At 71.5% G+C, this 57,671-nt stretch carries 43 protein-coding genes and 1 pseudogene (2 of these 44 cut by a window edge); 21 read left to right on the plus strand and 23 right to left on the minus strand.

All coding sequences use genetic code 11. From position 1 onward, the window contains the following. Positions 1–293 carry the start of an ABC transporter substrate-binding protein gene (locus tag AB0F68_RS19405; RefSeq protein ID WP_357339981.1) on the minus strand. It extends 985 nt beyond the left edge of the window, so only the first 293 of its 1,278 coding nucleotides appear in the window; its start codon is at positions 291–293; its stop codon lies off the left edge, out of view. Positions 294–555: 262 nt separating this feature from the next. Between AB0F68_RS19405 and AB0F68_RS19410 the strand changes: the two genes are divergently transcribed. The 3 genes from AB0F68_RS19410 to AB0F68_RS19420 all read left to right on the plus strand — a co-directional run bounded on the left by AB0F68_RS19410 (position 556) and on the right by AB0F68_RS19420 (position 3,574). Beyond that, positions 556–1,611, plus strand: a complete 1,056-nt coding sequence (locus AB0F68_RS19410) for a LacI family DNA-binding transcriptional regulator (protein ID WP_357339983.1) — start codon at positions 556–558, stop codon at positions 1,609–1,611. A 10-nt stretch (positions 1,612–1,621) separates the two neighbouring features. Beyond that, positions 1,622–2,341, plus strand: a complete 720-nt coding sequence (locus AB0F68_RS19415) for a helix-turn-helix domain-containing protein (protein ID WP_357339986.1) — start codon at positions 1,622–1,624, stop codon at positions 2,339–2,341. 84 nt (positions 2,342–2,425) lie between these two features. Beyond that, the gene (locus AB0F68_RS19420; RefSeq protein ID WP_357339988.1) at positions 2,426–3,574 is read left to right on the plus strand and encodes a polysaccharide lyase family 7 protein; all 1,149 of its coding nucleotides are present in this window, start codon (positions 2,426–2,428) and stop codon (positions 3,572–3,574) included. 53 nt (positions 3,575–3,627) lie between these two features. On the opposite strand, the gene AB0F68_RS19425 is transcribed toward AB0F68_RS19420, so the two are convergent. Then, positions 3,628–4,485, minus strand: a complete 858-nt coding sequence (locus AB0F68_RS19425; RefSeq protein WP_357339990.1) for a fumarylacetoacetate hydrolase family protein — start codon at positions 4,483–4,485, stop codon at positions 3,628–3,630. Between the two features lie 368 nt (positions 4,486–4,853). Between AB0F68_RS19425 and AB0F68_RS19430 the strand changes: the two genes are divergently transcribed. Then, positions 4,854–5,546 carry a DUF3159 domain-containing protein gene (locus AB0F68_RS19430; protein WP_357339992.1) on the plus strand — a complete coding sequence of 231 codons (693 nt, stop codon included), beginning with the start codon at positions 4,854–4,856 and terminating at the stop codon, positions 5,544–5,546. Between the two features lie 287 nt (positions 5,547–5,833). Here AB0F68_RS19430 and AB0F68_RS19435 read toward each other — a convergent pair whose 3' ends face one another. Further along, positions 5,834–8,731: a glycoside hydrolase family 48 protein gene (locus AB0F68_RS19435; protein WP_357340251.1), complete on the minus strand. Its 2,898-nt coding sequence runs from the start codon at positions 8,729–8,731 to the stop codon at positions 5,834–5,836. 850 nt (positions 8,732–9,581) lie between these two features. Here AB0F68_RS19435 and AB0F68_RS19440 point away from each other — a divergent pair. Continuing rightward, entirely contained in the window at positions 9,582–11,069 is a 1,488-nt protein-coding gene (locus AB0F68_RS19440; RefSeq protein ID WP_357339994.1) for a GH1 family beta-glucosidase, read from the plus strand. A 51-nt stretch (positions 11,070–11,120) separates the two neighbouring features. Here AB0F68_RS19440 and AB0F68_RS19445 read toward each other — a convergent pair whose 3' ends face one another. From AB0F68_RS19445 to AB0F68_RS19455, 3 genes are all read right to left on the minus strand, one after another. Then, positions 11,121–11,534, minus strand: a complete 414-nt coding sequence (locus tag AB0F68_RS19445; RefSeq protein ID WP_196806755.1) for a roadblock/LC7 domain-containing protein — start codon at positions 11,532–11,534, stop codon at positions 11,121–11,123. A gap of 5 nt (positions 11,535–11,539) precedes the next feature. Further along, positions 11,540–14,164: a nitrate- and nitrite sensing domain-containing protein gene (locus tag AB0F68_RS19450; RefSeq protein ID WP_357339996.1), complete on the minus strand. Its 2,625-nt coding sequence runs from the start codon at positions 14,162–14,164 to the stop codon at positions 11,540–11,542. Positions 14,165–14,273: 109 nt separating this feature from the next. After that, on the minus strand, positions 14,274–15,677 hold the full coding sequence (locus AB0F68_RS19455) for an FGGY family carbohydrate kinase (RefSeq protein WP_357339998.1): 1,404 nt from the start codon (positions 15,675–15,677) through the stop codon (positions 14,274–14,276). Positions 15,678–15,936: 259 nt separating this feature from the next. On the opposite strand from AB0F68_RS19455, the gene AB0F68_RS19460 reads away from it, so the two are divergent. Then, positions 15,937–17,856 (plus strand): chorismate-binding protein, encoded by a 1,920-nt coding sequence (locus AB0F68_RS19460; RefSeq protein ID WP_357340005.1) that lies wholly within the window; start codon positions 15,937–15,939, stop codon positions 17,854–17,856. Between the two features lie 71 nt (positions 17,857–17,927). On the opposite strand, the gene wrbA is transcribed toward AB0F68_RS19460, so the two are convergent. Beyond that, complete coding sequence (gene wrbA / locus AB0F68_RS19465) at positions 17,928–18,545, minus strand: NAD(P)H:quinone oxidoreductase (protein WP_357340007.1); 618 nt, start codon at positions 18,543–18,545, stop codon at positions 17,928–17,930. A gap of 98 nt (positions 18,546–18,643) precedes the next feature. On the opposite strand from wrbA, the gene AB0F68_RS19470 reads away from it, so the two are divergent. Continuing rightward, positions 18,644–19,135 (plus strand): GNAT family N-acetyltransferase, encoded by a 492-nt coding sequence (locus tag AB0F68_RS19470; RefSeq protein ID WP_357340009.1) that lies wholly within the window; start codon positions 18,644–18,646, stop codon positions 19,133–19,135. Positions 19,136–19,327: 192 nt separating this feature from the next. Here the strand turns inward: AB0F68_RS19470 and AB0F68_RS19475 are convergent, their stop codons facing one another. Next, positions 19,328–19,723 carry a hypothetical protein gene (locus tag AB0F68_RS19475; protein ID WP_357340011.1) on the minus strand — a complete coding sequence of 132 codons (396 nt, stop codon included), beginning with the start codon at positions 19,721–19,723 and terminating at the stop codon, positions 19,328–19,330. A 185-nt stretch (positions 19,724–19,908) separates the two neighbouring features. On the opposite strand from AB0F68_RS19475, the gene AB0F68_RS19480 reads away from it, so the two are divergent. Then, complete coding sequence (locus AB0F68_RS19480; protein ID WP_357340016.1) at positions 19,909–20,634, plus strand: YsnF/AvaK domain-containing protein; 726 nt, start codon at positions 19,909–19,911, stop codon at positions 20,632–20,634. A gap of 113 nt (positions 20,635–20,747) precedes the next feature. Continuing rightward, positions 20,748–21,851, plus strand: coding sequence for a winged helix DNA-binding domain-containing protein (locus AB0F68_RS19485; RefSeq protein WP_357340018.1), 1,104 nt, complete (start codon positions 20,748–20,750; stop codon positions 21,849–21,851). A 50-nt stretch (positions 21,852–21,901) separates the two neighbouring features. Here the strand turns inward: AB0F68_RS19485 and ugpC are convergent, their stop codons facing one another. The 4 genes from ugpC to AB0F68_RS19505 are packed head-to-tail and all read right to left on the minus strand — an operon-like array spanning position 21,902 to position 26,238. Next, positions 21,902–23,110: a sn-glycerol-3-phosphate ABC transporter ATP-binding protein UgpC gene (gene ugpC, locus AB0F68_RS19490; RefSeq protein ID WP_357340020.1), complete on the minus strand. Its 1,209-nt coding sequence runs from the start codon at positions 23,108–23,110 to the stop codon at positions 21,902–21,904. An 11-nt stretch (positions 23,111–23,121) separates the two neighbouring features. Beyond that, the gene (locus AB0F68_RS19495) at positions 23,122–23,958 is read right to left on the minus strand and encodes a carbohydrate ABC transporter permease (RefSeq protein ID WP_357340031.1); all 837 of its coding nucleotides are present in this window, start codon (positions 23,956–23,958) and stop codon (positions 23,122–23,124) included. Between the two features lies 1 nt (position 23,959). Further along, positions 23,960–24,955 (minus strand): sugar ABC transporter permease, encoded by a 996-nt coding sequence (locus tag AB0F68_RS19500; RefSeq protein WP_357340033.1) that lies wholly within the window; start codon positions 24,953–24,955, stop codon positions 23,960–23,962. Beyond that, entirely contained in the window at positions 24,952–26,238 is a 1,287-nt protein-coding gene (locus tag AB0F68_RS19505; protein ID WP_357340035.1) for an ABC transporter substrate-binding protein, read from the minus strand. The genes AB0F68_RS19500 and AB0F68_RS19505 overlap by 4 nt, the downstream gene beginning before the upstream one ends. Positions 26,239–26,469: 231 nt before the next feature. Between AB0F68_RS19505 and AB0F68_RS19510 the strand changes: the two genes are divergently transcribed. After that, the gene (locus AB0F68_RS19510) at positions 26,470–27,048 is read left to right on the plus strand and encodes a DsbA family protein (RefSeq protein WP_357340038.1); all 579 of its coding nucleotides are present in this window, start codon (positions 26,470–26,472) and stop codon (positions 27,046–27,048) included. A gap of 95 nt (positions 27,049–27,143) precedes the next feature. On the opposite strand, the gene AB0F68_RS19515 is transcribed toward AB0F68_RS19510, so the two are convergent. Then, positions 27,144–27,527: a VOC family protein gene (locus tag AB0F68_RS19515; protein WP_357340040.1), complete on the minus strand. Its 384-nt coding sequence runs from the start codon at positions 27,525–27,527 to the stop codon at positions 27,144–27,146. A gap of 252 nt (positions 27,528–27,779) precedes the next feature. Here AB0F68_RS19515 and AB0F68_RS19520 point away from each other — a divergent pair, with 252 nt between their 5' ends. Further along, positions 27,780–28,211, plus strand: coding sequence for a hypothetical protein (locus AB0F68_RS19520; RefSeq protein WP_357340042.1), 432 nt, complete (start codon positions 27,780–27,782; stop codon positions 28,209–28,211). A 47-nt stretch (positions 28,212–28,258) separates the two neighbouring features. Next, entirely contained in the window at positions 28,259–28,534 is a 276-nt protein-coding gene (locus tag AB0F68_RS19525) for a hypothetical protein (RefSeq protein WP_357340044.1), read from the plus strand. A gap of 60 nt (positions 28,535–28,594) precedes the next feature. On the opposite strand, the gene AB0F68_RS19530 is transcribed toward AB0F68_RS19525, so the two are convergent. The 3 genes from AB0F68_RS19530 to AB0F68_RS19540 all read right to left on the minus strand — a co-directional run bounded on the left by AB0F68_RS19530 (position 28,595) and on the right by AB0F68_RS19540 (position 32,834). Continuing rightward, positions 28,595–29,284 carry a hypothetical protein gene (locus AB0F68_RS19530; RefSeq protein ID WP_357340046.1) on the minus strand — a complete coding sequence of 230 codons (690 nt, stop codon included), beginning with the start codon at positions 29,282–29,284 and terminating at the stop codon, positions 28,595–28,597. Positions 29,285–29,490: 206 nt separating this feature from the next. Then, complete coding sequence (locus AB0F68_RS19535) at positions 29,491–31,362, minus strand: BTAD domain-containing putative transcriptional regulator (RefSeq protein WP_357340048.1); 1,872 nt, start codon at positions 31,360–31,362, stop codon at positions 29,491–29,493. A 728-nt stretch (positions 31,363–32,090) separates the two neighbouring features. Further along, complete coding sequence (locus AB0F68_RS19540; RefSeq protein ID WP_357340050.1) at positions 32,091–32,834, minus strand: hypothetical protein; 744 nt, start codon at positions 32,832–32,834, stop codon at positions 32,091–32,093. Positions 32,835–32,960: 126 nt separating this feature from the next. Between AB0F68_RS19540 and AB0F68_RS19545 the strand changes: the two genes are divergently transcribed. Beyond that, on the plus strand, positions 32,961–33,143 hold the full coding sequence (locus AB0F68_RS19545; RefSeq protein WP_357340052.1) for a hypothetical protein: 183 nt from the start codon (positions 32,961–32,963) through the stop codon (positions 33,141–33,143). A 62-nt stretch (positions 33,144–33,205) separates the two neighbouring features. Here AB0F68_RS19545 and AB0F68_RS19550 read toward each other — a convergent pair whose 3' ends face one another. The 6 genes from AB0F68_RS19550 to AB0F68_RS19575 all read right to left on the minus strand — a co-directional run bounded on the left by AB0F68_RS19550 (position 33,206) and on the right by AB0F68_RS19575 (position 46,303). Next, positions 33,206–41,773: a DNRLRE domain-containing protein gene (locus AB0F68_RS19550; RefSeq protein ID WP_357340055.1), complete on the minus strand. Its 8,568-nt coding sequence runs from the start codon at positions 41,771–41,773 to the stop codon at positions 33,206–33,208. 169 nt (positions 41,774–41,942) lie between these two features. Next, the gene (locus tag AB0F68_RS19555) at positions 41,943–42,725 is read right to left on the minus strand and encodes a trypsin-like serine protease (protein WP_357340057.1); all 783 of its coding nucleotides are present in this window, start codon (positions 42,723–42,725) and stop codon (positions 41,943–41,945) included. A gap of 75 nt (positions 42,726–42,800) precedes the next feature. After that, on the minus strand, positions 42,801–43,733 hold the full coding sequence (locus tag AB0F68_RS19560; RefSeq protein WP_357340064.1) for a rhomboid family intramembrane serine protease: 933 nt from the start codon (positions 43,731–43,733) through the stop codon (positions 42,801–42,803). A gap of 37 nt (positions 43,734–43,770) precedes the next feature. Next, positions 43,771–44,409 (minus strand): L,D-transpeptidase family protein, encoded by a 639-nt coding sequence (locus AB0F68_RS19565; protein WP_357340066.1) that lies wholly within the window; start codon positions 44,407–44,409, stop codon positions 43,771–43,773. 381 nt (positions 44,410–44,790) lie between these two features. Beyond that, positions 44,791–45,582, minus strand: coding sequence for a DUF4184 family protein (locus tag AB0F68_RS19570; RefSeq protein ID WP_357340069.1), 792 nt, complete (start codon positions 45,580–45,582; stop codon positions 44,791–44,793). A gap of 22 nt (positions 45,583–45,604) precedes the next feature. Beyond that, a complete protein-coding gene (locus tag AB0F68_RS19575) occupies positions 45,605–46,303 on the minus strand; it encodes an HAD family hydrolase (protein WP_357340071.1) in 699 nt (232 codons plus the stop codon). 209 nt (positions 46,304–46,512) lie between these two features. On the opposite strand from AB0F68_RS19575, the gene AB0F68_RS19580 reads away from it, so the two are divergent. Then, positions 46,513–47,850, plus strand: a complete 1,338-nt coding sequence (locus tag AB0F68_RS19580) for a hypothetical protein (protein WP_357340073.1) — start codon at positions 46,513–46,515, stop codon at positions 47,848–47,850. 93 nt (positions 47,851–47,943) lie between these two features. Here AB0F68_RS19580 and AB0F68_RS19585 read toward each other — a convergent pair whose 3' ends face one another. After that, on the minus strand, positions 47,944–50,646 hold the full coding sequence (locus tag AB0F68_RS19585; RefSeq protein ID WP_357340075.1) for a glucosidase: 2,703 nt from the start codon (positions 50,644–50,646) through the stop codon (positions 47,944–47,946). A gap of 42 nt (positions 50,647–50,688) precedes the next feature. On the opposite strand from AB0F68_RS19585, the gene AB0F68_RS19590 reads away from it, so the two are divergent. The 7 genes and pseudogenes from AB0F68_RS19590 to AB0F68_RS19620 all read left to right on the plus strand — a co-directional run. Then, positions 50,689–52,632, plus strand: a complete 1,944-nt coding sequence (locus tag AB0F68_RS19590; protein ID WP_357340077.1) for an amylo-alpha-1,6-glucosidase — start codon at positions 50,689–50,691, stop codon at positions 52,630–52,632. A gap of 128 nt (positions 52,633–52,760) precedes the next feature. Beyond that, on the plus strand, positions 52,761–54,086 hold the full coding sequence (locus AB0F68_RS19595; protein ID WP_357340085.1) for a glycosyltransferase family 4 protein: 1,326 nt from the start codon (positions 52,761–52,763) through the stop codon (positions 54,084–54,086). 321 nt (positions 54,087–54,407) lie between these two features. After that, positions 54,408–54,638: pseudogene (locus AB0F68_RS19600) on the plus strand (IS607 family transposase); the annotation flags it as partial. Next, positions 54,635–55,396 (plus strand): helix-turn-helix domain-containing protein, encoded by a 762-nt coding sequence (locus tag AB0F68_RS19605; RefSeq protein WP_357340087.1) that lies wholly within the window; start codon positions 54,635–54,637, stop codon positions 55,394–55,396. The pseudogene AB0F68_RS19600 and the gene AB0F68_RS19605, both read left to right, overlap by 4 nt. Then, positions 55,386–56,015, plus strand: a complete 630-nt coding sequence (locus tag AB0F68_RS19610; RefSeq protein ID WP_357340089.1) for an RNA-guided endonuclease TnpB family protein — start codon at positions 55,386–55,388, stop codon at positions 56,013–56,015. Before AB0F68_RS19605 ends, AB0F68_RS19610 begins: the two co-directional genes overlap by 11 nt. Before the next feature lie 10 nt (positions 56,016–56,025). Beyond that, on the plus strand, positions 56,026–56,148 hold the full coding sequence (locus AB0F68_RS19615) for a hypothetical protein (RefSeq protein ID WP_357340269.1): 123 nt from the start codon (positions 56,026–56,028) through the stop codon (positions 56,146–56,148). A gap of 861 nt (positions 56,149–57,009) precedes the next feature. Continuing rightward, a protein-coding gene (locus AB0F68_RS19620) for a metal-dependent hydrolase (RefSeq protein ID WP_357340091.1) crosses the window boundary here: on the plus strand, positions 57,010–57,671 show its 5' portion. Its footprint extends 148 nt past the window's final position; 662 of the gene's 810 nt are visible here — the first part of the coding sequence; its start codon is at positions 57,010–57,012; the stop codon falls past the right edge of the window.

Here is a 57,671-nt window from a genome sequence, read left to right on the forward strand (position 1 = left end):
AGCATCACGTCGTACGGCCGGCCACTGGCGATCGAGGTGGTCAGCTTTTCGTTGAGCTTGCTGTAGGAGGTGTAGTCGACCTCCACGGTCACCTTCGGGTGGCTGTCCTTGAAGGCCTTGAGCTGCTCCTCCAGGACCTTCTTGCCGTCGGTGCCCTCGAAGATCGGGGTGAGCAGCCGGATGGTCCCGGCCTCCTTGTCGTCACCCTTGCCGCCGGGCGCCGGGCCACCACAGCCGGCCGTGGCCAGCAGCGCTGTGACCAGCGCCGCGGCCAGTACGCGTGTCTTCCCCATCGCGGTCTTCCCTCCCGTGGGACGTACCCGGTCGCTCCAGGTCACGCCGCATTGTCGTCAAACGCGGAGATCAACAGCTCTTGCATCGATTTACTGGTGGAACGTTGCAGCAAGGCTAGGAGCGGCCTACAGGGCTGTCAATGGTCTGGACACACGACCGCAACACACGCTTAACTGAGCGGACCGGGACGTGTTCACGGGTCGGTGAACCCATACACTCGCTGCGTCCCCTATCGACCGAGCAGCACAGGAGAACCAGAGCGTGGCTGGTGTGACGATCTACCAGGTTGCTCGCGAGGCCCGGGTCTCGCCCAGCACCGTCTCGAACTTCCTCAACGGCCGCCCCGAACGCATGCTCCCGGAGACCCGCAGCCGGGTGGCGGCCGCGATCGACAGGCTGGGTTACCGGCCCAACCGGGCCGCTCGCCAGCTGCGGACCGGGCAGAACCAGGTGATCGGCCTCGTCGTGCCGAGCGTCGCCAACCCGTTCTGGGGCAGCTTCGCGCGGATGCTGGAGCGGGCTGCGCTCATCGAGGGCTACCGCGTGCTGCTCTGCAACAGCGAACGGGATCCCGAGCGGGAACGGGGCTACCTCGACGAGCTCTGGGCCGACGGGATCCGCGGCGTGGTGCTCTGCTCCTCGCTGCCCTCACTGGAGCACGTGCTGCCGCTGGTCGACGCCGGGCTCGGGCTGGTCGCCTTCGACCGCACCGCGCAGGCCGGTGACCCCGCCGCCCTGGTGAACATCAGCGTGAACAACGCGGTCGGCGCCCACCTCGCCACCGCGCACCTGCTCCAGCTCGGCCACCGGCGGATCGCCTTCGTCTCCGGTTCGCTACGCAGCGTCAACCGGCGGGACCGGTTCCGCGGCTTCACCCAGGCGTTCGAGGAGGCCGGGCTCGACCCGGCCGGGGCCGTCGTCTGGTCCGGCGGCGCGGAGCAGGAACCGTACGGCGATCTCGACGCCGCCGAGCTGGGCCGCAAGGCCGCCCGGGAGTTGCTGGCCGCCCCCGACCGCCCGACCGGCATCGTCGCCATCAACGACATGTGCGCGCTCGGGGTGAGCGCCGGGATCCGCGACGCCGGCCTGGCGGTGGGACGGGACGTCTCCGTGGTCGGCTTCGACGACATCGTGCTGGCCGACCTCGCCGCGCCGCCGCTGACCACGGTGCGGCAGCCCATCGCGGAGATGGCCGCCGCCGCCTTCCAGCACCTCCGGTCCCGGATCGACGCCCCCGAGGGCGGCCCCAGCCAGTCCTTGTTGATGCGCCCGGAGCTGGTCGTACGGGCGTCCACCGGCCCCGCACCCAGGGAGTAGGAGCGGACCCATGACGACCGGCGGCACGACGGCTCGGGTGAAGTCCGCGGACCGGACCCTGGAACTGCTGGAACTGCTCGCCGGGTCGCCGGACCGGCGCACCCCGGCCGAACTGGCCCGGGATCTGGCGATCCCGAAGAGCAGCTTGCACGGGCTGCTGCAGACGCTGGTCCAGCGCGGCTGGCTGGAGGTGGACAGCAGCGGTTCCCGTTACGGCCTGGGCCTGCAGGCGTTGCGCGCCGGCGGGGCGTACCTGCGGGCGGACCGCGCGGTACGCCGACTGACGCCGGTGGTCGAGCGGCTGCATGAGGAGCTGGGTGCGACGGTGCGGCTCGGCCGCCTCGTCGGCGACCAGGTGGTCTGCCTGGTGTCCCGGGAGCGGCACGGCCCGGCGGCGGGACCGGGCCGGCACACGCCCGCGCGGGACACCGCCATGGGCGCCGTCCTGCTGGCCCGGTGGGCGGAACGAGAGCTGACGCCCACGGGCGGCGAGTGGGCGCGGATCCGCGCCCAGGGGTACGCCCTGGCCCGGGAGGAGACCGACGGCGTCGCGGCGTGGTGCGTGGCCGTCGCCGCGCCGCCCCGGCTCGGCCCGTACGACGCGATCGGCGTCTCGTTGGGCGGCGACGTGCCGGCACCGGAGCGGGCCCGGGCGGTGGCCGGCGCGATCGGGGCGGCGGTCACCGCGGAGCTGACCGGTCGCTCCGGATTTTTCAGCGGCAGGCATTGACGGCCATAAACCATGACCTTATGGTCACCCGGCACTAGTGCGGTGTAGTTCACATATGGGAACTTCTACGCGAAGGACACCTTCATGCGACGAACTCTCGCAGCCGCCGTACCGCTGGCCCTCCTCGCCGCCGGCCTGACCGCCACCCCCGCCAGCGCCGCCACCACCCTGCCCGTCAGCGGCGTGATCGCCAGCTCGGACGACGGCAACGTCCCGGCGAACACCCTCGACGGTGACCTCGCCACCCGCTGGTCGGCCGAGGGCGACGGCTCGTGGATCCGCTACGACCTGGGCGCCAGCACCACGGTCGGCTCGATCGCCATCGCCTGGCACCAGGGCAACCAACGGACCACCAGCTTCGCCGTGCAGACCTCCGCCGACGCCGCCTCCTGGACGACGGTGGTCGGACAGCGCAGCAGCAGCGGCACCACCCTCCAGCTGGAGACCTACGACTTCCCCGACCGCTCCGCGCGGTACGTGCGCGTCGTCGGCTACGGCAACACCGTCAACGACTGGAACAGCATCACCGAGACCCGGGTGTACGGGGCCGACGGCACCGGCGGCGGATGCGCCGTGCCGGCCGACGTGCTGAACCTGACCAACTGGAAGATGACCCTGCCGACCGGTGCCGCCGAGAGCCCCACCGAGGTCAAGCAGCCGGCGCTCGCCACCTTCCAGGTCTCCCCGTGGTTCGTCACCGCCGCCAACTGCACAGCCGTGCAGTTCCGCGCGGCGGTCAACGGGGTGACCACCAGCGGTTCCGGCTACCCCCGCTCGGAGCTGCGGGAGATGACCGGCAACGGCACCAGCAACGCGAGCTGGTCCTCCACCTCCGGCACCCACACGATGACTTTCGAGGAGGCGTTCACCGCCCTGCCCGCCACCAAGCCGCACCTGGTCGGCGCGCAGATCCACGACTCCAGCGACGACGTCACCGTGTTCCGGCTGGAGGGCACGAACCTCTACATCACCAACGGCGACAACACCCACCACAAGCTGGTCACCAGCAGCTACCAGCTCGGTACCCGTTACCGGGGCAAGTTCGTGGCCGGCGGCGGCCAGGTGAAGGTCTACTACAACGACGTCCTGCAGACCACCATCACCAGCAGCTTCTCCGGCGCCTACTTCAAGGCTGGCGCGTACACCCAGGCGAACTGCACCAACTCCTCGCCGTGCAGCGACACCAACTACGGCCAGACGCTGATCTACGCGCTCTCCGTCACCCACTCCTGACCGACCGACCCCGGGGCCGCCTCGTCACGAGGCGGCCCCGGCCCGTCCTCGCCCTACCGAGCCGCGTCCCGGCAGGTCTGCCGCTGCTCACCCAGGCCCTCGATCCGGACGCGCACCTCGTCCCCGGCCGCGAGGTACGGGAAGCGGCCGGAGAGGGCGACGCCCTCCGGCGTGCCGGTGTTGACGACGTCACCCGGCTCCAGCACCAGGTACTGGCTGAGGTACCAGATCAGGTACGGGACGTCGAAGATCATGTCGGACGTCCGCGACGCCTGCCGCGGCTCGCCGTTGACCTCGCTGCCGATGGCCAGATCCCCCGGGTGGGGCAGCTCGTCCGGGGTGACCAGCCAGGGCCCCAGCGGATTGAACGACTCGCAGCTCTTGCCCCGGATCCACTGGCCGCCCGGATCGCCGGCCTGGAAGTCCCGTTCGGACACGTCGTTGGAGATCGCGTAACCCGCGATCACCTCGGCCGCCGCCGCCGGATCCGGCAGGTAGTGCGCGCGCCGGCCGATCACCACCGCCAGCTCCGCCTCCCAGTCGGTCCTCGTCGACCCGCGCGGGATGACCAGGTCGTCGTACGGGCCGACGACGGTGTTGGACGCCTTGAGGAAGACCACCGGCACCGCCGGTGGGGCCGATCCGGACTCGACCGCGTGTCGGGCGTAGTTCAGCCCGATGCAGGCGACCGTGCCGGGCCGAGCGATCGGTGGGCCTACCCGTTGGCCGGTGATGTCGAGGCGGAGCAGCCGACCGGCCGTCTCCGCCGCGCGGGCCCGCTCGACGCCGCCGCCGGCGAGGAACGCGCCGTCGATCTCGCGGGTGACGCCGCTCAGGTCGAGGTGCCGCCCGTCGGCGGTGAGCAGCACCGGTCGCTCGGCGCCGGACGCGCCGACGCGCATGAACCTCATGCCGGGCCGCCCTTCCGCCAGGCGGCCGGCCCGGGGCGGGACACGGCCGCGGCGCCCGGGCGTCGGCGCGGTGAGCGGGTTGGTCGCATGGGGACTCCTGACGGGATGGACGGTGACGTCGGCGGACCGGTAGGCGAGCCACGTGGGGCTGGGGCCGATCGACCCACGGGTCCGGCAGCGGCGGTCGGACGCGGTAAATCGATACACTGAAGATCGAATTCGACCGTACAAGCGGCGTCCGGACGATGTCAACCGGCTGGTCCCGCGGGCCGGCCCGGTACCGTGCAGCCGGGAGGACCAGGGGATGCGACCGGGCGCCGGACCGGCCGCAGCCGTCGGCACCGACCTCGGACAGGCAGGGAGGCGACGTGAGCGACACCGCACCCGAACGGCGGGCGGCAACCAGCGAGCAGGACCGTCCGGAGTCGCTGGCCGACCTGCTCGGTGGCCGGCGGGGCGCGGTGGACGGAACGCTGCCGCCGGTGGCCTTCGCCATCGGCTGGCTGGCCGCCGGGCTGTGGGGCGGGGTGATCGCCGCGGTGCTGACCGGCACGGCGGTTGCGGGCTGGCGGTGGCGGCGAGGTGACCGGCCGCGTTCGGTGCTGATCGGGCTGCTCGCCGTCTGCGTGGCCGCGCTGATCGCGCTGCGGACCGGGCGGGCCACCGATTTCTTCCTGGTGCAGCTGGTCTCCAACGCGGCGAGCGCGCTGGCCTGGATGGTCAGCATCGTGGTGCGCTGGCCTCTGCTGGGTGTGCTGGTCGGCGCGGCTCTGGGCCAGCGCGGGCGGTGGCGGCGCGACCTGGCGTTGCTGCGGGCGTACGGGCGGGGCAGTTGGGTGTGGGCGGCGACCTACCTGCTGCGGCTGGCGGTGTTCGTGCCGCTGTGGCTCGGCGGGCAGGTGGTCGCGCTGGTGGTGGCCCGGGTGGCGCTGACCTGGCCGCTGGTCGCGGCGGCGCTGGCGGTGAGCTGGTTGGTGATCCGGCGGTCGCTGCCGGCGGGTCACCCGGGGTTGCGGCACCCGGTCGTGCTGTCCGAACGGGACGATGCGCCGGCAAAGTAAAAGAGAGGCCGCCACGGGGGGAGCGGCCTCTCCGGTGAATTACGTTACTCCGTCCACGGCTTTCGTGTGATCCCGTGGAGCGCCGATTTTCGCGGGCTTTTTCGCGGCACGTTCGTCTCCGGGCGGTTCGGTGGGCCGGTCCGTCCGCTGCGTCGGCCGGACGGCCGGCCCACCCGGCCTGACCGTGAGAGTCAGGCCGCCCGCCGACCGGGCCGCTCCGTTCCCCCTTCGGCCCGGGTCGGCCTCCACCGCGGGCGGGTGGGCCCGCCCGCGGTGGAGTGGTCACCTCATCCCGCCGGGAAGTAGGTGCCGTAGTCGGCGTACGCCATGGCGACGTCCGCCTGGGCCCAGAACCGGTGGTAGTTGAAGACCGGCTCCGCGCCGCCGTTGAGGTACGCCTGCACCTTCGGCCAGTCCGGGTCGTTCTTGAAGAACGAGCGGATGTCCAGGAAGCTCTTGCCGGCGGCGATGGCGTCGCCGTTGGGCATCTTCCCGGTCCAGCCGGCGGGGATGTAGAGGCCCTGGCCGTCGGCGGCGTTGTAGACGTCGTCGAAGCGCTTGTAGTCGCCGCGCTTCTCCGGCATCGAGACGCCCTTGGTGTCGGCGGCGGCCGACAGCGCGTCCAGCAGGCCCTTGGCGGTGGTCTTCGCCGCGGCGTCGCCGGACTTGGCGGCGTAGGCGATCAGGGTCCGGGCGTAGGCGGCGGCGACGCCGACGTCCTGGCCCTTCACCGTCACCTCCACGTGCAGGTTCGTGTTCGCCTGCGGGTTGGCCGGATCCCAGTTGTTCGGCTGGCCGGTCCACTTCATGTCCGACGGGATCGACCAGTTGGTGCCCAGCGTGGTGTTGGCGATGGCCCACGGCACCCACTTGTCCAGCAGCGCCTTGGCCTTCGCGTTGCCGGTCTGCAGGTACAGCTCGGCGATCCGCTGCATCGACCAGGCCTGCATGCCGAACCACTGGTTCGACGGCGGGTCGTTGTAGACCGGGTCGACGTCGTAGAACATGCCGTAGAAGGTGGCGGTACCGGCCGGCGGCTGGGCGTAGCTGCCGTCCCAGCTGTTGGTGGCGCCGCCGGCGATGCCGCCCTCGGCGGACTGGAGCCAGGTGTAGAACTCCAGCTGCCGGTCGAAGCTCTTCTGCCAGTCCGCGGTCGCGGTCGCCGACTTGGGCTTGAGTTCCGGCACGTTGGTCAGCGCCCAGGCCGCGAGCGGGTTCTGGTAGCCGAAGTGGTTGTGGCTGGAGCCGATCCGCCACGACCAGTTCTGCGACGTGTCGTACGCGCCGCCCCAGGCGTAGTACCAGGAGAGCAGGTAGTGCGCCGAGTCGCGGCCGCTGCCGGCCGGGCAGGTGGACGGGCCGACGCAGTTGCCGATCTTCTTGAAGTATTTGTCGAACAGCGCGTAGCGCAGGTAGTCGCCCATCTTGGCGGCCTTCGCCACGGTGGCCGCGACGTCGGCCTCCTTGCCCTGCGCCTTGGCCCAGGTCAGAGCCCAGTACGCGGCCTGCACGGCGCGCGCGTCGGCGTCGGGGGCGTTCGTGTACTTCCACTGCTTGGCCGGGGCGGCCGACTCCTTGACGAACAGGTCGAGGTAGCCGTACTGGCCGCCGTGCTTGAAGGTGTCGCAGGACGGCTGCGGGACGGTCTCCCAGACGGACTCCTGGGTGCCCCGCTGGAAGGTGTTGATGTAGGCGGGGCGGGTGGTGCCGTCGCCGCAGTGGCCGTAGCCGTAGGTGTTGTCGACATCGAGCAGCCAGTGCATGCCGTAGATGTCGCCGGTGCCGTAGGTGGACTGGAGTTCGGAGCGGAGCGGGTCCTGGCCGACCGGGACGTTGGGCTCCAGCGCCGACGGGTACTGGCTGGGCAGGTTGTGCTCGGCGGCGTACTGGGGGGTGCCTGGGGCGCCGGCGGTGGGCTGGTCGGCGTGCGACGGGATGATGTACTTCTCCATCACCGTCCACGCGTTGTTGAACGGCGCCCAGTTCTGGGTGACCCGGCCGTACTGCGCTTCCAGCCAGAGCCAGAAGCTGAACGCCTCCGAGGTGGTCTCGTGGCCGTGGTCGGGCGCCTCGACGATGAGCGTCTCGACCGAGTGGTACGGCACTCCCTCGGGGCTGAAGTACCCCGAGTTCTTGATCTTGCCGTACTGGTCGAGGAACTTCTTGATGTAGGCGTTGTCCCCGCCCGGGGTGTCGTTGTCGATCTCGGTGGCGGTGACCGCGACGGGGGCGAAGCCGGTGGCCGAGGCGGTGATCGTGGCGGTGCCGCCGGTGGTGTCGGCGTCCTCCGCGGCCGCGACGGTGGCGGTGACCCCGGTGTTCCAGTTGCTCGGGGTCAGGGTCAGCGTCGCGGGCGACACGGTCACGTCGCTGTCCCCGGTGACGGCGAGGGTCACCGGGACGTTGGCGGTCGGGGCGGCGCTGAGGGTGAACTTGACCGACGAGGTGCCGCCCTCGTTGACGCTGACGGCGGACGGGGTGGCCACCAGCACGGGGCCGGAGGCCGGGTTGACGGTGAACGACTTCTCGGCCACCCCGATGCCGTTGGCGTTGTCGTACGCCTTGGCCTGCACGGTGTAGCCGCCGGCCGGCAGGTCCTCCAGCGTGTAGCCGTAGCGGGCGCTGGTGTCGGTGTTGACGAGCAGGCCGTTGCGGTAGAACTCGACCTTGCTGATCGTGCCGTCCGGATCGCTGGCGGTGGCCGTCAGCGGCACGTCGGCGGGCGCCTCGAATGGCCCGGCCGGCACGCCCAGCGAGACCGTCGGCGGCTGGTTGGCCGGGGTGCCGTTGCAGGTGACGCCGTTGAGGGTGAATGCGGTCGGCTTCGGGTTGCTGCCCGAGTAGGCGCCGTTGAAGCCGATGGTGGTGGAGGCGCCGGCGCCGAGGCTGCCGTTCCACGACTCGTTGGTGGCGGTCACCTCGCTGCCGGACTGGCTCCACTTGGCCGACCAGCCCTGGGTCAGCTTCTGGGTGCTGTTCGGGAAGGCGAACTTGAGCGTCCAGTTGGTGAGCGCGTCACCCAGGTTCTTGATGGTCACGTTGGCGGTGAAGCCCGTGCCCCAGTCGTTCGTCGCGTAGGTCACGTCGCAGGCCGGGGCGGCCTGCGCGGCGCCCGCCGGCAGGGCCACCCCGCCGATGGCGAGGGTGGTGGCGGCGAGCATCGCCGTCCGGCGACGTCTGGCCATGAGTCTCATGTGCGCGGTGTCTCCTCGGACCGGGCCGGGACGCGGGGCCCCGGCGGGGCACCTCCACGCGTCGACGGGGCCGGCGCGGGGGGACGGAGGCGCCCGGAAAGGTGGTCGACCCGGCCGTGCCGGGGATCGGGGCGCCGCACCGGTGCTACCGGGTGCCCTCGGCTGCCCTCACTCGCGCGAGCTGGCTCCGCGTCGCGGTTGAGAGTGTGCCATGGAAGCGCTCCCACCACAATGGGCAGGGCAGACACCCAGGTCGATGTTTCGATCTCGTTTAGGGGCTTTCACAAACCCGTGACGGGGGTTACAGTCGCAGCATCGCCGATGGGAGCGCTTCCATCGACGGAGATGCAAGTACAAGATCGCCGGGGACCCCGTGTGCCCGGCGCGCCAGCCCCAGCGGCTGACGGCGGGCCAGCCCGGACGCCGCCGTCAGCCCTCACCCACCGACATGGAGGGAGGTGGAACCAGAGCCACTCGCGTGGCCCGGCTCCCGCGCGACACGCACGACCGGACGCCATTTCCACTCGTGCGTGTGTGCATCACAGGTGGGGACGGGGGTTGCCCTCCCCCGTCCCCACACTAAACCCCCGTTGTCGACGGGAAAAGAGGCCGACGGGACAGGCGCGACGCGCCGCCCGGACGGCCTCCTTCGCTATCTGCCCCACCCTTCGCCGCTCGCCCCCGCCCCCGAGCGGCACCCCGCCCACCCACACCTCCGGCCGCCCGGCGGCCGGACCGCGCCCAGCCGCGGTCCGCCCTCGGGACGCGGCCGGCCGCCCCTGGCCTATGCTGGGAGCGCTCCCGGCCCCTAAGGCGGCCAGTCATTCCGAGGAGAACGCCCATGTCGCTACTCACCAGACGGCGCCTGCTCCACCGTGCCGCCCTCTCCGCGACCGCCGCCGGCGCGGCCCGGACCGGGCTGGTCGGCGCCCCCGTGGCCGGGACCGTCGCGTCCGCCGCCGCCGTCGCCGGCTGCGACGACGAGCCCGACCCCGACGCGGACCCCGACGGGGCGCTGCGTTTCCCGCCCGGCTTCGGCTGGGGCGCGGCCACCTCGGCCTACCAGATCGAAGGGGCGGCCAAGGAGGACGGGCGGGGCGACTCCGTCTGGGACACCTTCAGCCACACCCCGGGCCGCACCCGCAACGGCGACACCGGCGACGTGGCAGCCGACCACTACCACCGCTACGCCCAGGACCTCGACCTCATGCGCGACCTCGGGCTGCGCAGCTACCGGTTCTCCATCTCGTGGCCGCGCATCCAGGCCGACGGCTCCGGCCGGCCCAACCAGCGCGGCCTGGACTTCTACCGGCGGCTGGTGGACGGGCTGCACGAGCGCGGCATCGCGCCGATGGCCACGCTCTTCCACTGGGACCTGCCCCAGGCCCTGCAGGACGCCGGCGGCTGGGAGAACCGGGACACCGCCGAGCGCTTCGCCGACTACGCCGACGCCGTGTTCGGCGCCCTCGGCGACCGGGTGCCGGTCTGGCTGACCGTCAACGAGCCGAAGACCGTGGTGCAGAACGGCTACCTCTGGGGGCACCACGCGCCCGGCCGGCAGGACCCGGCGGCGGCGTACCTGGTCGCCCACCATCTCCAGCTCGCCCACGGCCTGGCCGTCCGCGCGCTGCGCGCCACCGGCGCCGAGGGGCGGATCGGCCCGGCGCTCAACCTGCACCCCTGCTACCCCGCCGACGAGACCGCCGAGGCGGCCGCCGCGACCCGGCTGTACGACGGCTACGAGAACCGGCTCTACCTGGACTCGATCTTCAAGGGCGCGTACCCGCAGGACGTGCTGGCCGACCTGGGCGCGGAGAGCCGGCTGGTCCGCGGCGTGCGGGACGGCGACCTGAAGATCATCTCCAGCCCGGTCGACCTGCTGGCCGTGCAGTACTACACGCCGATCTACGTCACCGCCCAGGGCGACACGGTCCGCCGGTGGCCGACCTCCGAGGCGGAGTGGCAGCAGATCTACCCCGAGGGGATGTACGACATCCTGACCCGGGTCACCCGGGACTACGGGCCGCTGCCGATCACCATCACCGAGAACGGCCTGCCCTGCCCGGACACCCTCGCCGCGGACGGCACCGTCGACGACGCCGCCCGGGTCGACTTCCTCCGCGACCACTTCGCCGCCGCCCACCGCGCGATCCGCGACGGGGTGCCGCTGGAGAGCTACCACGTCTGGTCGCTGCTGGACAACTTCGAGTGGGCCGAGGGGTACGAACAGCGCTGGGGCCTGGTCTACGTGGACTACCCGACCCAGCGCCGGGTGCTCAAGCGCAGCGCCCACTGGTACCGCGACGTGATCCGCCGCAACGGTCTCTAAGCGGACCGGCCCGGCCGGCGCGACGCCGGCCGGGCAGGGTCCCGCCCCGGCTCAGCGGGGCAGCGCCTGCTGGAGTTCCGCGCGCAGCGCGGGAGTGAGCATCTCGCCGGCCTGCTTGGCCAGCCGGGCCATCTCGTAGCCGACCACGCCGATGTCGGCGTCGGCCCCGGCCAGCGTGGCCAGGATCGAGCCGTCCCTGATCTGCATGACCAGGAAGTAGCCCCGGCCCATCTCGACGACGGTCTGCTTCACGACGTCGCCGTCGAACATCTGCGCCGCGCCGGCGGTGATGCTCATCAGCCCCGAGGTCACCGCGGCGAGCTTGTCCGCGTGGTCGCGGGGCAGGTGCGCGGAGATCGCCACGAGCAGGCCGTCGGAGGAGACCACCACGGCGTGCGCCACCCCCGGCACTCGCTCGGCGAACGCGTTCACCAGCCAGCTCAGGTCCCGTGCCTCCTGGCTCAACGTCGTCACTGTCGTCGTCCTCCTTCATCACGCGGCAGGTACATCTCGGTGGTCTCCTCGGCCTCGGCCCGCCGCACCCCGCCGTAGTAGCGGGAGAGCATGCCGCCGACCGCCTCCGGGTCCGGCTCGTGCCGGGCGGGCCGGTTCGGGCCGGCGGGCTGGGTGACCGCGGTGAGCTGAGCCATCGGTACGCGTACCGGCAGACCCCGCTCGTTGGTGCCTCCGGTGACCGGCGTCGCGGCGGGCGGTGGCGTCACACCGAGCACCGCCGACGACGGGCCCTGGCGGCTGAACCAGCCGCCGCCGGCCGGCGACCCGGCCGCCGGGGCGAGCACGTCCTCGGCCCGGCCCGGCACCGGCCGCGGCCTCGGCACGCCCGCCCCGCCGGGCGCCAGGTCGGGGCGGCCTGCCAGCGGTGACTCCGCCCCGGGCGGCGCCGCGCCGAGCGGAAGCCCCGTCAACGGCGACACCGGCAGCGCCGCCGGCGGCGCCAGCGGGCGGCGTCCGGCCACCGGCAGCTCGGTGGTCGCCGTGCCGAGCGCGCCGACGCCGGGCGTCAGCCGGGACGCGGCGGCCGCCTGGCTGGTCAGCATCCGCCGCGCGACGGGCTGGTCCAGCCCCGGCGCGGGCGCCGGGGCCAGCAGCTCGGCCAGGATGCTCACCCGGGCCACCAGGCCCTCGTGGCCGCTCCGCAGCCGCACCTGCACGCCGTGCCGCGCGCCCAGGTGGCTCACCACGAACAGGCCCATCCGCTCGGAGGCGGCCACGTCGGCCGCCGGCGGCTCGGCCAGCACCGCGTTCGCCTCGGCCAGCGCGGCCGGGCTCATCCCGAGCCCCTGGTCGACGATCTCCACGAACGCGCCCGCGCCGTCGCCCCCGGCGACGACCCGCACCAACGTGTCCGGCCGGGAGAAGGCGGTGGCGTTCTCCAGCAGTTCGGCGAAGAGGTGCACCAGGTCACCCACCGCGTGGCCGACGACGTGCAGGTCGGACCGCGAGTCGTGGCGCACCCGCTGGTACTGCTCGATCTCGGCGCTGGCGGCCAACAGCACCGCGCCGAGGCCGACCGGCCGGTTCCACCGCCGGCTGGACTCGGTGCCGGCGAGCACCAGCAGGCTCTCGTCGTTGCGGCGCATACGGGCGGCGAGGTGGTCGAGCTTGAACAGGTTCTCCAACTGGTCCGGGTCGCTCTCCTCGCGTTCCAGCTCGTCGAGGAGTTCGAGCTGCCGCTCGACCAGCACCTGGCTGCGCCGGGCCAGGTTGACGAACATGGCGTTGACGTTGCGCCGCATCATCGCCTGCTCGACCGCGACGTCGACGGCGCTGCGGTGCACCGCCACGAACGCCTCGGCCAGCTCACCGATCTCGTCCTGCGAGTCGACCACCGCCGGCGGCACGTCGATCGTGCCCGCTGGGCGGTCCACCGCGCGCAGCCGGTCCAGGGTGTGCGGCAGTTCCACCTGCGCGATCCGCAGCGCCTGGCTGCGCAGCAGCCGCATCGAGCGGGCCACCGACCGGCCGACCAGCAGCGAGACCAGCACGGCCACCAGGAGCACGCCGACGATGCCGCCGACCACCAGCAGGGTGTCCCGCAGCTGCCGGGCGCTGGCGTCGTCGGCCTGGCGTACGGCGTCGTCGAGGACCGTGTTCTCGAGCTGGCGGAGCAGCTCCTGCCGCTGCTCGCTGGCCGCCCACCACTGCGTCGCGGGCAGCAGCGCCGGCTCGACGGCCCCGTTGGGCAGGGTCTGCTCCTCCAGGCGGGCGGCCGAGACGAACGCCGGGTCCACCGAGGTCTCGTCGTAGCGGCGGACCTGGTCGGCGGTCGCGGCGACCCGGAACGCGCCCAGCGCGGTGAGCTGCTGGGCGCGCAGGTCGGTCAGGGAGACCTGATCGTCCACCTCGTACCGGCCGGCCCGGGCGGCGGCGTAGAGCTCCGCCCGGATCCGCGAGGACAACTCCTTGACCCGGGAGAGCTGCACGTACCGCAGCACCGCGTTGGTCAGCGCCCGCTGGTCGTCGCCGGGCGACGGCTCGGCCAGCAGGTTGAGCAGGGCGGCGATGGCCCGGTGGTAGTTGCTCAGCACGGTGTCGCTGGAGAGCACCGCCGGCGCCACGGCGGCCCGGATGTAGACCACCTGGTCGTACGCCTCCAGCACCTCCGAGTAGGCCACCCGCCAGGCCGCGTCGGCGTCGGCCAGGGGCTCGGCCGCGGCGCGCAGCTCGCTCATCGCCCGGTCGGAGGCGTCCTGGAGCGGCTTGAGCGCGGCGACCGCCGCGTCCCGGTCCGCGCCGCCGCGCGCCTTGCGCAGCGCGGCCAACTCCCCGGCCGAGCGGTCCCGCTCCTGCTGGAGCCGGTCCACCGCGGTGCTGATCTGCCGGCCGACGCCGACCTGCTGGGCGAAGTCGCTCAGCGCGGTGGTCTGCCCCACCAGCCCCCGCGTCTGCACCCCGGCGAGCACCAGGAACGCCACCGAGGGCAGCACCAGCACGGTGGCGAGCTTGGTGCGCATCCGCCAGTCCCGCAACCGGAAGCGCGAGCGCCGCCGCCGGTGCGGCGCCACCCGGTCGCCGGACGGGCTCCGGCGCGGCTGCGGCGACGCTCCGCGAGCCGGGTCGGGACCTGCGCCCACACGTTCCTCCTCGGTCCCGATCGGCTCCACCGGTACGGGGAGCGGAAGTCCATCCAACCAGGCCGCCGGGCGGTGTCAAACGGAACGGCCAGTCGCAGGACCAGGAAGGTCAGCGCGGTGGGCGGGCGCCTACGGTGTTCGGCGTGCCCCCGTCGTCCGTCCGGACGATGCCGCCCACGCGCGCCGCCTCGGCGACCCGGCCGAGCGCCACCAGCGCGGCCCCGGTCGCCCCGATCTCCGGGTTGCGTTGGTAGCACACCGTACGGGGGGCCAGCGCGTCGGCGAACGCCCGCCGCCACCAGGTCGAGGCGGCCATGGCGCCGCCGCCGAGGACCACCTCGGTCCGCTCGCCCACGTCGGCCTCCACCAGGGCCAGGTCGTCGGCGACCAGCCGGCACAGCTCCGTCATCAGCCCGGCGAGGATGTCGACCGCGGTGGTGCCGAAGCTCAGGCCCCACAGCTTCCCGGAGCCGGACGGGGCGACGCCCGGCGGACGGTCTCCGCCGAGCCGCGGGTTGGCCCGCACGGTCAGCTTCGTGCCGGCCCGGGCCAGCGCGGCCTCCAGCTCGGCGCCGGGCGGCAGCCGCAGCTCCCGGGACGCCCAGGCGAACAGGTTCCCGCCGCTGGAGTACGCCGCCCCGGTCACCACGTACTCGTGGTCGACGCGGTAGCGCCAGAGCTGCTCGGACAGGTGCGGCAGATCCGCCCCGGCCGGCACGGCCTGGACCAGGCGTACCGCCGCGGAGGTGCCGACGGTGACCGAGGCCCGGGACGAATCGACGCAGCCGGAGCCGACGTTGGACGCCGCGCCGTCACCGACCGGGGCGGCCCAGCGGGCGTCGGCGAGCTGCGGCCAGCGCTGGGCGTACTCGACGCGGAGCCGGCCGCGCCACCGCTGCGGGGCCAGCGCCGGCAGCTCCTCGGGCCGTACGCCGGCCAGCTCACAGGCCTCGGCGTCCCACTCCAGCCGCCGTAGGTCGAGCAGGCCGGTGCCGGAGGCCATCGACACGGACATCGGCGCCTCGTCGAGCAGCACGCCGAGGACGTACTCGACCAGCCCACTGAAGCGGGCGACCGGGCTGCCGCAGTGCTCCCGCAGCCAGGGCAGGCGCATGGTCCAGTAGCAGCGGTGCCACCACGCGCCGGTGCGCTCGTGGAAGGCGTCCGGATCGGCCGGGCCGGTGAGGTCGGCGACGGCCTCGGGCCGGGTGTCCAGCCAGGTGAGCACCGGGCCGAGCGGCGCACCGTCGGCGCCCAGCGGCAGCACAGAGTGCCACTGCGCGGAGGTGGCCACCAGCTCGACGTCCCGCAGGTGCCCCCCGGCGGCCAGCTCGTCCAGGCACTCCACAAGACAGGCCAGGTAGCGAGGGCCGTCCAGGGTGCCGCTGCCATCGTCGCCGGCCGCCAGGTGCAGCTTCCGGCGGGCCAGCGCGCCGGGGCGCGGGACGGCGTCCCCGTCCAGCACGAGCCCGCGCACCGAGGAGGTGCCCAGGTCCAGAGCGAGAATGTCCATCGCGGGTCAACCTACCCGCCGGGAGCCGCGGTGAAGCCAAGATCCGCCGGGCCGGCACGGCGATCGGGTTCCCCGGCACGGCGCGCTCGCGTACAGTGATCGCCATGCCCGCGCACCCGTCCTACTGGTGGCCCGCCGACCCGGCGGCCCACTCCCGCGCGTAGCTTCCCCACGCGGCCGCCCGACGAGGCGGCCGCCGGTCTCTCCCCCGGCACCCGGGCCGCCCCGCCGGCGGCCTCCGGCCCGCCGAGGAGACCCGATGACCCGCCCGCACGACCCGCTCGCCGCCGTCGCGGCCGGCCGCGACCCCGGCCCGTTCGCGCTCGTCCGCCGCGAGGGCGCCGACCACGTCGACCTGTTCACCGGTCCGGTACGCACCGCCGACCGGCTCGCCGACCTGCCGCTGCCCGACGACGCTCCCGGGCCGCGCACGCTGGCCCTGGTCCCCTACCGGCAGATCGCCGAGCGCGGCTTCGCCTGCGTGGACGACGGCCTGCCGCTGGAGTTCATGCTGGTCGCGGAGCACCGGCGGCTCCCGCTCGGCGAGGTGCTGGCCGCGCTGCCCGACGCGCCGGTGGTGACCCGCGACGCCGCCTTCGACATCTCCGACGCCGAGTACGCGGACACCGTCGGCCGGGTGCTGACCGACGAGATCGGCCGGGGCGAGGGCGCCAACTTCGTCATCCACCGCACCCTGCGGGCCACCGTCCAGGGCGCGCCGCTGGTGGCCGCCCTGGCCGCGCTGCGCCGGCTGCTGCTGCGCGAGCGGGGCGCGTACTGGACGTTCGTGGTGCACACCGGCACCCGGATCCTGGTCGGGGCGAGCCCGGAACGGCACGTCAGCGTGGACGACGGCCTGGTCATGATGAACCCGATCAGCGGCACCTTCCGGCACACCGGCGCGGCGGCCGACCGGGACGCGCTGCTGCGCTTCCTCGACGACCCGAAGGAGGTCGAGGAGCTGTACATGGTGCTTGACGAGGAGTTGAAGATGATGGCCACCGTCGCCGAGCAGGGCGGCCAGGTGGTCGGGCCGTACCTGAAGGAGATGGCGCACCTCGCGCACACCGAGTACCTGCTGGCCGGGCGGGGTTCGCTCGACGTCCGGGAGGTGCTGCGGGAGACCATGTTCGCGCCCACGGTCACCGGCAGCCCGATGGAGAACGCCTGCCGGGTGATCGCCCGCCACGAGCGGACCGGCCGGCGCTACTACGCCGGGGTGCTCGCCCTGCTCGGTCGGGATGAGCAGGGCCGGCAGACCCTCGACGCGCCGATCCTGATCCGCACCGCGGAGCTCTCCCCCGGCGGCGAGCTGCGGGTGCCGGTCGGGGCCACCCTGGTCCGGCACTCCACGGCCGCGGGCGAGGTGGCCGAGACGCACGCCAAGGCGGCCGGGGTGCTGGCCGCGCTCGGCCTCGGCCCGGACGCCCCGTCCGGCGGCGGGGAACCCGCGCTCCGGTACGCCGACGACCCCGAGGTGCGCGCCGCGCTGGCCGCCCGGAACACCCCGCTGGCCCGGTTCTGGCTCGACCAGCGCGTCCCGGGGGCGACGGCGCTGCCCGGGCTGGCCGGCCGCCGCGCGTTGATCGTGGACGGTGAGGACACCTTCACCGGGATGCTCGCCCACCAGCTCGCCGCGCTTGGCCTGGCGGTGACCCGGCGGAACTGGCACGACGCCGGCCCGCTCGACGGGTACGACCTGGTGGTGGTCGGTCCGGGCCCGGGCGACCCGAACGACCTGGCCGAACCGAAGATGGCCAGCATGCGGGCGCTGCTGGCGGAGCTGCTCGCGGCGGGCCGGCCGACCCTGGCTGTCTGTCTGGGCCACCAGCTCCTCGCCGGACTGCTCGGGCTGCCGCTGCACCGCCGGGACGCGCCCTACCAGGGGCTGCCCCGGGAGGTGCCGGTGTTCGGGGCGACCCGGCGGGTCGGCTTCTACTCCAGCTTCACGGCCCGCGCCGGCGCGGACCGGATCGCCACCGGGTACGGCCCGGTCGAGCTATCCCGGGACCCGGCGGACGGGGCGGTGCACGCGCTGCGCGGCCCCGGCTTCGCCGGGGTGCAGTTCCACCCGGAGTCGGTGCTCAGCCGGGACGGCATGGCGGTCCTGGTCGACCTGCTCGGGCATCTGCTGGCCCATCCGGCCCTGACCGCGCATGGAGCGGCCGATCAGGGGTAGGGCCAAGGGCGACCGGTGGTCCGGACGGGTCGAGAGCCCCCGTCCGGCCACCGGTCACCTTGTGCCCAGGGTCAGCCGGCCATGCCCTTCTTGAGCGCGGCAGCCATCTGCACGGTCCGCTTGGCGGTCAGCGCGGTGGCGGTGAGGGCCACGTGGTCCGGGGGGACCTCCCCGTTGTTGCTGGTGTGTGAGGCGCCGTAGGGGTTGCCGGCGACGAACTGGCTGGGGTCGGTGTAGCCGGGGGTCACCACGACGCCGCCCCAGTGGTAGAAGATCGTGTACAGCGAGAGCAACGTGGACTCCTGGCCGCCGTGCGAGGTGGCGGTCGAGGTGAAGCCGCTGTAGACCTTGTCGGCCAGCGCGCCCTGGGACCAGAGCGGGCCGGTGGTGTCGATGAACTGCTTGAGCTGAGCGGCGATCATGCCGTAGCGGGTGGGCGAGCCCATGATCACGGCATCGGCCCAGGAGAGGTCGTCCGGCTGCGCCTCCATCACGTCCTGGGTCTCCAGGCGGTGCGCCTGCCAGCCCGAGTTCGAGCGGATCGCCTCGTCCGGCGCCAGCTCACGTACCTTGCGCAGGCGCACCTCGGCCCCGGCCTCCCCAGCGGCCTCGTACGCCGCCTGCGCCATCTGGTAGGTGATGCCGGTCGCGCTGTAGTAGATCACCGCGACCTTGACCTGGCCATCCATCAGACGTTTCCTCCTCGGTGTCGGGTCAGCTCCGGCGACTACCCGGCGCTTGCGACGTCAAACGCCGGGTACGGACGGCCCGTGGCATGCTCGGCGGAATGGAGATCCGCGAGGCGACCGCCGCCGACTGGCCGTTGATCTGGCCGTTCCTGCACGAGATCGTGGCAGCCGGTGAGACGTACACCTGGCCCCGCGACGTCACCGAAGCCCGGGCCCGCGAGCTGTGGCTGGTGGGTCCGCCGGGGCGGACGGTGGTCGCGGTGGACGGCGACGGCGCGGTGCTCGGCTCGGCCAAGCTGGTGCCCAACCAGGCCGGGCCCGGCGACCACGTGGCGAACGCCAGCTTCATGGTCGCCCCGGCCGCCGCCGGCCGGGGCGTGGGCCGGGCGCTCGCCGGGCACGTGCTGGCGCTGGCCCGCGCCGAGGGCTACCGGGGTATGCAGTTCAACGCGGTGGTGGCCAGCAACACCCGGGCGGTGGAGCTGTGGCGCTCGCTGGGCTTCGAGGTCGTCGGCCGGGTGCCGGAGGGCTTCCGGCACCCGAGCCAGGGGTACGTGGACCTGCTGGTGATGTACCGGCGACTGAGCTGAGTCGATTCCTTGCCGCGGCTCAAGATTTGCGCAAGTTCCGATGGAAACCGCTTCCCCGGGCCGGGACGCCCGAGGATCCTGGTGCCACCGGTGCCGGTGTACCGCCGCCGCCCCGCACCGGGAGCCTGAACGGGGGATCGCGCTCCGCCGGCGACGTGGCTGGCGTAGCGCGATCAGGGGCGTTCTCCCCGCTCAGTCGTTGAGCTTGTCCCGCAGGTCGGTCACCCGCTTCTCCAGCCGGTCCACCGCCTGCTCATTGTTGATGAACGTGCTGATGCCGGCGGCGAGCGCCAGCCCGATCAGCACCGCCAGGGCGCTGAGCACCAGACCACCGATCGCCACCCCGCGCCCGGTGACGCCGGGGCGCCGGCTCATCCGCAGTCCGAAGATACCCAGGATGAGCCCGATGATCCCCAGCAGCAGCCCGACCGAGGCCAGGATCGCGGTGAGCACGCTGAGCAGGGCCGCCACGCCGAAGACCAGCGAGAAGGTCGCTGCGGCGCTGGTCTTCGCCCCGCCCGCCGGTCCCGCCGGCCGGGCCGGGGCGGCTCCGCCGCCGCCTCGCATCGGTTCACTGGACGCTGTCATCACCCACACCTCACATTCCTCGCACTGGTTGCCGGCGGCGCATCCCCGCTCCGGCCACGCTTATGCGTCGGGGCCGGTCGTTTCCGGCGCCGCCGCTGCTCCTGCTCCTATTCGTCCCACTTCCGGGGCATGCCCGGGGCCCCGCCGGGGATCCAGGCGGTGACCCACGAGAGGAAGGACGAACCATGCGACTCACGGAGCAGCAGGTCCGCTCGATGTACGGGCAGGACGTCCAGGACCGCTCGGGCGCGAAGATCGGCAGCGTGGGCCAGGTCTGGGCCGATCCCAGCGGCGAGGCGACCTGGGTCAGCGTGAAGACCGGGGTGATGGGCCACCACGAGTCGATGGCACCGCTGCAGGCGGCCCGGATGCAGCAGGACGGGCGGCTTCAGGTGCAGTACGACAAGGCGACCGTGCGCAGCGCTCCCAGCGTGGAGACCGGCACCAACCAGCCGCTCAGCACCGAGCAGCTCGCCGAGCTCTACCGGCACTACCAGATCAGGGAGCAGGCCGCGCCGCCGCAGAAGAAGCCGGGCGCGCCGGAGGTGACCCGCTCCGAGGAGCGGCTGCGGGTCGGCACCGAGAGCGAGCCGGCCGGCGCCGCGCGACTGAGCAAGCGCGTGGTCACGGAGAACGTCCAGACCACCGTGCCGGTCGAGCACGACGAGGTCACTGTGGTCCACGAGCCGATCCTCGACGCCGACCGGGGCAATGTCCGGGCCGGCATCGGCGAGGAGCAGCGCGAGATGGAGCTGCGCGCCGAGCACCCGGTGGTCGGCAAGGACCAGGTCCCGGTCGAGCGGGTCCGGCTGAACAAGGACGAGGTCGTCGAGGAGCAGCCGGTCAACGCGCAGGTCCGCCGGGAGCTGGTGGACGCGGACGTGCCGGACCGGGCACGCCGCAAGCGCTGAGCCAGCGGCATCCCGGGCGGGTGGGCCACGGCCCACCCGTCCGGTCGTCCGTCTCCCGGGAACGTCGCACCGGCCACCTATGCTGACCGTCCATCGACGACGGGAGCACCCACGTGACCGTACGCCTCACCGGCGCCGAGGCGCTGGCGCTGCGGATGACCGGCCTGCTGCTGCGCCCGCACCCCACCGCGCGCCCGGAGAGCGTGGCCGGGGTGGTCGAGTGGTTCGGCGCCATGCAGGCCCAGGATCCGGCGAGCGGGCTCTGGTCACTCGGCGTACGCCTGCCCGGCCGGAACCAGGACGACGTGCGCGCGGCGCTGGAGCGGCGCGAGGCGCTGCGCACCTGGCCGATGCGGGGCACGGTGCACCTCGTGCCGCCCCGGGACGCGCGGTGGATGCTGACGGTGACCGGCGTCCGGGCGCTGGCCGGCGTGGCCGGCCGCTGGGCCCAGCTCGGCCTGACCGAGCCCGACGCCGACCGCGCCGCCGACGTGCTGGGCCAGGCCCTCGCGGGCGCGGGCCGCCTCACCCGCGCCGAGTGCCTGGCCGCGCTGCGCGACGCCGGCCTGGACACCACCGGCCAGCGCGGCTACCACCTACTCTGGTACGCCAGCCAGCGCGGCGTCACCTGCATCGCCCCGCACGTCGGCACCGAGCAGACGTTCGCGCTGCTGGACGAGTGGGCACCCGATCCGCACCGCCCCGAGCGGGACGAGGCGCTCGGCCTGCTGGCCCACCGCTACGTCCGCGGCCACGGCCCGGTGACCCGCCACGAGCTGGCCCGGTGGACCGGCCTGACGGTCACCGACGCCACCCGGGGCATCGCGGTGGCCGGCGAAGCGCTCGCCCCGGTCGAGGTGGACGGGGTGCCGGGCGTGGTCGACGCCGCCCTGCTCGACGCGCCCCGCACGCCGGTCGACGACGTGCACGCCCTGCCCGGCTTCGACGAATACCTGCTGGGCTACAAGGACCGCAGGCTGATGCTCGATCCGGCGCACGCGAACGCCGTCCTCCCCGGCAACAACGGGATCTTCCAGGCCACGGTGGTGTGCGGCGGCCGGACGGTCGGCACCTGGAAGCGCACCGTCGGCAAGCGGGCGGTCACCGTGACCGTGCAGCAGTTGACGCCGTTCGACGCCGCGCTGCGGGCCCGCGTCGAGTCGGCCCTCACCGGCTACGCCGACTTCCTCGGGCTGCCGCTGCGGCTCGCCTGGTAGCACGGACCCGGGCTGGTGAGCGGTGCCCACCGGCCCGGATCCGGGTGCCGTCAGTCGGCCAGTGCGCCGGCCGCCCGCCCCTCGTGCAGGGTGAGGTTGCGTCCGGTGGACGGGTCGAAGAGGTGGATCTTCTCCAGGTTGAACCAGACCCGCCGCGGCTCGCCCTCGCTGACCGGCGACTCCGCCGACAGCCGGGTGACCAGGCTCGACCCGGTCCCGGTGAAGTCGGCGGCCCCCGCGTCGGCGGCCAGTTCCTCCAGCTCGGCCGCGCTGGCCCGCTCCCCCTCGACGGTGAAGTAGACGTACTTGTCCGAGCCCATCGACTCGACGATGTCGACCGGCGCGTCGAACTCCAGGCCCCGGCGGCGGGTCTCGTCGTCGATCAGCGCGGCGTCCTCGAAGTGCTCCGGGCGGATGCCGAGGATCAGCTCGCGCGGGGCGTCCGCGCCGTCGAGCTGCCGGCGTACCCGGTCCCCGATCGGCACGTCCCCCAACGCCGTGCGCAGGTGAGCGTCCTCGACGGCGGCGTGCAGGAAGTTCATCGACGGCGAGCCGATGAACCCGGCGACGAAGAGGTTGCGCGGGTGGTCGTAGAGCTCCTGCGGCGGGCCGACCTGCTGCACGGCGCCACCCCGCATGATCACCACGCGGTCGCCGAGGGTCATCGCCTCGGTCTGGTCGTGGGTCACGTAGACCGTGGTGGCGCCGAGCTGCTTCTGCAGCCGCGACACGACCGTGCGCATCTGCACCCGCAGCTTGGCGTCCAGGTTGGACAGCGGCTCGTCCATGAGGAACGCCTTGGGCTGGCGGACGATCGCCCGCCCCATCGCCACCCGCTGCCGCTGCCCGCCGGAGAGGTTGGCCGGTTTGCGGTCCAGCAGCGGGGTCAGCTCCAGGACCTTCGCCGCCTGCTCCACCTTCTGCTGGATGGTCTCCCGGTCCAGCTTCGCCAGCCGGAGCGGGAAGGCCATGTTCTCCCGCACGGTCATGTTCGGATAGAGCGCGTAGGACTGGAACACCATGGCGATGTCGCGGTCGCGGGGCGCCTTGTCGTTGACCCGCTCCCCGGCGATGCGCAGCTCACCGGAGCTGATGTCCTCCAACCCGGCGATCATGTTCAGGGTGGTGGACTTCCCGCAGCCGGAGGGGCCGACCAGGATGACGAACTCGCCGTCGGCGATCTCCAGGTCGACGTCCTGCACCGCGGTGGTCCCGTCGGGGAACCGCTTGCTCACCTTGTCCAGCACGATGTCGGCCATGACAACACCACCTATCCCTTGACTGCGCCGGAGGTCAGGCCCGAGACGATGCGGCGCTGGAAGAAGAGCACGAACAGGACGATCGGAATGGTGATCACCACGGCGGCGGCACAGATCGCCCCGGTGGGGTCCTCGAACTGCGACTCGCCGGTGAAGAACGACAGCGCCACCGGGACCGTGCGGGCCCGCTCGGTCGAGGTGAGCGTGATGGCGAAGAGGAAGTCGTTCCAGCAGAAGATGAAGACCAGGATGGCCGTGGTGAACAACCCGGGCGCGGCCAGCGGGGCGATCACCCGCCGGAACGCCTGACCCTGGGTGGCCCCGTCCATCTTCGCCGCCTTCTCCAGGTCCCACGGGATCTGCTTGAAGAACGCCGAGAGCGTGTAGATCGCCAGCGGCAGGGCGAAGGTGATGTACGGCAGGATCAGCCCCGGCCAGGTGTCGAAGAGGCCGAGCTGCCGCTCGATCTCGAACAGCGGCGACACCAGCGACACCTGCGGGAACATCGCGATCAGCAGGGACACCCCGACCAGCAGCTTCTTGCCGGGAAAGTCCAGCCGGGAGATCGCGTACGCGGCCATCGCGCCCAGCACCACGGCGACCAGGGTCGCGATCAACGCGATGCCGATCGAGTTGACCAGGGCCCGGACGAACTGGTCGGTGTCGAAGATCGTCCGGTAGTTGTCCAGCGTCCACTGCCGGGGCCAGAACTTCCCGTCGGTGATCGTGGCCGAGGTCTTGAACGACAACGAGGCGATCCAGAGCACCGGGACCAGCGCGAAGACGACGACGATGACGTCCAGCAGGCCCCAGCGCAGCTTCGCCCGCGGGGTGGTTTCGGTGGCCATCTCAGCGCCTCTCCCCGTCGTCGCTGCCGGGGGCAGCGGTGCCGAACAGCTTCACGAACACGAACGCGATGACCGCCACGGTGAGGAGGATCAGCACCGACATCGTGGAGCCGATACCGAGGTTCAACCCCCGGATCAGGTTGTTGTAGGCGAGCATCGACACCGACGAGGTCTCGTTGCCGCCGGCGGTGAGCACGAAGATGTTGTCGAACACCCGGAACGCGTCGAGGGTGCGGAACAGCAGGGCGACCAGGATGGCGGGCTTCATCACCGGCAGCATCACCTTGGTGAACCGCTGCCAGGCGGTCGCGCCGTCGGTCGAGGCGGCCTTGAGCAGGTCCTCCGGCACCAGCGCCAACCCGGCCATCAGCAGCAACGCCATGAACGGGGTGGTCTTCCAGATCTCGGCCAGCATGATGATCGCCAGCGAGCTGGCCCGCTCGGTCAACGGGGCGCTGCCGTCGAAGAGGTTGGCCAGGTAGCCGGTGCCGGGCGTCCAGGCGTACCGCCAGGAGAAGGCGGCCACCACCGTCACGATGCCGTACGGGATCAGCGCCGAGGTGCGGACGATGCCCCGGCCGACCAGCGTCCGGTGCATGATCAGCGCCAAGCCCATGCCGAGCACCAGCTCGACCGCGACGGTGACCACCGTGATCAGCGCGGTCACCCCGAACGCCGTCCACCAGAACTGGTTGGTCAGCACGGTCGCGTAGTTCTCCAGCCCGATGAACTCGCGCTGGTCGGGGAAACGCAGGTCGAACCGCTGCAGCGACAACCAGACCGAGTAGAGGATCGGGTACGCGGTGACCAGCACCATGACCAGCGCGGCCGGGGCGCAGAGCAGCCAGCCGAGGCGCCGCTCGGCGCGCTTGTTCTCACTCAGCGGCGGCCTCGCCCGGCGGCGGGCCCGCTGCGTGGGCACGGCGGCGTGCCGGCCGGCGGGGCGCTCGGCCTCGGCGGCGACGTCCGCGCCGGCGGGAGTGGCGTTGATGCTCACGGCAGGACCCCCTTCGACTCGAGGGCGTCGGCGATGGCGTCGCGCAGCTCGTTCGCGGTCTGCTCGGGCCGGATGGCCGACGGCGGCGAGAGGATCGCCGACATGACCGTGGAGATGCTCTGGTACGCCGGTGTCAGCGGCCGGACCGCCGGCTCCTTGAGCTCCTCCAGGATGGTCTCCTTCATGGGGTACGCCTTGTCCATCTCCGGGTCGGCGTAGACGGCCTCGATGGTGGGCGGCACGCCGTCGTTGACCGCGGAGAACTTCTGGTGCTCGGCGTTGCGGATGCACTTCGCCGCCTCGAAGGACTCTGCCGGGTGCTTCGAGTAGGTGCTGACCGCCATGTTCACCCCGCCGATGGTGACCTTGCTCGGGGTGTTCGCGTCGATGCCGGGCATCCGCGCCCACTTGACCTTCTTCGCCAGGTCCGGGGCCGCCTCCTGCATCGCCGGGTAGACGAAGGGCCAGTTGACCTCGAAGGCGCCGGCGCCGGACTGGAACTCCAGCCGGACCGGGTCCTCGATGGCGTTGCTGAACGACGGCGAGGTCACGCCCGAGGTGGCGAACTTCTTGAGCTGGTCCAGCGCCCGCACGGTGCCGGCGTCCATCACGGCCCGCTTGCCGTCGTCGCTGAGGATCTTCCCGCCCGCGCTCTCGGCCAGGGTGTTGTAGAGAACGACCAGACCCTCGTACTGCGCCCCCATGGTGAGCACCTGGTACGGCTTCCCCTGCTGCTTCAGCTGCTGGGCCGCGGAGATCATCTCGTCCCAGCTCTTCGGTGGCTCCTGCACCAGGTCGCTGCGGTACCACAGGAGCTGCACGTTGGTGTTCTTCGGCGCGGCGTAGAGCTTGTCCTCGTAGCGGGCGGTGTCCAGCGGCCCGGCGAGGGTGCCCTGCTCCACCTCGGCCTTGTCCTGGCCGGTCCACTCCCGGATCCAGTCGGCGCTGGCGAACTCCTGGGTCCACGTGACGTCGAGGCCGAGCACGTCCATCCCGCGGTCCCCCGCCGCGAGCCGCCGCACCATCTGCACCCGCTGTTCGTCGGCCTGCCGCGGCAGCACCCGGTAAGCGATCCGGTAGCGCCCCTGGGCCTGCGCGTTGCAGTCGTCGACCACCTTCTGCAGGTTCTGCTCCGGCGGGTAGTACAGGTTGATGGTGGGCGGGCCCCCCTCGCCGCCGGATCCGCAGGCGGCCAACGGGGCCGTCAACGCGAGTGCCGCGGCTGCCGCCGCCGCACGCCGGGCCGGCCGCCGCCGCGGGGCCGTGTCGGGGTCTGTCGTCATCGCCCTCCCCCTCTCTTCGGCGAAGAGCCGGGGAGATCACCCGCGCCCCGGCGCACGGCGAGACGGTCGGGACGCCGGCCGTCGCCCCGCGCCCCGGGACGTTTCGTGCGGCAGACAGTGCCCTGGCTGCGACGCTGCGAAACCTGACGGTCACGGGACGGATACGACGGTCGACACCGTGGTGCCGGTCACCGCGCTGCGGGCCGGGCGGCCCCGGCCTACGCTCGGCCCATGGACGCCACCTTCTTCTTCGACCCGGCCTGCCCGTGGACCTGGCGCGCCTCCCGCTGGCTGGTCGCCGTGGCCGAGGCGCGCGGGCTGCGCGTCGAGTGGCGGGCGTTCAGCCTGGGCATCCTCAACGAGGGCCGGACCACCCCGGAGTACGCCGAGCTGATGGCCGCCTCCGGCCGGGCGCTGCGGCTGGTCGAGGCGCTGCGCGCCGAGGGGCGGCACCACGACGTGGCCCGCTTCTACACCGAGCTGGGCGTCCGCAGCCACGACGCCGGCAACCCGCTCTCCGACAAGATCGTGGCGGCGGCCGTGACGGCGGCCGGCCTGGAGCCCGCCGCGCCGGCGCTGGACGACGAGCACTGGGACCGGGCGGTGCACGAGTCGCATGCCCTGGCGTACGCCTCGGCGGGCCCGGACATCGGCTCGCCGGTGCTGATGGTCCCCGGCACCCGGCGGGGCATCCACGGCCCGATCCTCACCGAGGTCCCCGGCGTCGACGACGCCCTGACCATCTGGGACTCGCTGCTGCCGCTGCTGCGCCTGGAGACCTTCCACGAGGTCAAGCGCGGCCGGCACTGATCACCCCGGCGCGGGTCCGGACCCGCCCGGCATGATGGCCGGTTGATCGCGCGCTTCAAGGACCTTTGCCGGCGACGCGCCGACCCTCATTTCGATTACCCGGGTAAGTGACGGACCAGGCAGAAGGGATGCCCTGCGGGGTCGGCATAGATACGCCAACTGCGCCCGGCTTCATCGTCCAACACCGTTGCGCCCAGGGTCAGCACCTGCTCTTGCGCGCGGTCGAGGTCGGCAACACCGAAGTCCAGGTGAAACTGCTGGGGCCGGGCCGGGTCGGGCCAGAGCGGTGGCCGGTAGTCCGCCACCCGCTGGAAGGCCAGGACGAGGCCGGACGGCGTATGCAGCGTCGCCCAGTCGCCGCTGAGTGCCCATCGCTGATCCCGCTGGTTGACGGCACCGCCAAGGAGTGCCTGGTAGAACTCCGCAAGTTGGGCCGGGTGAGAGCAGTCCAGCACCACACACTGCAGGTCAGCGATCATGGGCCGACCCTACAAGCCGAAAGACGAACATGAAGACGCCCCGCCTTCCCGGCCCGTCCCACGCAGTGAACGGCGAGGCTACCCAGCGTGCGCCCGGTCGACTAGCGTTTCCCTAGCCCCGCAGCCAGCGCGTCGCCGTCGAAGTCGATACGCCTCCGGCCGACCCCCAGCCCGTCCGATCGGTTGGTTCTCGCGCGAACTCCCTCTTGCGGTCCCACCGGTTGGGCAGGATCCCCACGAGGAGGTGCCGTCGTGCAGGACACCCGCGCTCTCGCCCTGACGTTCGAGGTGAGCGGCCTGCCCCCGGTCAAGACCGAGGCCCTGTCCATCTTCGCCGCCGGGCACCGGCAGGCGACGAGGGTCCGCGCCCTGCTCCAGGCCGCCTGCACGGCGGCCCAGCGCACGGGGTGGACCCCGCTCACCGGTCCGATCGAGGTGGACATGATCATGCGCTGCCCGCCCGGGCACCGCACCTCCGACGCCAGCACCCTGCTGGGCGGGGTCTGCTCCGTGCTCCAGGACAAGAAGCGGGTGGCGAACATCGGCCTGGCCCACCTCGGGGTGCTGGTCGACGTCGCCCTCTGGTCCGACGACCGGCAGATCCGCCGGCTGTCCTACGTCGAGGAGCCGGCGGAGAACTTCTCGTACCAGGTCCGGGTGGCGGCCGTACCGAGGATGGTTTGACCGACGAGCGCGGTGGGGTACCGCGATCGCCGACGAAGGGAGCGCCGATGTCGGAGCCACATGTCACGCTCGATCCGAGCGGGCTCGATCCTGTGCAGCAGAAGCTGCGCGGCCCGCTGGAGGATCAGCTGACCTCGGCCCTGCAGGCGGCCGCCGACCGGGTCCGCGGCGGCTACGCGGGTGAGCCCGTGGAGGAGGTCTGCCGTCGGCTGCTCGACGAGACCCGCGCCGGGCTGCACCCGGACATCGCCGCCGGCTTCAACCCGGACATGGACGAGTTCTGCCGGGTCGCGGTGGCCATCGTCCGGGGCGAGGTCTCCTGACCCACGCGCGCCCGACCGCGTCGGCCAACAGGGCCGGCGCGGTCGTTCCGCGCGGCCCGGTCAGCCGCGTCGCACGTCGACGGCGACGACGTGGGTGCCGTCGGGGCGGGTGAACTCGCCCAGCCGCACCGGCAGCGTCCCGCCGGCCGGCGGCCGCAGGCCGAGCCCGAAGCTGAGGTGCCCCTCGAAATCGCCGGCCGCGGCCCAGCCGCGCAGCGTCGGGTAACCGATCCGGGACGGCGGCAGGTCGGCCATGGCGACGCCGCGCGCGTCGTGCGCCTGCGCCGGGTCGAACCGCACCGACAGGTAGGCGGTGCCAGGCAGTTCGACAGGCGCGCCACGACCCTCGGTCGACACCTGCGGGACGAAGCCGACCTGGTATGACGGCGTCGGACCGCGGAAGGCGAAGGTGATCCGGCTGAACCCCTCGGCCGGATGGTCCCCGAACCGCACCTCAACCAGGACGGGCAGCGGCTCCCCCGGCGCCGGGGTGACCGGCACCCGGACCTGGTGGGTCACCCGGGCGGACGTGGCGGGCACCGCCCAGCCGTAGGTCACCCGCCAGGAACCCTCGACGGGCGCCCCGCTGGTGGGCGCCGCCGCGGTGGCGGCGGGCGTGGTCGCGGCGGTCGCGCCGGAAGCCGGCGCCGTCGCGGTCGGGGCGGCCGCGCCGTCGTGGTCGGTCGTCGTGCAGGCCGCCGCGAGCAGCACGACCAGCCCGACGAGCAGTGGTACGCGCTGAGGTGCCATGAGTCACTGTCGCTCCGGCCGGCACTCGCCTGCCAGAGCCGATCGTCCCCGGTCAGCGAGCCGACCGGATCGGTCCAACCCCGCGACGGCAAGTGACCGTCGGTCCGCCGGCCCCGGGCCGGTGCGGTCGGTTCCGATCGACGCCCTACCAGAACCGGTCGTCCCGTGTCGGGGACCCGGCCCATCGGGCTGGTCCGGCCGTCGGCTCAACGCGGCACCCCGCGCCGGCCCGCCACCGCCATCGGGTCCGCCGCCGACTCCGCCCGCCACGTCGGCAGCGGGTGCAGCGCGGGCATCTCGGACAGCTCGGCCAGCTCGGCCGCGTAGTCCCGGACAAGCGGCGGCAGCCGGTACCCGCCGGAGGCATCCAGGCGGACCAGGTGGGCGTCGAGCAACATCTCCAGTGCCCGCCACACCCGCTCGGCCGGCACGCCCAGCCGCTCCGCGGTGTCCTCGGGCGGCACCGCCGCCTCCGGGTCGCCGCCGAGCAGCGCGAACAACCGCCCGGCCAGGTCGTCGTCGGCGCGGACGGCTGCGTAGCCGAGGTCGATGCGCTGCCGCACCGACAGGTCGTCGTCGGCCAGCCAGTCCAACCGGCGGCGGGGGTCGCGCAGCTCCACCAGCAGCTCGGCGACCGTGGCGGTCGGCCGCGCGGCCAGCCGGGACGCGACGATGCGCAGGGCCAGGGGAGACCCACCGCAGAGCCGGACCAGCTCGTCGGCGGCGACGGGGGCGCTGGCCAGCCGCTCTTCGCACCCGAGTGTGTGAAGCAGCGCCCGCCCATCCTCGGCCGGCAACGGGTCAAGGTCCACCCGAAGTACGCCGTCCAGGCTTCGCAGGTGCCGCTGAGTCACCACGATCAGCGCCGAGCCGGGGCCGGCCGGGACGAGCGCGCGCACCTGGGCGGCGTGGGTGACCCCGTCGACCACGATCATGATTCGGCGCTCGGCCAGCAGCGACCGCATCCGGCCGGCCCGCTCGGAGGTCCGCTGCGGGATCGCCGCGCCGTCGACGCCGAGCGCCCGGAGCACGCGGGCCAGCACCTCGTCCCCGGTGAAGGACGGCTGATAGCTCAGGTCGACGTAGACCTGACCGTCGGGGAAGTCGGCCGCTACCGCGTGCGCCACCCGTACCGTGAGCGCGGTCTTGCCGCTGCCGGCCGCACCACTGACCACCGCGGCAACCGAGGTGCGACCGGACAAGGCCGCCATCACCTCCGCCTGCTCTCGCGTACGTCCGACGAACGCCCCCAGCGCCGCCGGCAACTCCCGCGGTACCTCCCGGCCGTCGCGCTGCCTCACGTCCTCCCGGACCGTCACCGTGGGAGCCGGTGCTTCGTACGACAGCTCGGGAGAACGTTCGAGCACCGCGCGATGCAGGCGCTGCAGCTCCTCCCCCGGCTCGATGCCCAGCTGGTCCCGCAGCGCCGCTCGCGCATCCCGATAGGCGACGAGCGCCGCTGGCACATCGCCTCTGCGGTAGAGCGCCACGATCAGCTGCCCCCAGCTCCGTTCCCGCAACGGGTGGGCTGAGAGCAGGCGGCGGAGCTGAGGCAGTACGTCACCGTGCGCGCCGACCGCGAGCTGGGCGTCCACGAGGTCCTCGAAGACCTGGAGCCGCTGCTCCTCCAGGCTCATCCAGTGGTTGTCCAGAAGGGTGCCGCGAGAGAGCCCGTCACCGGCCGTCCCGCGCCACTGGTCTATCGCCCCGGTCAACGCATCGATAGCGCCAGCCGGGTTGCGTTCACTCAACCTAGACCGACCCTCCTCGGCGAGCCGCTGAAAGTCGGTCACGTCGAGCTCGCCTGGCGCGAGTCGCAGCTCGTACGCCTGCGGCCGGGCGAACAGCCGATCCCCCACCGCTTGACGGAGGGCGGCGGCGTGCGAGCGGAGGTTGGCCACCGCAGACGAGGGCGGGTCGGACCACACCTCGCCCGCGAGGCGCTGCAGGGACACCGGCCGGTTGGCCTCCAAGGCCAGGCCAGCAAGGACGGTACGGCGCTTCGCGGCCCCGGGTGTGAGCTGCTGACCATCGACCCAAAGCTCCATCGTGCCCAGTAGCCCGATACGAACCTGCATGTCTATCCCCCGTCGACGTTGAGCGCCGCTTACGCTAGGCGACCAGCCGCGTACGCAGCAAGAAGAGCAGCCGCATCGACAAGGTGAGGTATATCAATTTATTGTGCGGCGCGTCCCTGTAACGAAAAAGGGATTGTGAACGCAGCGTCGCTTTGCAAGCTGGGCCGGGCGACCTCGACGACCACATAAGCCCATCGTGGCGCGCGCACCTTTGAACGGCGATTAGCGCCATCCGATCATACAACGGTCCGGCGGAGGGACCGGCAAGCGGCGAGCGGCCAAGCGCGGCAGCAGAAAGCTGACCACGGCCGTCCTCCAGTCAACAGCCGCACCTCGCGACACCGTCTGAACACACTCGCGATGCCATCGTGCAACCTGATCGGTGACCGATCATGGACACGTCGCTCGGGCGACAGGCGAGCCGGGTAGGCGTCCCCAGAATCGCTCGGGGCGTGGCGCCCGCCGAGACAGTCCGCCGAATCGGATCCCAGCAGGTCCGGAGAACCCTCACCCGACGTGGGGCAGTAACCGCGGAGGTTGCCGGTTGGAGCGTCAGCATGCCGTTTCAGAGCAAGCGCGAGGTCGTCCCAGTCATTCCGGACGGCACCTCCCCAGCCACCCCCAAAGCTTCTGTGGCCGCCGCGCTTACATCAGCGCGGCGGCCACAGTGAACTGGAAGTCGCGAACCAGTGAAGCTTACCGGAGCGTGATCAGAATTAGATCACGGCCTAGGCACCAGACCGGCATTTTCGAATGATTCCAACCACATCCTTTTCATCAAGGACCCTCTCTACCATCCGCGCATATCCGTCCGCCTCGTTGGCGAGGGCACCGATTACATCGAACAGCCGCCTCACCTCCGTCGACATCTCGGGAGGGTCAGGCGATACTCGCCCATCCTTTAGTCCGAGCGGCCCCTCCTGCAGTTCGCTTACCAACCTCTCCGATATGCATCGACTTAATGCCAGGTAGGAGACGCCCGAGTCGTGGAGCATAGATCCTACCCCACGCATCTGCGGCGGCTCCTCCATCCGAACCAGCGAGAGTTGATGCGAGAGGGATGCGACGCCCAGCAGAACGTGTGATACGCGTACCCTCTCGTGCCCCATTCGGAGACATTGACGCTCCGACTCGGACCGCACGGCTGCCAACAGTCCGGCACTCCTGCCCTCGACCCTCTTGAAAGCGGTGCGAATGGGAAGCATCACCAACCGGGCTATACTGCCACTGGGGGCTACCCCCACCATCTCCAGGAAGTCAACAGCCGGCACCCACGGATGTTTCCCATAGCAGGAAGTGCCGCTCTCAATTTGTGCCACTAATTGGCCTTTGTCGACCTCTTCTGCTGTCAGTAGAGCGTGGGCGTAAGTGCCCTCCTTGCTTAGGAGGGCCAGCAGAACCTCTCGATCACCGGTCCACGGCAACCCCGCCTCTGCCGAGCGAATGCCGGCCTCACTCAGCACCTCACTCACGGCCCGCGTCCAACCCGGGCTGGAGCGGAAGTTCCCTCCCACGGATGACTTCGCAGCGTGGACTGCGACTTCGCGCAGAATCGCACGACTCTCGTAGAACCCCCCCTCGAGATCCAGAGAAGGCTCATGCGAGCCAGCACCGCGCGCCTGGCCGGACTGGGATGTGCGCAACGGCTTCAGACCCGGAAATCTTCTGGCGACACGCCGAGCGAATTCCACCAGAAGATCGTCGGTACCGATGATGCCCGTACCGAAATGCGCCGCTCTTTTGAACGCTGGCGTCAGCGCGGCCTGCACGGTCCAGGATGAATGGTCGACGACCAGTCGAGCCTGGTCAGACACTGTGCGTCCACCTACTCTCGTTGAGCATCCTAAAACCCCTTAATGAATCCCCAGGTAAAGCCAGCAACGAAGCCTATACTTCCGCCTGCCGCCATGCCAGTCTCCCGACCCACCTTGGGTATGAAGTCACCGACCTTCTTCCCCACGTTGGCGCCATGCTTGGACCAAGCCACTCCCTTCGCCAGGCCAGCACCAACCCGCGGATACTTGAAGCCAAATTCGTCGATTTTCCTCGAGATCCTGCCGGGCACCTTGGCGATCGCCTTGACCCCACGCCCAACGGCGATAGCCATTCCTGCCAGGTGTTGCGCAGCTCGGTCCCAGCTCCGGCTCAGAAGCCCGGGCGTCTTAACAACCGCGCGTTCCAGTTGGGCTACCTCGTCCGCCGCCCGGACCGCACGGAGGCCCCTTGCCGCTCGACCAGCTCCGAACGGCAGAGCCGCTGCGGCAGCCCAGGCGCAGCTCTCCACGTTCGGATTTTGGCTGCAATCATCCGCGTCCTTGATGCCGACGATCGACTCGGCCTTCACCTCAAAGGACTTCCAGCCCTCGTACACGTCGTGGAGCGCCCAGTCCGGGTTGTCCACGGTCTTGGCGTCAAGGTCGTCCAGACCGTCCTTCAGCTTGCTCCACCAGCTGCTGTCCGACTCCCCGTCGTCCGATGGCGGTACGTATGACCCGCCGCCATCGTTGATCCAGATGTGGCCGTCAACTTCTACATTGCTGATCGGGTTCCCGCCGGCGAAGGAATAGCGGCTGTTGTTCCACGGGTCGAGGCCGAGGTTCATGTCGGCCAAGGCGCCGTTGTAGCTGTCTCGGGACAGGAACCGGTTCAGGCCGGGGCTGTAGTCACGGAAGCCCATGTCGTACGACTCGGAGCTCTGGTCCCACCGCTTGGCGTTGAACCGGTACGCGTTGTACGGCTCCTTTGTCGGATCGGCCGCGTCGGGCTTGTCGATACCCGTGAACTGGGCGTCGTCGTTCTTGCCGTACGCGGTGTATCCGTAGGTGGCCTTCGTGTCGCCGGTGTCGTCGGTCAGCTGCTCGACATCGGTGTGCGGGTCGTAGCCGTAGTAGGCGTTCTCCTGGGTCCCGTCGTCCTTGTGCGTGATCTGGGACAGGCGCTGACCCCACGGCGAGTACTGGTACGACTTGGTCAGCTTGCCGGCGACCTCCTCGTCCAGCACCTCGCTCGACAGGCCGAGGTAGTTGAACGTGGTGGTCTTTTCCTTCGCGCCACCGGCGTCGGTCGTCTTGGTGGCGGTCCGGTCCAGCGGGTCGTACGTGTACTTCGTCGTCGACGTGCTCGTGCCGTTGTTCTTGCGGTTCTCGATGACGTGGTCGAACCCGTCATAGACATTGCGCTCGAGAACCGTGCCCGCGGCGGTCACCGTGTCGAGGCGCCCGAACGGGTCGTAGTTGTACGACGAGGTCGCGCCACCCGCACTGGCGGTGAGGAGCCGGTTCCGGTCGTAGTTGAACGTCGTCGTGGTGCCCTTGAGGGTCTGCTCGATGACGTTGCTGTTGGCGTCGTGGATGTAGGTTTCCAGGCCGGCGCCGTCCCCGATCTTCGTCAGGGTGGCCAGGCGGTCCCGCGGGTCGTAGGTGTAGGTGCTGGTGGTGCTGAGGTACGCCGAGTGGTTGTCGGCGTTCATCTTCCTGGCGGCATCGCGGGTGCGGTTGCCGTTCAGGTCGTAGGTGTAGGTGTGCTCCGACACCACCGTCGCGTTGGGCTTCTTCTCGACCTGGGTGTTCAGCAGCCCGTCGAGGTAGTACGTGTAGTCGACGGTGTTGCCGTTGCCCTTGGTTTCCTTCAGCTTCTCGCCACGGTCGGTGTAGGTGAAGGTGGTGGTCTTGCTGCCCGAGTCCGTGGCGGACTTGCCGTTCACCACCTCCGACACCAGGTCGCGCGGGTCGTAGGTGTAGCCGGCGTACTGCTTGTCGTGGGTGGTGGTCAGCGGTGCGCTGTTCTCGTTGTAGCTGAACGAGGTGGCGTTGGTGACCGTCCCGGACTTGCTCTCCGTGACCGTCTTCACCTGGTTCAGTCCGGTATAGACGACCGAGTAGTCGTCCACCCGGGCGCCCGGAGAGGCGTCCGTGATTTTTTCCAGGTTGCCGTTCGGGTCGTAGCGGTAGTGGTAGTCGTGCTTCTCGTTGTCCGCCTCACCTGTGTTGTCGCGGACGAGCTTCACGGCGTCCGCGACGACCGTGCCGGTCGCCTGGTCGGACAGCGACACCTTGTGGCTGTTGCCCTCTGTGAAGCTGTACGAGCCGAGGCTCACCCAGGTCCCGGTGTTGGTGCTCTGGTTGACCGTCTTCGGGGTGCTGCCGCCGCCGTGGCTCACCGTGTACTTCGCGTCGATCGCCGCGCCGGTGACCTGCGGGTAGCGGGCGAAGACCTCGTACGTGCCGGACTGCGGCACGTTGAGTTGCCAGGTGAACGTGTTCGAACCGGTCCCGGCGGGGCGGGTCGCGTAGTTGGTGCCGTACTCGCCGGCGGCCGAACTCGCGACGGTCCAGGTCCCGGTCGCCGACGCGTTGTTGAACTCGGAGTTGTCCACCAGGACGACCTGCTTGCCGACCGGCACGCCCTCGTCCGAGCGGGACTTGAGCTTGCCGTCCGGGAAGTACGACCAGATCATCGTCCGGTTCGACGACCCGCCGGCCGAGGTGACCGTTCGCTCGGTCTGGGCACCCAGGTCGTTGTAGTCGTACGAGGTGACGATGTCCCACGGGTCGGACGAGGACTTCGTCCAGCCGTTGTCGTAGTAGGTGTACGTGGTGTTGTTGCGGTCCGTCTGCCCGGCCGACGGGGGCGCCGACAGAGTCGTCAGGCGACCCACGGCGTCGTACTGGTAGGTGGTGACATCCGCCGTCTTGTAACGGCTGTCGTCCTGGTCGTACGCGCTCTGGGTCTCCTTGACCCGGTTGAGCTTGTCGTAGACGGTGACCGTGGCGAAGTCGTTCGCATCCAGGTCGGTGGCCACGCCGCGGGGGGTGATCACCTTGGTCTGATTGCCGACCTCGTCGTACTCGTACCTTGTGGTGCGGTAGGTGATGGTGCCGTTGTCGTTCTTGTGCGGCACCTTGACCTCGGACGGCTTGCCACGCGGGTCGAGCGTGACCTCGGTGGTGTTGCCGAGCTGGTCGATGGTGGCCGTGACCAGGCCGTCACGGTCGTAGGTGCTGCTGGTGGACTTGCCGAGCGCGTCCGTGCTCTTGGTGACCCGGTGCGCCTGGTCGTACGCCAGCTTGGTGGTGTAGTCGGCGGTGTCGGCCGTCGCGTTCTTGCGCGGGTCGACCACGGTGACGACGTTGCCGACGTTGTCGTACTCGTAGGTGATCTTGTCACCCTTGGCGTTGGTGACGCTGGTGAGCTGGTAGATCTCGTCGTAGCCGTTGGTGGTGGCGTAGTCACCGACATCCGGCGAAAGGTTGCCCTTGGGCTCGGTGGTAGTCAGCAGGTTGCCGACCTTGTCGTAGGTGAACGACGCCTTCCGCTCCGGGTCGCCCGCGACATCCACCGGCGCCTTGGTCCATTTGAGCTGGTCGGCTTCGTCGTAGTAGGCCGTGGTGACGGCGGCGTTCGGCGCTGTCGACTCCGTGACGTTGTCGTTCGCGTCGTACGTCGGTGCCGGGGTGGTGATCCAGTCATCGCCGAGCTGGTCCTTCGCGACCTTGTTCTCCAGCGGACGGCCGAACGTGTCGTACGTCTGCGTGGTGTCGTGGGTAAGCGCGTCGGTCACCTTGAGGACCTGGCCACGTACGTCGTAAACGAACTTCGTCTGCTTCTGGTCGGCGTCCGTGATGGTCTGGGGGTAGCCGTTCGGGTCGAAGCCGTTGTACCCCGTGGTGTTGCCGTTGGCGTCGGTCGCCGTCAGCATCTGACCCCAGGCGTCGTACGTGTATGTGGTCTTGTAGTCGTCCGGGTCGGTCGTGGTGTTGCCGATCGGGTCGACAACCCAGGACAGGTCACCGTCGGCCTCATAGCCGAAGGTTGACTTGCGGCCCTTCGGGCTGGTCTTGCTGACCAGGTCGGCGACATAGCCGCCCAGCTGGTACTGGTAGGTCAGCGTCGTGCCCGGCCAGCCGTTCTTGACCGCCTCCGCGTCCTTGATCTCCGTCGGATAGCCGGTCTTCGGGTCATACTTCCAGCTCGACACCGCGCCGTTGTCCTCGGTGAGCGTGGTGACGTTGTGGTCGTCGTCCCAGCCCAGCGTCGTGACCTGGTTCTTGGCGTTGGTGGTCTGGTACGGGCGGCCGAATTCGTCCATCCGGTACGCCGTCGCGTGGTTCTCCGCGTCGGTCACCGTGGCATCGATCTTGGTGCCCTGCGGCCCGTCCGGGTCGACGTAGCCGAACTGGGTCAGTTTGTCGAGCCGGTCGGTGTAGGACTTGGTGGTCCAGTGGAACTTCGGGTCGTCGCCGGTCTTCGGGTAGTTGTACTCCAGCTTGGTGGCGTAGGAGGACTTGGCGGCGTTGGCCCGCGGGTCCGTGATCTTGACCAGCTTGACGTTCTTGTTGCCCTGGGTCATGTCGTAGGCGAACGTGAACGTCTTCGGCGCGCCGTTGGTCGACCCGGCACCGTCGATCATTTCGCCCAGCAGACCCTTGTCGGTGTAGGTGAAGGTCAGCTTCCGCCCGGAGATGTCGGTGATCTGCGAGACGTGGTCGATGATTTTGGGGTTGGTCAGGCCGCCCGTGGCCCGAACCTTGGCCCAGGTGGTGTCGTCGATGTAGTCGTACGTCTGCCCCTTGGCGTAGTAGTCCAGGGTCAGCGTCGTCCGGCCGGCCGGGTCGGTGATGTACTTCAGGAACTTGGTCGGCTTGTTGTTCGACCGCCGCTCCTCGTAGGCGAAGGACATCTCGTTGCCGTTGTTGTCGACGGTGCTGGTGAGGAAGCCCTCACAGTCGTAGTAGAACTGCGTCCGGTCCGGCTTCGTCAGCCGCCAGGCCCGCGGCTCGTCGGTGTTCGGCTTGCAGTCGAGGCTGGTGACCTTCTGCAGGTAGAGGTGCACGCCCTTCGGGCTGATCCACTCTCCCGTCTGGTCGTTCAGGGTGAAGCGGTGGGCGGTGCCGTCACCGTCGGTGAGGGTGACCGTCCTCGGGTTCGGGTTCGGGTGGAAGTCCAGCGGGGTGCCCAGGCGCATCATCGACGACGCCTGCAGCGACCAGCCGAAGCCGGCTGCGGAGTCCGAGGTGTCCAGCGAGTTGTAGGACAACCGCACGAACGTGGACAGGCCCCGCGACGGGTTGCTCAACGCGTCGTACGACCAGACGCTGTTGCCGGCGAACAGGTTGTTCATCAGGGTGCCGCCGGCGCCGGTGTTCTTGCCCGCGTACGAGTAGAACTTCTCCAGGCCCAACTGGTCGGAGGTGGGCTCCTCCACCGCGATGTCCTGCGCCAGCGCACCGACTCCGGTCAACTTGGTGCCGTCGGCCTTGCTCAGCTCCCACTTCAGCGTGTAGTTGTTGCGCCGGTTGCCGTCGGCACCGGTTGCTGGGGCCTTCACCTGGGCGGTGACGTCCACGCTGCTCGTGCCGGTCTGACCGATCGGCACCACGTCCACGGGCAGCGGCGTCCGCAGCGAGGTCCCGGCCGTCGGGACCGGCGAGCCGTCCGGCAGCGTCCAGCTGTACGACAGCGCCCAGTCGCTCTTGAGCCAGGTGGCGGACGTCGTGTTGGCGATGGTGACCGGGACGCTGTAGGTGCCGTCGGTGGTCATGGTCGACGGGGTGGTCGGCGCGTAGTAGGTCTGCGCGGCGTCCGGCTGGGTGTAGACGACCTGCAACTGCGGGCGCAGCGGCTCGGTGCCCTCGCTGGACAGGAAGAGGCTGTCCTCCTTCAGCCGGCCGGCCTCGTCGGCGTACTTGACCAGGAAACCCTTGTTCGTGCCCGGGCTGGTGACCCAGTTCTGCACCGAGTCCTTGACCGTCCAGCGCCGCCACTGCGGCGGGTCGTCGACGCCGAAGGGGCCCACCGCGGCCATGGGCGTCGTCGCGTAGTCACCGCCGGCGACGGTCCAGTTGGTGGTGCTGGTCGCCTTCTTCCAGGTCGCCACGGCCGGGTCGAACCCGGTGTTCAGCGGGTACGCCTGGTAGGTCGACACCTGCGAGGTGCCGATGACGGTGCTGAAGCCCCACACGTTCAGGGAGCTGGAGAGCACCTTCGCGTTCGCCGGGATGGACGAGGTGTCGAAGCGCATCAGCGACCGGGTGTAGCCGTAAGTGGCGGAGTTGTTGCCCACCATCAGCTGCGGCTTGCCGGCCAGCGTGTCGAAGTTGGCGTCCGGCTTGGTGGAGGAGAGCACGACGTCCGCGCCGGCCGGGATGGTCTGCACCACCTGGCCGGACTTGGGCAGCTTGGCGACCTGGGCCGCGGACGGCACCAGCGCGCCACCGGTGGTCTTGACCGCCACCTGGTAGTAGTACGTCTGCGCGTACGGGTCCGTGGAGGTCGCCGGGGTCGGCGTGGCGGTGGTGTCGGTGTACGACGTGACCGCCTTGTTCACCGGCGCGACCAGGGTGGCCGCGGTCGGGGTGAAGTTCGGCGTGGTCGACCGGTGCACCTGGTACTCGGCGATGTCCCCGCCGGAGTAGCTCGACCAGCGCAGCGCGGCGCCCGTGGGGTACAGGGTGCCCGGCGGGTCGAGGACGACGCCGGGGTTGCCGTAGGTGACAACCAGCTTCGGCATGTTCTGGGTCTCGCCGTTGAAGAGGTCCTCACCCGACTCGTAGCGTGGGCCGCCGTGGCCCAGCCGGGCCTCGTCCACGGCCTTGATCATGAAGCCGTGGTTGCTGGTCGAGTCGTTGAGCCACTTCTGGACCAGGTTGGTGGCGGCGAAGCTGTGCCAGACGTTGGTCTCGTTGGACTTCTTCAGCCCACCGGACTTCGTCAGCCGGACCGCGTCGGCGATCACCGCCGCGTTGCTGCCGGAGTTGGCGTCGGTCAGCACGACCCGGCCGACGGTGCCGGCCTTGAACGGGTACGTGCCCAGGCTGGCCCAGTCGGCGTTGGTGGGCTGCTTCTGGCTGATCGTCTTGCTGGCGACGGTACCGTCGCCGTAGGTGACGTTGTAGACCGTGTTCGCGTTGCGGTCGGTGGCCGGGACGTAGTGTGCCTCGACGGTGTAGTCGCCATCCTCGGGGACGGTGGGCATCCAGGTGTAGGTGTCCCCCAGCACCGCGTCGTTGTTGACGAGGTACGTCCCCTTGACGGCGTCCTTGGTGAGGCTGCTGGTGGAGGCCGGCCAGGCGCCCTTTGCCGCGACCTGGCCAGTGTCGGTGTCGTCGACCATCGTCACCGTGGCGGCACCGGCACCCATCTCGGCGTTGATGCCGTTCCAGGTGACCGTCTCGTCCCAGTCCTTGGTGACCTCGCGGACCTCCATCGGGACGTCGTACGCGTCGGTCGTGTGACTGGTGTCGTAGTACATCTGCAGCGACGCCGAGTCGACCGTGGTGTTGGCCGGGATCGCGTCCAGCGCGAACCGGACCAGGGCGCGCGAGGCGCCGGCCGTGGTGGTGCCCACCGAAAGCCGCCAGAGGTTGCCGAAGGGTTGCGCCGGGGTGTCCTGGGTGACCATCGCGTCGACGGCGTTGCTCCCGCTCGGCTGGATCTTGATGGTGGGGTCGACGGTGACCGGCCAGACCCGCTTCGGGTCGGCGAGCCAGTCCTTGTCGGCGGCCACGTCGATCGCCCACCGGCCACCCTCGGCCCGCAGCTTCTGGGTCACCTTGAGGCTGTAGGCGAAGCCGTACGGCGACGACTTGTCAGCCTTGGCGTCGTACATGAACGGGGCCGGCATGACCAGCAGCACCCGGTTGTCCAGCGGGGACCGGAACTCGATCGCGCCGTCCTCGCGCTGGGAGACCTTGAGCCGGCCCGCGTCGAGGGTGAAGGTCATCGCGGCGGTGGCGGACGCGTCGCGCAGCACCAGGCGCTCCTTGAGCGCGGTGGCGGTCACGTCGTACGCGAGGTCGACGCCGTTGGCGATGCCGGGGTAGGTGGCGGTGTGGCCGGTCAGCACCGGCTTCACCGTGCGCGGCGCGCCGGCCAGGCCGAGGGTGACCTGCTCACCGTCGAGCTCGAAGCGGGTCAGCTTCGCCGTGGAGGCACCGAACCGGCTGCGGAACGTGTTGGTGGTGTTGGCGGCGGCGAAACCGGCCGCCGTCGAGGGCGAGACGGTGGTGTCGATCGGCTGCCAGGTGCCCTTGGCGTCCCGGTAGTGGCGCGGCGCGGCGGAGATCTCCGCCTGGAGCCGGCCGTCGGACATCGCGAAGACCCGCGTGGTGGCGGTCCGCCGCCCGGTCAGCTCCTTCACCCGCTTGGCGGGCTTCTTGCGTACACCGGTGGGAAGCTTCTGCGCCATGTACAGGCCGGCGCGGACCCCCTCGGCCGGCGCCTTGGCCCGGCCGCCGTCGACCAACTGCCGCGCGCCCCGGCCGAGCCGGTCCAGGAAGCTCTCCTCCTTGCCGGACGAGGCGGTCGACGACCGCTCCGGCGCGGATCGGCGGAGCACCTCCATCCCGCCGAGCGTGGCCACCAGGGCCAGCACCAGGGCCACCACCAGTGGCCCCCGCAATCTCTGTCTCACCCGTCGTCCTCCCCGTCCTCGTGAAACATGTGGGTAGGAAACTAGGGACGAGGCATACACGCGCAGCTATGTTTCCGATACGTCACGGTGGGTCGGAGCGCCGACTTGGGCGTACGAACGGAAACGACGCCGGTGGCGAGGTCGCCACCGGCGTCGTTCGGGCGGAGGGTCAGGCTGCGGTCTGGTGGATCCAGTCGGCAAGGCGGTCGACCCGCTCGGTGGTCTCCTCCTGGGAGTGCGGGCACGCCGGCCCGTCGGACTCCACCGACACCAGCGCCTCGGTGCCGTCGGCGTTCTCGACGAAATACGGCGCGCCGGAGTCCCACAGGCAGGCGCTGGTGTTCGCCGCCGGGGCGTAACCGACGACCATGACGGCGGAGCCGGCGATCCGGTTGATCTTGAACTGACCGGTCTGCAGGCGCGTGGTCGGAGTGGCGTCGACCGAACCGGTGGCGCCCCAGCCGGTCAACCGCAGGATGGTGCCAGTCCTGGGTGCGGTGGTGCTCACCGGGAGCGGCGCGACGTCGGTGATCGGGGTGGCCAGCTTGACGAGCGCCACGTCCTGCCGGGACGCCTGCCGGACCTCCACCACGTCGACGACGTGCCCGGTGGTGGCGGACAGGTCGGCGCGGCCCAGGGTGGCCGTCGTCGCGTACGGCACCGCACCGCTGACCCGGGCGCCGGAGGTGTCGTGGAAGCAGTGGCCCGCGGTGATCACCCACTGCGGGGCGACGAGCGCCCCGGAGCACGCGCTGTCGTACGTGGTGCCGTCGGCACGCGGGATGTTGGTCATGGTGAGCTTGGTGGAGAACTGGTACTGCCCCTCGGCGACGTCGGTCCCGTTGGCGACGGCGTGGGCGGTGCCGGGGACGGTCAGCACGGCGGACAGGCCGAGAAGTGCGGTGGCGGCGCTGGCCCGGAGGACCCGCGCAAGGCCGGACGAACGATTCATACGGGGAACGGTAGGAAGGGCCGATACGGTGCCAGCTATCGTCGAGCTACTTCCATGTGCCGGGTCCCGGCCCTGTCAGCTGGTGAGGTCGAGCGACTTCAGCACCACCAGCGCGAGGAGCAGCACGGCGACGACCACGGTGACCGCCACCTGCACGGCGGTCCGCCGCTTCGCCGGCGCGTAAGCGAGCCCAAGGCCGACGACACCACCGGCCAGCAGGCCGCCCAGGTGCCCCTCCCACGACGTCCAGCCGGCGGAGAACACCATCCAGATCAAGAACGGGATGATCACCCGGTTGGGGTCGATCGGGTGGTGGTGCAACCGTCGGGTGAGGATGAAGTAGCAGCCGGCCAGGCCGTAGATCGCGCCGGAGGCGCCGACGGCCGCCTGGTGCGGGTCGACCAGGAACCCCAGCACTCCCCCGCCGAGCGCGGACAGCAGGTAGACCGCGAGGAACCGGGCGTGGCCCAGCCGCTCCTCGATCACCCGGCCGAGCAGCCACAGCCACCACAGGTTGAACGCGATGTGCAGAATGCCGAGCGCGCCCTGGGTGGGCAGCAGGTGCAGGAAGGACGAGGTGATCAGGCGGTACCACTCGCCGTGCGCGACCCCGATCGCCTCGTACCCGGGGCGGGCGACGCCGTCGTCGACGTAGCGCTGGCCGGCGTCGTCGACCAGCCCGGTGCCCAAGCTGTCGAACTGGTCGAGGACCGCCGGATGGACCAGCTCGACCAGGTACGCCAGCACGATGAGGGCGACCAGCGCGTACGTCACCAGCGGGCGGGTGACCAGCCGGCCGCCGAAGACCGTGCGGGCCTGGCGGACGGTGCGGTTGTCCGCCCGGACGCACTCGGGGCAGCGGTGGCCGACCGGCGCCTCGCGCATGCAGTCGGGGCAGATGTGGCGGTCGCAGCGGGCGCAGCGCAGCAGCGTCTCCCGCTTGGGGTGTCGGTAGCAGGTGCTGGCGGCGTTCTCGGCGGGCGACTGGCCGGTGCTGATCGTGTCCATCGGAATGCGGTCCTGGCTGGCTCGTGGGGCGGGGGGGTCAGTAGCGGTCGAGCCGCTCGGCGGGGCTGAGCACGACGTGCGGCGCCGCCTCGGGGTCGAGCCAGGTGAGCACCGCGACCAGGTGCTCGTGGGCGAGGCTCACGCAGCCTGCCGTCGGGTTGCCCTCGGCGCGGCTGAACTGGTGCAGGAAGATGCCGCTGCCGGCGTGCGGCACCGGGGCCGGGACGGTCGGCGGCATGTTGTAGCTGATCACGGCGAAATGGGTGTACGCCGGGTCCTCCCGCCACAGCGCCTCGCTCTGGCCGCCCAACGGCTCGGCGGACCGCTGGAAGCTGTTGTAGTGCGGGGAGTCAGGCTCGGCGTTCCACCAGTCGTCGACGGCCACCCGGTGGTAGGGGTGGCGCACCCCCGGGTCCGCGGCGATGCCGTAGATGGTGGGGCCGATGGCGTAGACGCCGGTCGGGGTGGTCGGCACGCCCTCGACGTGACGGTCGCTGAACCCGTCGGCGCCGATCCGGGCCGGCAGCGCAGGCAGGGCCGGCCGCCAGTCGCCGCCGGCGCGCTCGTACGTCTGCAGGGTGGCGTGGGTGGTGCGCCAACCCTCGCCGGTGACGATGACGACCTGCCCCGTGTGCGGTGGCAGGGAGGTCAACCGGGCGGCCCTCGACGGCTTCACGCGGAGGATCCTCGCACGTCGCCGGTGGTCCGCACCGCCCCGCCCGGGTGATCTTCGAGAGGTGGCCGGACGGGTCAGGACCGGGTCCGCAACTCCCCGGTCCTGACCCCCAGCCGTCCGGCGTGGTAGCGGTCTTCGCCGTTGCGAGCGCGGCAGGCGTGGCACGCCGCCAACGCCGGGCTCATACACGGCGAGCCGGCCCGCCTGCACTCAGCTCCACGGTGCCCAACTACCGGACTTCGGCGCGCCCCCGACTCACCCCGAAGAGTCGTGGGCGCGGGCTCAGGTTAGGCAGGTTCTCGCAGGCCGGACAAGGTTCGGCGGGCCCGGGAGAATGTGATTGATACCAACGTTGAAATACGGCATGTCGGCGTAACAGGGTCAGCCGGACCAGCGCTGTTTGTCGTCGAGGCGATAACCACGCCCGGCGTCCGGCGGAGGCCTGTTCAGGGCCCCGGCCGCGGCCGCCCCGGCGATCATCGCGACCGCCGCGAGGTGCAGCAGGCGCACCCCGGCGGGGGCCGGAACGGTGGCCGCCGGCAGGCCCGGCAGCAGCAGCGCCCCGAGCCCGGTGACCGCCAGGGCCACCCCCCAGAACACGCCCGGCCGGGCCGGCGGCGCCGGCGGCCGGACACCGTCGAAGATCTCACGCCGGCGGGCGGCGCGCAGCGCCAGGGCGGCGACCAGCAATCCGCCGCCGAAGGTGCCCGCCACGTCGGCCACCTGCCACCAGTAGAGGCCGGTCAGCGCGTGGAAGTCGGCGATGCCGAGCAGGCGCGGCCACCGGTCGCTGTGGGTGATCCGGTCCCAGGCGACGTGGCTGAACGCCCCGATCAGCGCCGAGCAGACGGTGACCTGCCAGGGGTGCCGCACGCCGGCCAGCGCGGCGTGGTCGGGCCAGCCGAACAGCCGCTGGCCGGGCAGGTGCACGGCGATCCCGGCGATCACCCGGCGGACGATCCAGGCGTAGCCCAGGGCGACCGGCAGGCACCACCAGAGCAGCCCGCCGACGGTGTGCGTGCGCAGCCCGAGCGCGAGCCCGGTGCCGGTGAACAGGTAGCCCACGTCCGGCGCGACCGCGCCGGTGGCCAGCGCCACCCCGTCGAACCAGTGCGGGCGCCAGAGCTTCAGCGGCAGCACCGGCGCCAGGTGCGACGGGAAGGTCAGCGGCACGCCTGGGACGTTACCCGCCGGATCAGAAGTGCCGGACCAGGTCGGGGAACGCGGCCAGCCGGATCACCCCGGGGTCGGACGGGTCCAGCTCGTCGTGCTCCAGCACCCAGGTGTTCTCGTTGGGGATGAAGACCGCGTTCAGGCCGGCGGCCCGGGCCGGCAGGATGTCCGAGCGCGGGGAGTTGCCGACCATCCACGCGCTGGCCGGATCGAAGGCGTGCTCCCGAGCCAGCCAGCGGTAGGTGTCGGCGTTCTTCTCCGGCACGATGTGCGCGGCGCGGAAGTGGTGCAGCAGCCCGCACGCGTCGAGCTTGCGCTGCTGCTCCTCGCGCTCGCCCTTGGTGAGCAGCAGCAGCTCGTGCCGGGTGGCCAGGTCGTCCAGGGTCTCCGCCACGCCGGGCATCAGCTCGACCTGGTGGCCGACAAGCGCCGCCGCCAGGTCGTCGATCTCGGCGCGCTCCCGGTCGGTGGCCGGGCGCGCGCGCAGCTTCTCCAGGCACTCCCCCAGGCTGCGGAGGAAGACCTTGCTGCCGTAGCCGTGCGCGACCGCGTTGGCCCGCTCGATGTCGTCGAGCACCGCCCGGATCTCCGTCCGGTCCAGCGTCGGATGGTCCAGCCAGGTGAGGAAGTCGTCGATCACCCGCTCGAAGAGGACGTTGTTCTCCCAGAGCGTGTCGTCGGCGTCGAAGACCAGCACCGCGGCCTCCCGGCGCTGTGGCATCGCCTACTCCTCCCGTGTGCCGGACCGGGACACGGTACTGCCTGCCGGTCGCCCCGGCAGCCCGGTTTCCGGCACCCCGGCGGTCCCGCACCGGGACTGGCCGACAAGATCACCCCAGCCGGACGGACCGTCCGGACTGGCCGAACGCCGTGCGACGGGCGGCGGGAACCCGACTGCGCGGACCAGGGCCCGGGCGGCATGCTTCATCGATGACGACCTCACGCGATCAGCCCCGCGCGACCCCGGCCCGGCGCCGGCGTCGCCGGAGGGCGGCCACCGCCGTGGTGGCCGCGCTCGCCGCCGCGGGCGGCGCGGTCCCCCCGTCCCCGGCCCTCGCGGTCAACGCGGTGCACTCCACAGTGGTCGGCACGAACCCGGTGGACTGGACGCCGCACGCGCTCGACGGCACCGTGTACCGGATCCTCCAGATCGGCAACCGGGTCTATATGGCCGGCTCGTTCACCAAGGTCCGCAACGCCGGGCAGACCGCCCAGCTGGCGATGCCGCGGCTGGTGGCCCTCGACGCCACCACCGGAAAGATCGACACCACGTTCCGGCCGGTGGTCAACAGCACGGTGAAGGCGCTCGCCGCCGCGCCGGACGGCCGCTCGCTCTACATCGGCGGCGCGTTCACCACGGTCAACGGCGTGGCCGCGCCGCGGGTGGCCCGGATCGACGCGGCCACCGGCGCGCGGGTCGCCGGGTTCGCCCCGGCCGCGCTCAACAACCAGGTCAACGACATGCGGCTGGTCGGCAACCGGCTGATCGTCGGCGGGGCGTTCCAGACCGTGGGCGGGGTGACCCGGCGGGCGCTGGCCGCGTTGAACGCCACCACCGGCGCCGCCGACGCGTCGGTCAACCTGCGCATCGAGGGTCCCCGGAGGACCACCTCCGGGGTCACCGCGCCGGTCAAGATCGAGGCGCTGGACGTCTCCGCCGACGGCCGCCGGCTGGTCTTCGTCGGCAACTTCAGCTCGGTCGCCGGCGTGGCGCGCCACCAGCTCGCGGTGGCGAACCTGAGCGACACCGGGGCGACGCTCTCCGGCTGGTCGACGCTCCGCTATCAGCCGCAGTGCGCCGCATCCACGCCCACCTACCTGCGCGGGGTGGACATCTCCCCGGACGGCACCTGGTTCGTGGCGGTCACCACCGGTGCCGCGTTCCCGGGCACGCTCTGCGACGCGGCCTCCCGCTTCGAGTTCGGCACGGAGACCGCCGCCAAGCAGCCGACCTGGGTGAACTACACCGGCGGCGACACGCTGCTCTCGGTGGCGATCACCGGCGCGGCGGTCTACGTCGGCGGCCACCAGCGCTGGCTGGACAACCCGTACGGGCGCGACTCGGCCGGCGCGGGCGCGGTGTCCCGCCCGGGGATCGGGGCCATCCACCCGACCACCGGCAAGGCGCTGGCCTGGAACCCGACCAAGACCCGGGGCGTCGGCACCGCCGAGCTGTACGCCACCGACCGGGGGCTCTGGGTCGGCAGCGACACCGTCACGGTGGCCGGCGAGTACCACGCCCGGGTGGCGTTCCTCCCGCTGCCGTGAGCGCGAGGAGTGAGCCGGGTCCGCGAGCCCCGCAGTCGCGAACAACGGCCCTCTGAAGCGGTTGGGACGCGGCGGTTCCGTCGCGCCCCACCGTCACCGGCGCAGGGTGAGGATCAGGTCGGCGACCAGGGCCGTCCACCCGGTCTGGTGCCAGGCGCCGAGGCCGGCGCCGTTGTCGCCGTGGAAATACTCCGGGAAGCAGATCAGGTCCCGCCAGTCCGGGTGGGTCTGGAAGAGCTGCGCCGCGCCGTAGATCGGCCGCCGGCCCCAGCCGTCCCGGGTGAACAGCGAGATCAGCCGGGCCGACAGGTCGTCGGCGATCTCGTCGAGGGTGCGCTTCACCCCGGACCGGGTCGGATATTCCACCTGGAGGTCGTCGCCGAAGAAGGCGGCGTAGTCCCGCAGCGCGCTGACCAGCAGGAAGTTGGTCGGCATCCAGATCGGGCCGCGCCAGTTGGAGTTGCCGCCGAACAGGCCACTGGTCGACTCGGCCGGCTCGTAGCCGACGCTGAACTCCTGGCCGCCGAGGGTCACCGTGAACGGCTTGTCCAGGTGGGCGCGGGAGAGCGTGCGCAGCCCGTACTCGGAGAGGAACTCGTCGGGGTCGAGCATCCGGGCGAGCAGCCGGACCACCTGTTCCGGGCCGACCATGGAGAGCAGCCGCTGCTGCCGGCCGTCCGGGCCGAGCCGGCGGGCGCCGATCACCTCGGCGTACTCGGGACGGTTGGTGAGGAACCAGCGCAGCCGGGCGCCCAGCTCGGGCAGCCGGTGCAGGGTGCGCGCGGTGAGCCGGGTGACCGCGGCCAGCGGCAGCAGCCCCACCACCGATCGGACCTTCAGCGGCACCTTCGTACCGTCGGCCTGCCGCAGCACGTCGTAGAAGAACGCGTCCTCGTCGTCCCAGAGCCCCTGGTCGTACGCGGCCGCCGCGATGTACGCGAAATGCTCGAAGAACTTCGTCGCGGTGTCCACGTACGCCCGGTCGTGCTCGGCCAGCACGATGGCCATGTCGAGCAGGTTGAGCGCGTACATGGCCATCCAGCCGGTGCCGTCGGACTGCTCCAGCACCCCGGCCACCGGCAGCGCGGCGGAGCGGTCGAACGGGCCGACGTTGTCCAGCCCGAGGAAGCCGCCCTCGAAGACGTTGTTGCCGCCGGTGTCCTTCCGGTTGACCCACCAGGTAAAGTTGAGCAACAGCTTGTGCATCACCCGGGCCAGGAACTCGTGGTCCCGGCAGCCGTCGATCTCGAACACCTTGAGCGCCGCCCAGGCGTGCACCGGCGGGTTCACGTCGCCGAACGCCCACTCGTACGCCGGGATCTGCCCGTTCGGGTGCAGGTACCACTCGCGGAGCAGGAGCAGCAGCTGCTCCTTGGCGAAGCCGGGGTCGACCCGGGCGATGGTCACGCAGTGGAAGGCCAGGTCCCAGGCGGCGTACCAGGGGTACTCCCACGGGTCCGGCATGGAGATCACGTCGAAGCTGTTCATGTGCCACCAGGCGCTGTTGCGCCCGTGCCGGCGGCCGGCCGGCGGCGGCGTGGAGCCCGGATCGCCCTCCAGCCAGCGCTTGACATCGAAGTGGTAGAACTGCTTGCCCCACATCAGCCCGGCGATGGCCTGCCGCGCGACCAGCGCCTCGTCGGGGCTCGCGGCGGCCGGGATGACACTGTCGAAGAACCGGTTCGCCTCGGCCCGCCGGGCCCAGAGCACCGCGTCGAAGCCGTCGCCGAGATCGGCCGGGGGCGGCGGGGGGCTCGCCGGGGGCGGGGCGGTGCGGGTGAGCCGCAGCCGGATCTGCCGCTGCCCGCCGGCCGGCACGTCCAGCACGTAGTGCAGCGCGCCCTTGGTCCCCTCCCGGTCCGGGTTGACGGTGTCCGCGCCGGCCACCACGTGGTCGTTGATCCCGTCCTTCGGGTACGCCGACCGCCCCGGCAGCCCCCACAGCCGCTCGGCGTTGGTGTCGTTGTCGCAGAGCAGCGGCGTCGGCGCGCCGTCGCCCTCCAGCAGGAGCTGGCCGAGCACCCAGTGCTCGCCGACCAGCCGGGAGCCGTCAGCCACCAGCCGGGGCACCCGGTCGCCGCCGGGCAGCCCCCACGCCCAGGTGTTGCGGAACCATAGGGTGGGCAGCACGTGCAGGGTCTGGTCGGTGTCCCCCCGGTTGGCCACCGTGATCAGCACGCACAGGTCGGTCGGGGACGCCTTCGCGTAGTCGACGGTGACCGCCCAGTACCGGTCGTCGTCGAAGATCCCCGTGTCGACCAGCTCGTACTCGGTGTCGTCCCGGCCGCGCAGCGCGTTCACCGCGACCAGCTCGTCATAGGGGAAGGCGGCCTGCGGGTAGTGGTAGCGCCAGCGCATCCAGGAGTGGGTGGGCGTGGAGTCCTCGTACCACCAGTAGTCCTTGACGTCCTCCCCGTGGTTGCCGCCGTCGCCGCCGAGGCCGAACATCCGCTCCTTGAGGATCGGGTCCCGCCCGTTCCACAGGGCCAGGGCGAAACAGAACGTCTGCCGGTCGTCGCAGACGCCCGCCATGCCGTCCTCGTTCCACCGGTAGGCTCGGGACCGCGCGTGATCGTGGGGGAAGTAGTCCCACGCCGTGCCGTGTTCGCTGTAGTCCTCCCGTACCGTCCCCCACGCCCGCTCGGACAGATAGGGACCCCATGCGCGCCAGTCCTGCTCCCCGGCGTCGGCCTGGGCGAGCCGGTGCCGCTCTGGGTCGGGGGTCGCGGAGTTCGGACGGTCGGTGATCACCTGCACATCTTCGACGCCGCCGGGGTACTTGACCACAGGGGCCATTGTCGTCGTGGCGGGTGACACCCCGCCGGTGGTGGAGGAAAGTTGATCGAGATTCGCTTCGGTCCGCAGGTCTGCGGAGACCTGTCCGCGTCGTCGACCCGGGAGTGGCTGGTCACCGACGGGCGGGGCGGCTACGCCATGGGCACGGTCGCCGGGCTGCGCACCCGGCGCTACCACGGGCTGCTCGTGGTGGCCGGGGATACGCCGGCCGCCCGCAAGGTGGGCCTGGTCAGCCTCGACCCGGCGGTGACCCTGCCGTCCGGGCGGCAGGTCCGGCTCGGCGCGCACGAGTGGTCCTCCGGCGTGGTCGACCCGCGCGGCTTCGAGCTGCTGGAGCGCTTCGACCTCACCGAGGGGGTGCCCCGCTGGCGCTGGCGGGTCGGCGACGTAGTGATCGAGCGGGAGATCGCCATGGCGTACGGCCGGTCCTGCGTGGCGGTGGTGCACCGACTGATCTCCGGCGGCCCGGTCCGGCTCGACCTGGCCGCGGCCTGCACCTGGCGGGACGCGCACGGCGAGCGGCGGGCGGACGGCCCGACCCCGCGGCTGGAGCAGGCGGCCGGCGGGGCGGTGGTGGAGGGCGCCTTCCGGCTGGCCGGGCCCGACTGGACCCCCGAGGGGCGCTGGTGGCTCGGCGCGCACCATCGGGAGGAGGCGGCGCGCGGGCTGCACCCCGACGAGGACCTCTGGTACGCGGGCCGGTTCTCCGGCGCCCTCGACGAGCCCGGCGCCGAGGTGTCCGTGCTGGCCTGGGCGGACGACCTGGCCGAGGAGCCGCCGCCGGCGACCGCGCTGGTGGAGGCGGCCCGGCGTCGCCACCGGGCGGTGGTGGCCGCGGCGAAACCGGACGACGACGTCGACGCCACCCTCGCCCTGGCGGCCGACGCGTTCGTGGTGCGCACCCGCACCGGCCCGGACGTGGTGGCCGGCTACCCCTGGTTCGGGGCCTGGTCGCGGGACACCATGACCTCCTACGAGGGACTCCTCCTCCGCACCAACCGGGGCGACGAGGGCCGGGAGCTGCTGCGGGCGTACGCGGCCACGCTGTCGGAGGGGATGCTGGCGAACACCGCCGACACCGGGCGGGTGGAGCACAACACGGTCGACGCGACGCTGTGGTTCCTGCACGCGGTGAACCGGCACGTCACCGTCACCGGCGACACCGACCTCGGCGCGGAGCTGCTGCCCGCGCTGCACGGCGTGGTGGCAGCGCACGTGGCGGGCACCCGCTACGGCATCGGCGTCGACCCGGCCGACGGGCTGCTCACCCAGGGCGGCCCGCCCGACGTCGCGCTCACCTGGATGGACGCCCGGGTCTACGGGGTGCCGGTCACCCCGCGCACCGGCAAGCCGGTCGAGGTCAACGCGCTCTGGGTGAACGGGCTGGCCGGGCTCGCCGAGCTGACCGAGCTGGCCGGGCGGGACGCCACCGAGCTCCGGGGGCGGCACGCGCGGGCCGCCGCCGCGTTCCGGGAGCGCTTCCCCACGCCGGCCGGCTGGCTGCACGACGTGGTGGACGCGCCGGCGCCCGCGTATCCGCTCGGTGGGGCGCCGCACCACGACGACGACCTGCTCCGCCCCAACCAGCTGCTCGCCTGGTCGCTGCCGTACGCGCCGCTGGAGCCGGACGAGGTCACCCTGCGCCGGGTCGCCGAAGGGCTGTTCACCCCGCTCGGGCCGCGCAGCCTCTCCCCCGACTCCCCCGGTTTCGTCGGGTGGCACCGGGGCGGCCCGGCCGAGCGGGACTCCGGCTACCACCAGGGCACCGTCTGGCCCTGGCTGATCGGGCCGTTCGTCGACGCGTACCGCCGGGCCGGCCTGCCCGCCGACGACCTGCTGGTGGGGCTGGAGGGGCACCTGACCGAGTACGGCCTGGGCTCGGTGAGCGAGACGGCCGACGGGCTCGCCCCGCACGCCGCCACCGGCTGCCCGTTCCAGGCGTGGTCGGTGGCCGAGCTGCTGCGCGTCCGACGGCTGCGCCGGTAACACGTTACAGACCGGCAACCGGCGCGTCTCCGCTGGTTATCGACCGCTGGGCAGGATGGGTTGCGACCCCACGACGCGCCCCACGCGGTGCCGTCGCGGTGCGGGAACCACAACTCAGAGGGGGCCGCATGTCCGCTGACGCCGAAGTGATCGACATCCAGCCCGCCCGGCGCCAGCGGGTGCTGATCCTCTCCTGGGAGTACCCGCCCGTGCTCGTCGGTGGCCTCGGCCGTCACGTGCACGCGCTCTCCATCGCGCTGGCCGCCGCCGGCCACGAGGTCACCGTCGTCACCCGGCACGCCGAGGGCGCCCCTCTGGAGGAGTACGCCGAGGGCGTGCGCGTCCTGCGGGCCGCCGAGGACCCGGTCCGGTTCCCGCTCGCCACCGACTCGCTGCTGGCCTGGACCATGGCGTTCAACCACACCCTCACCCGGACCGCCCTACGCGCCGCCGAAGCCGGCGACTACGACGTCGTCCACGCCCACGACTGGCTGGTCGCGCACACCGCGGTCACCCTGGCCGAGCACCTGGACCTGCCCCTGGTCACCACCATCCACGCCACCGAGGCGGGCCGGCACCAGGGCTGGCTGCCGGCGGAGATGAACCGCACCATCCACGGCGTCGAACACTGGCTGAGCAACGCCTCGGCCCGGGTGATCGCCTGCTCCGGCTACATGCGCGACCAGGTGGCCCGGCTGTTCGACGTGCCGGCCGGGCGGATCGACGTGGTGCCCAACGGGGTGGACCACCGGGCCTGGCACGCCCGCCCCCGAGCCGTCTCCGCCGCCCGGGCCCGGTTCGCCGGGGCCGGCCCGCTGGTCGGGTACGCCGGCCGGCTGGTGTACGAGAAGGGCGTGCAGCACCTGATGCACGCGGTGCCGTACCTGCGCGACCGGCACCCGGGCCTGCGGGTGGTGATCGCCGGCGACGGCCCCTACCGGGAGGAGCTGGTCGACCAGGCGCGCCGGCTGCACCTCACCGACACCGTCCAGTTCGCCGGCTTCCTGGACGCCGCCGACCTCCCGGCGGTCCTCGGCGCCACCGACGCGACAGTGGTCCCGAGCCTCTACGAGCCGTTCGGCATGATCGCCCTGGAGGCGGCCGCCGCCGGCGCGCCCCTCGCGGTGGCGGAGACCGGCGGCCTGGCCGAGATCGTCGAGCCCGGGGTGACCGGGGTGACCTTCCCGCACGGCGACCCGGACGCGCTGGCCGGCGCGGTCGACCGGCTGCTCGGCGACGAGGTCTTCGCCCGCCGGGTCGCCCGCCGCGCCCGCACCATGGTCGCCGAGCGCTACGCCTGGTCCGCCATCGCCGCCCGGACCGCCGGCAGCTACGCCACCGCCCGCCGCGAGCACGGCGCGTTCCAGGCCCGCCGGGCGACGGCGCTGCCGGCCGGTGGCCGATCCGCCATCGCCATCCCCGACGGGAACCTGCTGGCCGGGGCAGCGAGCTGAGCCGGGCCGCCCGCACGGGCGATAGGTGTCCCCCGATCCGTTGGCTATTGTGGACATCCACCAGCGGTGAGGAGTGCGGTGCAGCAGGTAGTGATCGCCGGCCGGTACCACCTGCTCGACCTGGTCAGACGCGGCGGGATGGGCCGGGTCTGGCGGGCCCGGGACGAGATGCTGCACCGCGAGGTGGCGGTGAAGCAGGTGGTGCCGCCGGCCCGGCTCGCCCCGCACGAACGCGACGAGTTGCGCGGCCGGACGCTCCGTGAGGCGCGGACGGCCGCCGGGCTCAGCCACCCGAACGTTGACCCGGCCGTTTCGGCGAGCGTGGTCGAGCATCGGGACAGGTTCGCCCGGTTCGGTGCCGAGTACGTCGAGGCCGCTCTCGCCGCGCAGGGCCGCCGGCTCCTGGTGGTCGACCCCGCCGAGGTGGACGACGACCTCGTGGGTGACGTGACCGAGATCCTGACGTCGCTGTGCGTCCGCCTGTATGGCCGCCGCGTGGCGGCGAACCGCGCCCGTCGTGCTGTCGAGGCGGTCACCGAGGCCACGTCGTGAAGGCGGTCCAGGCGTACCGTTTCGCCCTCGACCTGACCCCGTCGCAGGAGCGCGACGTGCTCGCGCACGCCGGGGCCGCCCGGGTCGCGCACAACTGGGCGCTGGCCCGGGTGAAGGCGGTGATGGGCCAACGGGCGGCAGAACGCACCTATGGTGTGCCGGAGGAGTTGTTGACCCCGGCGGTCAGTTGGTCGCTGCCTGCGTTGCGTAAGGCGTGGAACGCCGCGAAGACTGATGTCGCGCCGTGGTGGCGGGAGTGTTCGAAGGAAGCATTCAACACCGGCCTCGACGCGCTCGCCCGCGCGTTGAAGAACTGGTCGGACTCCCGCAGCGGTAGGCGGGCCGGCCGTCCGGTCGGTTTCCCGCGGTTTAAGTCTCGCCGCCGCACCACACCGACCGTGCGGTTCACCACCGGCACGATCCGGGTCGAGTCGGACCGTAAGCATGTGGTGCTGCCCCGGCTGGGACGGTTGAAGCTACACGAGTCCGCCCGAAAGCTGGCCCGGCGTATCGACAACGCCACCGCCCGGATCATGTCGGCCACCGTTCGGCGTGACGGCGGCCGGTGGCATGTGTCTTTCTGCGTCGAGGTTGAGCGGGTCGTCTGCGTACCGGCCCGTCCCGACTCGACGGTCGGTGTCGACGTCGGCGTCAAGCACCTCGCCGTGCTGTCAACCGGCGAACTAGAGCCGAACCCACGCCACCTTAGCGACGCCCAGCGCCGCCTTCCGCAGACTCGGCAGGTCAATGTCGCGTAAGGCCGGCCCGGACCGGCGCACCGGCCAGCGCCCTTCGCGCCGGTGGCAGCGCGTCTCTGCCCGGCTCGCTCGGGCCCACGCCCGGGTGGCGAACCTGCGCCGCGACAGCCTGCACAAGCTCACCACCCGCCTCACCCGCGAGCACGGCGCGATCGTGATGGAAGACCTCAACGTCGCCGGGATGCTGCGCAACCGGCGCCTGGCCCGGCACATCGCCGACGCCAGCTTCGGCGAGCTGCGACGGCAACTCACCTACAAGACGCAGTGGAACGGTGGTCGGCTTGTCGTCGCCGACCGCTGGTATCCATCGAGCAGAACGTGTTCGGGTTGCGGCGCGGTGAAAACCAAACTGGCCCTGTCCGAGCGCACCTACACCTGCCAGACGTGCGGCCTGGCCATAGATCGTGACCTTAACGCCGCCCTCAACTTGGCCGCTCTGGCGGCTGAGTACGACACCGCCGGGAGTGGCCCGGTGGCAGCACGTGGAGCCAACCAGAAGACCCGCGTACGCGGGCAGGTGGCAGTGAAGCGTGAACCCGGCACCGCCACGGCGGGTCAGACCGGGACCGTCTCACCGCAAGGCGGGACTACCCACCGTGTGCTCCCCAGAGCGCACTGAGAGGTAACGGGTGTCCAGCGTCGAGGCAGACCTCTGGTCGCTGGGCGCCACCCTGCACGCGGCCGTGGAGGGCCGGTCCCCGTACGCCCGCAGCACCGCGATGGCCACGCTGACCGCGCAGTACTGGCCGTGACGTCATGACGTGAGCGAGGGTGACCGATGCTTCGGTGTCGCCTCCGCTCACGGCTGTTCAATAGGCTGTCGCTAGGGCATTTGCCCGGGCCGGTCGACGACGGCGAGGCTGAGGACGACTTCGCGCCGTAGCTGCTCTGCCGGGCGGCCGGCGTCGGCTGGACCTGCCAGCCGAGGAATTCATAGGTCTTCGGCTCGAAGAGCAGGTCGTAACGAGCCAGCGGACCAGACAAGGAGACCGCGGCCCCGGTTCGGCCCACAGCCCGCCCGGGCGGCGGCTGCTGCGGCTGAAGGGCCGCCGGCCCGCGATAACGGAAGGCGCTATGTGCCTGCTTTGGCTGAGGCCGCGCCTCAGCTTGACGCGGCGCCGAAAAGCGTGGCGGACCTGCCGCCACCACGCCAATCGGCCGCGCAAACCCACCCGTGCCCCTCGGCCGCCCATGGGCGCGCAGAACGAGGCCCACCATGACCAGCAGCCGCTACGCCCAGCTCGCCTCCGTCCGCGTCGGCTGCGTTGTCTGACCTTCCTTCAGAGCTGTTCGTGAATGAGATACCCGGCACCGGGCTTCGATTCAGTCACGGGTCACTGGGCAGAGCCAACCTGCCACTTGCATCGCTGTCGCTCGAAGGTCCGCCAGAGGGCGGTTGAACATCGGCTCGTGGTGCGCCAGCGTCTCATCACCGACAGACGCCCCGGCGCCGCGGGGTCGGGACGACATACTTCCTGGTGGTTCGGCGGCGCCCGCCGGGCCGGTCCGCGAACCCCTCCCCAGTGGACCGTCCGGGTGATGCCCCGGGACGCGATGCCTAACTACAGTGGCGTAGTTTTGTCGATCAAGATCTCTGGGGAGGGCGAGCCGAGATGATGGGACCGTCCCACGCGCTGTCCGGCGCGGCGGTGTGGCTGGCCGGCTCCTGGGCGCTGGACCAGTTCGCCGACTATCACCAGACGCCGCTCGCGCTGGCGGTCGGCACCGCGGTCTGCGCGGGCGGGGCACTCTTCCCCGACCTCGACCTCTCCGGCAAGGTGACCCGCAACCAGGGCGGCGCCACGGTGGCCCGGACGTTCGGGGTGTTCAGCCTCTTCATCGCCGAGGTGATGGAGAAGATCTCGCTGGGCGTCTACTACGCGACCAAGCTCAGCCGGGATCCGCGTCGCAACAACGGGCACCGGACGCTGACCCACACCCTCCCGTTCACCCTGCTGGTCGGCTGGGGCACCACCGCGCTCTGCGCCGCGTACGGCAAGTGGGCGGTGGTGAGCATCCTCTTCTTCATGATCGGTCTGGCGCTGCGCGGGCTCTTCGACGAGTGGGCCGAGCGGGCCGGTTGGGTGGTCGTCACCCTGTTGTCGGCGGCCGCGGCCTGGTTCACCTTCGCCAACCTGCCCGGCGACCGCGGCTATCCGCTCATCGGCACCGCGGTCGGGGTGGGCTGCTTCGTGCACATCCTCGGCGACATGATCACCAAGGCGGGGGTGCCGATCCTCTGGCCCATCCCGATCAAGCGGCGGATGTGGCTGAT

It is taken from the genome of Micromonospora sp. NPDC023966, assembly GCF_040639095.1.
Taxonomy (GTDB): domain Bacteria; phylum Actinomycetota; class Actinomycetes; order Mycobacteriales; family Micromonosporaceae; genus Micromonospora.

Excerpts from the sequence above, each read along its gene's own strand:
- AB0F68_RS19415 (WP_357339986.1), top strand. The coding sequence starts at position 1,622 with ATGACGACCGGCGGCACGACGGCTCGGGTGAAGTCCGCGGACCGGACC.
- AB0F68_RS19420 (WP_357339988.1), top strand. The coding sequence starts at position 2,426 with ATGCGACGAACTCTCGCAGCCGCCGTACCGCTGGCCCTCCTCGCCGCC.
- AB0F68_RS19425 (WP_357339990.1), bottom strand. The coding sequence starts at position 4,485 with ATGAGGTTCATGCGCGTCGGCGCGTCCGGCGCCGAGCGACCGGTGCTG.
- AB0F68_RS19435 (WP_357340251.1), bottom strand. The coding sequence starts at position 8,731 with ATGGCCAGACGTCGCCGGACGGCGATGCTCGCCGCCACCACCCTCGCC.
- AB0F68_RS19440 (WP_357339994.1), top strand. The coding sequence starts at position 9,582 with ATGTCGCTACTCACCAGACGGCGCCTGCTCCACCGTGCCGCCCTCTCC.
- AB0F68_RS19455 (WP_357339998.1), bottom strand. The coding sequence starts at position 15,677 with ATGGACATTCTCGCTCTGGACCTGGGCACCTCCTCGGTGCGCGGGCTC.
- AB0F68_RS19460 (WP_357340005.1), top strand. The coding sequence starts at position 15,937 with ATGACCCGCCCGCACGACCCGCTCGCCGCCGTCGCGGCCGGCCGCGAC.
- wrbA (WP_357340007.1), bottom strand. The coding sequence starts at position 18,545 with ATGGATGGCCAGGTCAAGGTCGCGGTGATCTACTACAGCGCGACCGGC.
- AB0F68_RS19470 (WP_357340009.1), top strand. The coding sequence starts at position 18,644 with ATGGAGATCCGCGAGGCGACCGCCGCCGACTGGCCGTTGATCTGGCCG.
- AB0F68_RS19475 (WP_357340011.1), bottom strand. The coding sequence starts at position 19,723 with ATGACAGCGTCCAGTGAACCGATGCGAGGCGGCGGCGGAGCCGCCCCG.
- AB0F68_RS19480 (WP_357340016.1), top strand. The coding sequence starts at position 19,909 with ATGCGACTCACGGAGCAGCAGGTCCGCTCGATGTACGGGCAGGACGTC.
- ugpC (WP_357340020.1), bottom strand. The coding sequence starts at position 23,110 with ATGGCCGACATCGTGCTGGACAAGGTGAGCAAGCGGTTCCCCGACGGG.
- AB0F68_RS19495 (WP_357340031.1), bottom strand. The coding sequence starts at position 23,958 with ATGGCCACCGAAACCACCCCGCGGGCGAAGCTGCGCTGGGGCCTGCTG.
- AB0F68_RS19505 (WP_357340035.1), bottom strand. The coding sequence starts at position 26,238 with ATGACGACAGACCCCGACACGGCCCCGCGGCGGCGGCCGGCCCGGCGT.
- AB0F68_RS19510 (WP_357340038.1), top strand. The coding sequence starts at position 26,470 with ATGGACGCCACCTTCTTCTTCGACCCGGCCTGCCCGTGGACCTGGCGC.
- AB0F68_RS19515 (WP_357340040.1), bottom strand. The coding sequence starts at position 27,527 with ATGATCGCTGACCTGCAGTGTGTGGTGCTGGACTGCTCTCACCCGGCC.
- AB0F68_RS19525 (WP_357340044.1), top strand. The coding sequence starts at position 28,259 with ATGTCGGAGCCACATGTCACGCTCGATCCGAGCGGGCTCGATCCTGTG.
- AB0F68_RS19530 (WP_357340046.1), bottom strand. The coding sequence starts at position 29,284 with ATGGCACCTCAGCGCGTACCACTGCTCGTCGGGCTGGTCGTGCTGCTC.
- AB0F68_RS19535 (WP_357340048.1), bottom strand. The coding sequence starts at position 31,362 with ATGCAGGTTCGTATCGGGCTACTGGGCACGATGGAGCTTTGGGTCGAT.
- AB0F68_RS19545 (WP_357340052.1), top strand. The coding sequence starts at position 32,961 with ATGCGAGCCAGCACCGCGCGCCTGGCCGGACTGGGATGTGCGCAACGG.
- AB0F68_RS19555 (WP_357340057.1), bottom strand. The coding sequence starts at position 42,725 with ATGAATCGTTCGTCCGGCCTTGCGCGGGTCCTCCGGGCCAGCGCCGCC.
- AB0F68_RS19560 (WP_357340064.1), bottom strand. The coding sequence starts at position 43,733 with ATGGACACGATCAGCACCGGCCAGTCGCCCGCCGAGAACGCCGCCAGC.
- AB0F68_RS19575 (WP_357340071.1), bottom strand. The coding sequence starts at position 46,303 with ATGCCACAGCGCCGGGAGGCCGCGGTGCTGGTCTTCGACGCCGACGAC.
- AB0F68_RS19580 (WP_357340073.1), top strand. The coding sequence starts at position 46,513 with ATGACGACCTCACGCGATCAGCCCCGCGCGACCCCGGCCCGGCGCCGG.
- AB0F68_RS19585 (WP_357340075.1), bottom strand. The coding sequence starts at position 50,646 with ATGGCCCCTGTGGTCAAGTACCCCGGCGGCGTCGAAGATGTGCAGGTG.
- AB0F68_RS19595 (WP_357340085.1), top strand. The coding sequence starts at position 52,761 with ATGTCCGCTGACGCCGAAGTGATCGACATCCAGCCCGCCCGGCGCCAG.
- AB0F68_RS19610 (WP_357340089.1), top strand. The coding sequence starts at position 55,386 with ATGTCGCGTAAGGCCGGCCCGGACCGGCGCACCGGCCAGCGCCCTTCG.